This window comes from Borreliella chilensis (genome assembly GCA_000808095.1).
In the GTDB taxonomy this organism is placed as follows: Bacteria; Spirochaetota; Spirochaetia; order Borreliales; family Borreliaceae; genus Borreliella; species Borreliella chilensis.
Genome location: CP009910.1, coordinates 749728 through 807398, shown reverse-complemented (window position 1 = coordinate 807398; position 57671 = coordinate 749728). Strand labels below are relative to the sequence as shown.

The window sequence follows — 57671 nt, the reverse complement described above, 5'->3', positions numbered from 1 at the left end:
ATAAAATTTGAAAAAATCGTAATTGATCCTGTATTTGCTGACAATGGGAAAATTTATCCCTTGTTTGATGATAAAATAATTAGTGGGTTTAGAAAAATTATAAAATACGCAACAATAATAACACCCAATATTACAGAACTTGAAATGCTAAGTAAAAGCTCACAACTTAAAAACAAAGATGAAATCATAAAAGCAATATCAAATCTTGATACAAAAGGATTAGTAGTTGTTACAAGCATAAAAAAAGGAGATCTCTTGGGAAACATTTGCTACAACCCTAATAACAACGAATACTCAGAATTTTTTCTAGAAAAATTAGAACAAGATTTCAGTGGAACAGGAGATCTATTTACTAGCCTACTCATAGGATACTTAGAAAAATTTGAAATAGAACAGGCTTTAGAAAAAACAACAAAAGCTATTCACCTAATAATACAAAATTCAATTAAAGAAAATGCTTTAAAAAAAGAAGGGGTTCAAATTGAAAATTTCTTAAAAAATACATTTTAAATTTCAATTTTATTAAATTTAGTTTAAGTTTAAGGGTTTGATCTATTTCTTTAGTACAAAGACAACCGGGCAATGATTGCATTGCAATTATTATTAAACTAAAATATACAAAGAATCTATTACAAAGCAAATACTTTTATTGTCTTTATGAGCAAAAAACATATGTCAAATAAAAAAATAATATTTTTTACAGGAGGGGGAACTGGGGGTCATATATTTCCAGGAATATCCATAATACAAAAATTAAAAGAATTCGACAATGAAATTGAATTTTTTTGGATAGGCAAAAAAAACTCTATAGAAGAAAAATTAATAAAAGAACAACATCACATTAAATTTATTCCGGTTCCATGTGGAAAACTTAGACGCTATTTTTCTTTTCAAAACTTCACTGACTTTTTCAAAGTAATCCTTGGAATAATAAAAAGCTTTTACATTTTAAAAAAATATAAACCCAAGATCATCTATGCAACTGGAGGATTTGTCTCAACCCCCACAATTATTGCATCTAGTTTGCTAAAAATCAAAAGAATAACCCATGAAATGGACCTGGATCCTGGACTTGCAACAAAAATTAACTCTAAGTTCGCAAACAAAATACACATAAGCTTTAAAGAGAGTAAAAAATACTTTAAAAAAAACAAAAACATCGTTTTTACAGGATCTCCAATAAGAAAAGAATTTCTAACTCCAAATCCTAAAATTATCAAGCAATTAACTCAAAATACAAATAAACCAATCGTTAGTATACTCGGAGGATCTCTTGGCGCTAATGCTTTAAACAGCCTTGCATTTAATATTAAAAAGGACTTTGGAATTTACCTCATCCATCAATCAGGAAAAAACTTAAATAACCTAAGAGAAGATAACTATTTAAGAAGACAATTTTTTAATGCAGCAGAAATGTCAAGTATAGTTAAATTTTCCAATATAATAATAAGTAGAGCCGGCGCTGGAGCAATAAAAGAATTTGCAAATGCTTGCGCATGTGTAATTTTGATTCCATTTAAAAAAGGCTCTAGAGGAGATCAAATTAAAAATGCGAAATTACTAAAAAATAACAATGCTTGCATTTATATAGATGAAGATGAAATTTTAAATACAAATATCTTGCAAATTATCAAAGAAACTTTAAAAGATAAAGAAAAAATCAACTCTCTAAAAACAAATATCGAAAAATTCAATAATAAACATTCCTCAACTTTAATAGCCCAATTACTAATAAAAGATATTAAGGAGACAAAATAAAAATGATATTAAACGATCCTATAAAAATAAACGGAATAGTAGACATACTAATATTAATAATTTTTATATCTTTAGGATTTAGAGGCTTTTTAAGAGGATTTATTAAAGAAATTGGTGGATTTGCTGAGGTTTTTGTTTTAATATTGCTGCTTTACAAAAAAACTGAAGAATTTAGAAAATTGGTCGAACCTATTATTGAACTATCCTATATTCAGGCACTACTTGTATTTTTTTTGCTCATACATATAGGATTTTTAATCCTACAATCCTTAATAGAATCAATATTAAATCAGCTTAAATTATTATTCTTCAATAGAATGCTAGGCTTAGCACTTGGCCTGCTTGAAGCTTTTGGAATAATTGCAATTGTAGTTTACATTATACACTCACAACAAATATTCAATCCTGAATATTTCCTCAAAGAAAGCAAACTCCTTGATTATTTAAACCCCGGAATAAACTATCTCTTTAAAATCTCAAAAACAAAATAAGGAACCAACAATGACAATACTTCCAAAAATTGCTAAAGACATAATAAACGAATATGATCAAAAAACATTGCCAAATGCAATTCTTTTGCTAGGAGAAAAATTTTCATCAAAAAAAGTCAGCGCACTTGAGCTTGCAAAAAAAATATTAAAAGAAAAAACCTTAACAAGCCCCAATTTACTTATTTTTTCAAATTTTGATACAGTAGAAACAAAAGCACATCTTGCTACAAATTCACAAAAGATAGCAAATAAATACTTAGAATACATTAAAACTGTAATTTTTACCAAATGTTATTTCAGCAATGAAAAAAATTTAAAAAAAATAGAGAAAAATATAAATTATATTAATTCTGTTTATTATAAAAAAGAGCATAATATAAACATAAAAAATGAACTTATAAAAAACATAGAAAATATAAATAAAGAAATAAGTCATAGTATTACTGTTTATGACATAAAGAAAATCCAAGCTTGGATTTTTTCCGAAAAAGAAAAACCAAAGGTAATATACATAAACGAAATCGAAAATTTATCATTTAATGTGCACAATTCGCTCTTAAAAATACTAGAAGAGCCTCCTTCAAATATTTACTTCATATTGGCAGCAAGAAATAAAAACAAAATACCCAAAACAATACTTTCAAGACTTAGAATTTACAATTTTACAAAATCAGAGAGAAGCTTAGAAATCCAAAGATTTAAAGAAAGCTTTCTCATAAACAAAGAGATAACAATTGAAGAGTATTTTGCATCATTTTACAAAGAAGAAAGAAAAAAAATAAAAAAAGAATTGATAAAAATTTTAAATATAATAAAAGAAAAAAAATCCATATTTAATCTTGAAAAAATCGACTTTATCAAAGATGATCAAAATTTTAAAATGTTTTTAAACGAACTTACAATAAACATTAGAGAAGATTTTTTAGAAAATAAAATCAATATTAATCAATACCTCAAATATACAAAATATTTGAAAAATATTTACAAATATCGCCCTTACAATCAAAACAAAAAATTAATAATAGAAAACTTGATGCTAAATTACGAAGAAATATGAATAACTTTTTTAAAAAAGCTTTAACAAAACTAAACAAACTGTCTAATGAACAAAAAACTAAATTTATTGAACAAATTTACAAAAAAATAGAAATATATGACGGAATATTTGCATCAATTAATGAAGGCATTATTGTGCTTGACAAGCAAAACAACATAATCTATTCAAACAAAATTTTATACCAAATTTTAGCCTTAACATCTAAATCAAAAATAGAAATTCTTGATGATATCCAAATTCCAATCTTAATAAATTTAATAAAAGAACTAGTTAGAACAGAAGACAAAATAATAGGATTAGAAGTTCCAATCTCAAACAGCATATATATTAAAATTTCATTTATGCCTTATGTAAAAGAAAAAAAACTTGAGGGCAACATTATTTTAATTGAAGACATTAAAGAGAAAAAGAAGAAAGAAGAACTGTTTAGAAGAGTTGAGGCTTTAGCCTCTTTTACAAGACATGCAAGAAACATTGCTCACGAAATCAAAAATCCCCTTGGGGCAATCGATATAAATTTACAACTATTAAAAAAGGAAATTAAAAAGCAAAAACTGAAAAACGGTAAAGCCGAAAATTATTTTAAAATCATAAAAGAAGAAATAAACAGAGTAGATAAAATAGTAACAGAATTTTTATTAACTGTTAGGCCAATAAAAATCAACCTACAAGAAAAAGACATTACACAAGTAATAAAAAATGTATATGAATTGTTAAATCCTGGATTAGAAAACAAAAACATAAAGTTATTACTGAATTTAAATAAAATAAGTAATATTCTCATTGATGAAAAATTATTAAAACAAGTTATTATAAACATTGTTAAAAATGCGGAAGAAGCGTTGTTTGAAACAAAAAAAGAAATAAAAAAAATAGAAATTTTTCTTTTTGAAAAAGACAATAAAATACATATCAATATAAAAGATAATGGAAACGGAATAAAAGATGAGGTAAAAGAGGAAATATTTAAACCTCAATTTAGCACAAAAGAAAAAGGAAGTGGAATAGGCCTCACCATTTCTTATAAAATAATAAAAGAGCTTGGAGGTGAAATTTTTGTGGAAAGTACAAAGAATAAAGGTACTATTTTTACCATTACGCTCCCCAAACTAAATAAAAAAAATATTTTAATCGAAGGATATTAAAAATGAGTAAAATACTTGTAGCTGACGATGAAAAGAATATTAGAGAAGGAATTGCTACTTATCTTGAGGATGAAGGATATTTTGTTTTCACCGCTAGCGACGGAGAAGAGGCTCTTGAAATAATTGAAAATGAAAATCTTGACGTAATAATATCTGATCTGAGAATGCCTCAAATATCCGGGGAAAAATTGCTCAAAATAGTTAAAGAAAAAAACTTAGAAATACCTTTTATTATTTTAACAGCTCACGGAACAGTTGATTCTGCTGTAGATGCCATGAGAGAAGGTGCTTATGATTTTTTAATAAAACCCTTAGATCTTGAAAGACTTTTATTAATAATAAAAAGATCATTAAATAAAAAAGAAAATAACAATGATGAAATTACCAATTTAGAAAATATACTGATAAGAAAAGACTTGAAATACTATGAAAAAATCATGGGAAAATCATTATTAATGCAAAGAATTTTTGAACTTGTAATAAAAATAGCAAAATCAAATGCATCTGTTCTTATCACAGGTGAAAGCGGCGTTGGCAAAGAAATAATAGCTGATGCTATTTTTGACCTTTCAAATAGGAATGACAAGCCATTTATAAAAGTAAATTGCGCTGCACTTTCTGAAAGCATACTTGAAAGTGAGCTTTTCGGACATGAAAAAGGGGCATTCACTGGCGCAATTTCCAAAAAAAAAGGAAGATTTGAACTTGCAAATAAAGGTACAATTTTTCTTGATGAGATAGCAGAAATTTCACCTGAAATTCAAGTTAAACTTTTAAGAGTCCTGCAAAACAAAACCTTTGAACGTGTTGGGGGGGAAAATACAATTAAAGTTGACATTAGACTTCTAGCTGCAACAAACAAAAACATTGAAGAGGAAATTAAAAAAGAAAAATTTAGAGAAGATTTATTCTACAGATTAAATATCATCAACATAAACATACCACCTTTAAGAGAGAGAAAAGATGATATATCCCATTTAACAAACATATTAATAAAAGATGTTGCAAAAGAAAACAATAGGGAAGAAAAAACTCTTTCTAATGATGCAATGAAAGCTCTCTATTATTACGATTGGCCAGGAAATATTAGAGAGCTAAAAAACGTACTTGAAAGCGCACTAATACTGTCAAAAGGAAAACAAATCACTAAAGAAGATTTACCGGCAAAAATTAAAAACAATGAAAATCTTATATTCAAGATAACCCTACCAATAGGAATTAGCTTAAAAGAGGCTGAAAAAGAAATAATAAAACAAACGCTTTTCCATTTTAAAAACAATAAAAGTAAATGTGCTGAAATATTAAAAATAGGAAGAAAAACTTTACATAATAAAATAATAGAATATCACATTGATCAATAACAATAAGATTATTTTAAATTATCAAATTATAATCAATATAAAAAAATAACATATAATTAGATCGTATGTATATTTTTGAAACCAAAAACTTTTTCAAGGTTAATAACTATATTAAAATGAAACACTTTCTTTCAAAATCTTAGCTAAAAAGTGTAAAAATATTTTTATAAAACAAACAATTATACATTATTATTAATTAATAATTATTATAATTTAATAATTATCTTTTACTTAGCCTTGACTGCGATCAAAATTTACTTTAAAAGCTTTAAAGGATTAATAGGAATACTTTTTTTTAATATCTCAAAATGTAAATGAGGACCCGTTGAACGTCCAGTTTGCCCCACCCTTCCAAGAAATTCGCCCGATTTCACAAAATCTCCTGTCTTTACAGTATATGAATTTAAATGACCATAAAGAGACTTAATATTATTTTTGTGCCCGACTACAACAAAATTACCATAAAGATTATTGTATCCAACTTCAATAACTATTCCAGAAGAAGAAGAATACACTTCCGTATTCATTGGAGCTGCAAGATCTATTCCTGTATGAAAACTTTTATTACCAGTAAAAGGGTCATTTCTAAATCCAAAATCAGAACTAACAATAAATTTTTTTAAAGGAAAAATAAAGTTAGAATTTAAAAAGAAAAGTAGCTCTGTACCTGAAAAAAGTCCAAAATCTGGATTCTTAGAAAAATCAAAAAAATAAAACTCATAAATTTTGCCATTCCTTTTAATCTTTACCTTTTCAGCTTTAGTCAAATCCCTTGTTGCTAAAAGCAAATTATTAAACCTATAATCTTTACTATCAAAAACAAAAACCCCCTTTTTACTCGGAATAAGAATCTCTTGCCCAACACTTACAAAAGGAGAATCTAATAAATTAACAGTAGCAATACCAGACTGCCATCCATTTATTTTATTAGCAATTTTAAAAAAAGTATCGCCTTTTTTAACTTTATATGAGTAAACAAACAAAGGAATACGCTGTTTTTTATTATATTTAGAAATTTTAAATCTAAGATCAGAAAAAATAGGATCTTTTCTTGAAAAATTTTTTATTTCTGGATAAGAAAAAATACAAATTGCTTTTAAAAAAAAGAAAATTAATTTTAATAAAAAAAAAATTTTATTCATACTTAAAACACTTTCATACCTAATCAATCAAATATAATAAAAAACATAAAAAAAATAAATTATGTTTTGACTTGTAAATAATAACAAACTGTAATAAACTGTCTCTCAACATGGAACTAAATGAATACCAAGAAAAGGCAAAAAAAACTGCTAAATACAAAAATAAAAAAGAAGAATTAATTTTAACAACGCTTGGTCTTGCTGGTGAAACTGGAGAAGTTGTTGAAAAAATAAAAAAATTAGGAAGAGATAAAGATTACATTATTGATGCTGAGTATTTAATATCAATCAAAAAAGAGCTTGGAGACGTTTTGTGGTACTTATCAAGCTTAAGCAACAATTTAGGCATTACTCTTGAAGATGTTGCCCTTACGAACCTAGAAAAAATACAAAAACGTCATGAAAATGGAACAATAAACGGTGAAGGTGATGACAGATAAAGCATTTAAATTGTAAACACTTAAAGTCTAAAAATAAAAATGCTTAATATTTATATCAAGGGAATTTTACTTGGAATTGCAAATATAATCCCAGGAATCTCTGGGGGAACGTTGGCTTTAATACTAAAAATTTATTACAAAATAATAAATTCTATTTCAGAAATTTTAAAGCTCGTAGAAATTAAAAAAAATTTAATGTTTTTAACTATTTTGACAACAGGAATGTTAACCTCAATATTATTAACTGCAAAAATATTTAAAGCTTATGCATTTGACAATGGAAGAATAGAATCATTATTAATAGTATTTTTTATAGGATTAACATTTGGGAATATGCTAACACTAAAAAATGAAATATCTATAAAAACAAACAATATTAATGAAAAAATATTAAAGTATTTATTATTTTTTATTGGTGTAGCCATTATAATACTCTTCTTAATAATCAAAGAATTTAATATACACTTACAAAATAAAATACCTCAAGAGAAAAACTCAATAAAATATTATTTCCTATTAATATCATCAGGAACAATAAGCGGAGCATCAATGATCTTGCCAGGAATCTCAGGATCCGCAATGCTTTTACTACTTGGTTTTTATAAAGAAATAATACTCATTATATCCGAATTTAACATTATTCTTATTGTAATATTTACAACAGCTGCAACAATAGGAATAATTACAGCAATATTAATAATTAAAAAAATAATAGACAACCATCTAAATAATTTTATTTATTTATCAAAAGGTCTAATTTTTGGATCAATTCTACAAATGATATTAATCTTAGTAAGATTAAATTTTAAAATCAACTTTACATCTTTTATATCTTTAGGGACATCATTTACACTAGGAATACTTATAAACAAAAAAATGGCTGAGAAATGTAAATAAAAAATACCGAAGACCGGACTTGAACCGGTACGGAGCTTCCTCCTCAGGATTTTAAGTCCTGTGTGTCTACCACTTCCACCACTTCGGCATCGAATAATATAATAATAATAATATATTATGATGTCAAGTTTAACAAGAAAACAAATCCAAAAACTCAATTGATAACTATTTTTTGAGGAAAATTCTCAATAGCATAATTGCTGTGCAAATAATCTGTAATGATAAACATAAATGAATACAAAGAAACACTTGCAAAAAAATTAGAAAAAACCCTAAAATCAATTTTATTTGCCAACATTGAAATATTACTTGAATCATGTATTAAACTAAAAAATCCATTTTTGCTTAATACATCAAAAATAACAAATTCAGATCCATCTAAAATAAACATTAATTTATCTATTTGGGCTTTTAAATGCAAAATCTGTTCATTAATTTGCAAACTAGGAGGATTTTTAATAAAATCATTGTTTAAATTATAAATAACAAGACCATAATGATTATCCTTAAATTTAAAATTGACAAACAATCCTAATTTTAAATCATCATAATCTTGCATCACACTTAAAACTTTAATATTTATTTTACGCTTAGACAGAATGCCAATTGAAAATCCTTTCCCCTGGTCAATAAAATAAGCATTCTTAAAAGCCCCAAATAAAACTCTATTATTGATCAAATCAAGAACATGTTTATTTTCAAGGTTCTTAATAACTATTAAATCAAAACTTTGATTGAGAATATTATAAGCAGAATCTAATAATTCTTGAGAAGAATTATCATTTAAATTAAAATTTGCAGCCTTAAACTCCAAAATTCTAAAATCTATATCTACAAAATTACAGGAAAAAAATAAAACGCTAAGCAGAAATAAACTCTTCAATTTGGAACTTTGTCTCAACAACTTCAAATACAAGTCCATACTTTTTTGCAGAATCACTGTCCAACCAGAAATCTCTATCAGTATCCTTTTCTACCTTAGAAATCTTTTGACCCGTTTCTTTTGAAATAATATTATTAAGTTCTTTTTTAACTTTATTTAACTCATTAGTATAAATCTCAATATCTGTAGCAACTCCTTTAAATCCACTCAAAGGTTGGTGCAATAAATACCTAGCAAAAGGTAGTGAAAATCTATTTTCTAATTTAGCAGCCAAAAAAATTAAAGCAGCAGCACTAGCAACAAGCCCTACCCCAACTGTAAAAACTCTAGGCTTAACAAAACGAATCATATTAAAAATAGCAAATCCAGCATCAATATCACCGCCTTCTGAATCAATATATACAAATATAGGCTTTTTAAAATCCAAAGCTTCTAACAACAGTATTCTTTCCTGAAAAAACTGAGAAACATCCTTAGTAATCTCACCAGCAATAACTATTGATCTACTCTTTAAAACTAACTCCAATGATTTATCATGCAAGACACAAATATTATTATCTTCTTTACTGGTCATAAAACATCCCTTATATAAAAACATAATGATATATTATAATTTAAAATAAAAGGTTTTTAAATGACAAGAACTCATAAAAACCAAACAATCAAACTTATTTTATTAAAAGCAAAAACCGAATAAAAATATTTAATTAAGCTTCATTATAATCAAAAAATACTCTAAATTTATAAATAAGCAAAATCTAAAAAAGGGGTTTCTAATGTATCATGAATTTGCAGTTATTGGAGGAGGAATAGCGGGAAGTACCATTACCTACGAACTACTTAAAAGAAATAAAAAAGTAATTCTTTTCGACGATGAAGATACAAAAGCAACAATAATAGCAGGTGGACTTATTAACCCTATTATGGGTAGAAAAATGAATATTGCCTGGAAAGAGCCTCATATTTTTGAATTTGCAAAAAACTACTATCAAGAAATTGAAAAAACTATTAAATCCAACTTTTTTATAGAAAAAAATATCTTTAGACCCTTTACTAGTGCAAATCAAAAAAATGAACTGGTTACTAAAATTGAAAATGATATAAATATGAAAAACTTTATTTTAAAAATAAAAGATGGAAAAATTTATGATTTTTCAAATGACTCTAATGGAGGAATGATAATAAAAGGTGCCAGGATCAATACAAAGCTCTACATAAAAAATCTTAAGAAATATTTTATCAAAAAAAATTCATACATAAACAAAAATATTGATGAAAATAAAATTAAACTTGGAGAAAAGTTTTTCAAAATAGAAGATTTCAAATTTGAAAAATTAATATTTGCAAAAGGATATAAAGAAAAACTCAAAGGATTTTTTTCATATCTTCCATTTGAACCTGCAAAAGGCGAAATAATTATATTAGAATGCAAAAAAATAAATTTTAAAGAAGTTTACAATAGACACGTATCTTTAATTCACTTAAAAGACAATAAATTTTATCTTGGGGGAACCTACGAATGGAACACTTGGAATACACTTACAAATGAATGGGCAAAATTAGAATTATTAGAAAAATTTAAAAAAATAACAAATCAAAAATGCAAAATTATTGATCAAAAAGCACACATAAGGCCTTCAACTCTTGACAGAGAACCTTTCTTGGGAGAGCATCCAAAGCATAAAAATATCTTCATATTAAATGGTTTTGGAACAAGAGGTATATCAATGGCACCATACTTATCAAATTTATTAGTTAATAATATTGAAAAAATTGACAAAATTCCAAATCATTACAATATTAAAAGATTTGTAAAATACTACAATATTTTGCATTATTCTTAAAAACAAAAATTTTAAATCCATGCCAACAAACAATTCCATCTCCAATATTTCTAAATTCATAAAAAAATAATATAATACTTAGGTTAAGCTAAAACAATTTTTATCTAAAGAGAAACTAAAGATGAAATAAAGTTTAACAAAACAATTAAAATTAATTAATATTTTCAAAACAAATTGGGAGCACAATCTTTGGGATTTAACATTAATATTATAGGAACTGGAGGAACAAGACCACTCCACAATAGATATTTGACATCTGTGCTAATTGAATACAATGGAGATAACTTCTTATTCGATTGTGGAGAAGGAACTCAAATGTCTTTAAGAAAACAAAAAATATCTTGGCAAAAAATAAAAATGATTTGCATTACTCACTTACATGCCGATCACATTACAGGACTACTTGGAATAGTAATGCTAATGTCACAAAGTGGAGAAACGCGAAAAGAACCATTAATAATCGCTGGACCTGTTGGAATAAAAAATTATACAAAAGCTAATATAGATATGCTTAAAATCTACAAAAATTATGAAATAATCTACAAAGAAATAATCATAGACAAAACCGAAAAAATAATATATGAAGACAAAACAAAAAAAATTGAATACACCAGGCTAAAACATTCAATAGAATGCGTTGGATATTTATTTATAGAAAAAGATAAACCCGGCAAATTTAATACAAAAAAAGCAGAAGAGTTAAATATCCCTAAAGGACCTGTTAGAAAAAACCTGCAAGATGGGAAGGAAATAATAATAAACGGGAAAATTATAAAGCCATCAGAAATACTTGGGGAACCTACAAAAGGATTAAAAGTTGCTTACATTACAGATACTGGTTATTTTAAAGAATTAATACAACAAATCAAAAATTTTAACCTTGTAATAATTGAGAGTACATTTAAAAATGAACTTAAAAAAGAAGCAGATAAAAAGCTACACCTAACAGCTGTTGGAGCTGCAAATATTGTCAAGCAAGCAAAAGTTCTACAAACAGGACTTATTCATTTTAGTGAAAGATATACATTAAAAAAAGATCTCGAAAACTTACTAAAGGAGGCAAAATTGGAATATCCAGATGGAGAAATCTTTTTAACAAAAGATGGGATGAGACTTGAAGCAAGTAAAAATAACTTTATTATTAAATAGGAGGGTATATGATAAATGTAGAAAAAGTTACCAAAATGTATGGCTCATTTACAGCACTATTTAATGTTAGCTTTAAAGTTGAGGAAGGCGAAGTTCTTGGCATACTTGGCCCAAACGGAGCGGGAAAGTCAACATTAATTAAAATCTTAACATCATTTCACTATCCAAACAAAGGTAATGTGAAAATTTTCGGGAAAGACATTGTAGAAGATTCAAAAGAAATACTACAACAAATAGGATATGTTCCTGAAAAATTAGCTCTTTATCCAGAACTTTCTGTTAAGGAGTATTTAAAGTTCATATCAGAGATAAAAGGTGTTAAAAACTTAAAAAAAGAAATTGATAAGGTAATAAACGTATTCAAATTAAAAGAAGTTGAAGATAAGCTAATTTCTCAGCTTTCAAAAGGATTTAAACAAAGAGTAGGAATAGCAGGTGCTCTAATAAACAATCCCAAACTTGTAATACTAGATGAGCCTACAAATGGTCTTGATCCTAATCAAATAATTGAATTTAAAGAATTTTTAAAAGAACTAGCCCAAAAAAGCACAATATTATTCTCTTCGCACATATTAAGCGAAGTAGAATCTATTTGCAAAAGAATAATTATTGTCAACAACGGGGTGATTGTTGCTGATGATACAAAAGAAAATATTATTAAAAATAAACTTAAAGAAATTGAAATAGAATTAATAGTTTCAAAAAATTCTGGAAATGAAAAGGCATTTTTCAATAGCAAAAATGACATTTTTACATTAATACAAATTGAAGAATACCAGAAAGATTTAAACATTTCATTAAAACTGTCCCAAGGCAAAACAGAAGAAGATCTTTTTAGCTACATAGTAAAAAATAATGTAATCTTAAAAGCAATGATCCCAAGACATGAAAGCCTTGAACAAATATTTAGCAAATTAACCAAGGAGGGAAAAAAATGAAAATAGATTTAAAGCAATCTTTATCGCTTTCTAAAAAAGAGCTAAAAATATTATTTGGAACTCCAACTGCATACGTTGTGATGCTATTTTTTTTAATATTCATAAACTTTTCATTTATTTTTCTATCAGGATTTTTTATTAAAGATAATGCATCTCTTACCTCTTATTTCTCTTCAATGCCCATTATTTTAATGTTAGTACTACCAGCACTTAGCATGGGAGTATTCTCAGAAGAACATAAAACAGGAAGTATTGAACTTCTTTATGCCCTACCATTAAGCCCTCAAGAGATAGTCTTAGGCAAATTTATTACGCTTAAAATATTTACTTTGATACTATTCTCACTTACACTACCTCTTACAATAATGACAATTTTCATGGGCGAATTTGATCTTGGAATAATATTCCTTCAATATTTGGGAATAATTCTTTATTCTCTTTCAGTACTAAGCATGGGAACATTTATTTCCTCTGTTACAAAAAGTCAAATAGTGTCTTATATACTAACAGTATTTACACTTATATTAATACTATTTTCTGGAAAATTAGTTATGATTTTTGGGAAAGAAAATATAATAGGCGAAATACTTAATTTTATTTCAATAACCAATCACTTCAGCTATTTTAATATGGGAATATTAAACTTATCAGACTTTGTTTATTTTATTACATTAACAATAATGTTTCTAATATTAAGCACGCATAGCATAACACTAAAAAAATGGAGATAAAATGATGAAAAATAAAGAAAATGAGGTTTTAAACCTAACTTTAAACCTTACAATAATCTTTTTGATTTTTTGCAATATATCTATTTTCATTTTTAAAATAGACTTTACAAAACACAAAGCTTTTACAATATCTAAAGTTACAAAAAATTTATTCTCAAGTGCAAATGAAACAATATATATAACTTATTACAATTCAGGAAGCCTAGAAAACTATTTTGCTTTCCCAAATCAAATAAAAAATTTTTTAATAAGTTTTTCTGATGCTTCACAAGGTAAGGTAATTTATAAAGAAATTGATGCTGATAAAATTTCAACCCCATTAGAACACATCGGAATTCCTTCTCAGCAAATCGATTTAAGAGATATTAATCAACTCTCAATACTAAAAATATACTCAGGAATTGAAATTATTTACGAAGGAAAAAGAGAAATAATACCCATTGTAACAGAAATCAGTAATTTAGAATATGACCTTGCAAATGGGCTTGACAAACTAATAAACAATACAAAAAAAGTTTTGGGTCTTGCCTTTGGCGACAGCACTTTAAAAGAAGCACACAAAAACTTTCCCGAAATAATGAAAAAAGCATTTGGCATTGAAATAAAAGAAATAGATTTAAAAACTGAAAAATTAGAAAAAATAGAAAAAGAAATAAACGGTTTATTCATTATTGGCGCTAAAGAAATTAACGAAGAGATTGTAAAAAAAATTGATAATTTTATCGTTAATGATGGAAAAATATTTTTTGCAACAAGCGCAATTGATTACAATCCTCAAAATCCATACGGAATAGCTCCTATTAAATCTAAATTATTCGATCTATTTGAAAGTTATGGCATAAAATATAACGATAATATCATTCTTGATAAAAGAGCTCCCACAATCTTTTTAGGTGGAAATTTCCAAACTTACTATCCATGGATCTTAATAGATAAAAATAATATTGTAAAAAAAGACATGCTATTACTAAAAAATTTTTATGATGCTACAATTCCTTGGAGCAGCTCATTAGAACTTATAAAAAAAGATACAGAAGAAGTAAAATTCTTACCTCTATTTTCAAGCTCCAAACAATCATGGCAAGTTAAAGAACCCAATCTTTCAAACATATCTTTGAATGCGTTTGAAGTTCCAAATAAATTTGAAGATAACAAACTCAAAATACTCGGATATGCAATCGAAGGAAAAGTTAAAAGCCTTTATAAAGAACAATACTCCAAAAATTCTAAAATAATCCTAACAGGATCAAGCATGATATTTAGTGATTATATGTATAATGGCTCCCCATCAAACTTTGAACTGTCGGGAAGAATTTCAGATTATTTAATGCAAAAGGAAGAATTCTTCAATATTAAGTCCAGAGAAGTGCGAGCTAAACTAAAATTTACAAGCTCTTCAAACGAAATGATCAATGCAAAATTTTCACTAATAATTGTGAACTTAATTATTCTTCCAACAATAATACTAATATTTGGACTTGTTAGATTTACTAGAAAAAGAAAAGCAAATTAAAACAAAGGAGTGTTTATGACAAAGCCAAAAATATTCTCAATTAATAAAGAAAAAATAAAAATACTGATAATAGTAGTGTTAACATCCACATTCTTGTTGGGAATAATTTTTTCAAATGAAAATAAAGTAGCAAGGATTCTGGAAGAAAAATTTTTCGATTTTGACTTAAATTTAATTTCTAAAATTGAAACAGAACTTGAAGGAACACTAACAAAACTTGATAAAGATTGGATATTAACATATAACAAACAAACTATTCCTGTTGACAATAAAAAAGTTGACTCTCTAATCAAAGCATTAGACGAACTTCAAAAAAATAAACTTGTAAGTAAGGATCAAAAAAAGCACAAAGAACTGGGTATTGGGGAAAACCCAAGCTTCAAATTATTTGATAATAATAACAAACTATTAACAGAAATTTTTGTTGGGAAATCAGGAGAAGGCGATTCAAGATTGGCATACATTAAAGGCAGTGACGAAAATGTTTACTTAACAAAAAATATTTTCTTATCATATAAAGGCAATTCATATAATACATTTTCAGATACTACATTATTTCAAGAAAAAAACACAAAATTAGAAAATTTATCATTCAAGATAATAAAAAAATTTAACACGGAAAATGAAAATAATATAAAGAATAACTACGAAATTACCACTAAAGATGGGCTTTATTTCTTAAATAACCAAGCAATAAAAAAAGAAAGGCCTTTAAATATTATTGCCGAGTTTAAAGCTGATGGTCTTGAAATTGATAAATCTAAAATAAATGAATATCAACTTCAATACAGAATTGAAGTCAAATGGAGCAATAAAAGTGTTAACAATATTGAGGTTTACTTTAATAAAAACGAAGAAAATGACAAAGATATATTAATTAAAAAAGATAAAGATGAGCATTACTACATTACTAGCAAATGGACTTTTTTTGATGTATTTAACTTAGAAAAAAAATTAACAGAAAAAAATAATATTTCCAGCAATGATAATCAAGAAGATCACCATGAGCATCACAACAATACAGATTAATCTTACTTGATGTATTTAAAAAGAATAAAAAGCAAAACATATAAAAATTAATATAGTCAAAATTAATAGTGAAATAGGCAATATTTTCTTAAAAGATAAGTGTTGCCTAGCTTTACTGGCAAAATTTATCTTTTAAGTTAACATTAACATTTTGATTAAAACAAAAAATCATCTAATTACCAAATTAATTTAAAAATTTTTATAAAAATTAAAATAAAATTTTAATGAGTGGATTTTTAAGTTTTAGTAAGTAAAAATTTAATTTTTTTTAAAACTTCATACTCTTGTTTAATTTTAAAAATATTCCTATTGGGATTTAACTCAAGCTCACTTTCTACCCTATCAATGAAATTTATTAATACAGCTTTCTCATCACTATTTAGCATAACATTACTTAGAGATTCTTTAACATTAAATTTACTTACAACTTTTTCAACATCATTAAAATCAAAACTAGAAGAATAATGATCATCGGTTATATTTTGAAAAATGGGTTTTTCAAAATCGGCAATATCATCGCTTTTTTCTTTATCTACTTTACCTTTCAACTTGTCATACAAATTTTTCTCTTTAGTACTAGAAAAAGAGTCCTCAATAACTTGAGAATCTAAATCTTCTTTTAAAATACTTTCAAAATCATCAAATTCTTTTAACTCAAGACGCTCACCAGAATCCTCAAGAATCACACGATTATCGATATTTTCATGTTCAATGCTTTCATTCTCATTAATTAAGTCTAAACTTTGATTATTATCTACAAAATGATCCAACTCTCCAGAATTATTGCAATTAGTAATAGAATGAGACCCTTCTTCACATGATTTACATATTTTTAAAGAGGAATTATTATCTGAATTTTTGTCAATAGAGTCCAAATATTTACCTGACTCTGTAGAAAAACTATCTGATTTCTCATCATTACTTTTACTGTTATTTAACTTTATATCTTCTATAAGCAAATCATCGCCACTAACATCAACATTTTCTTTCTTAATAAGATCATTAGAAAAACTATCAATCGTATTCAAATTGCTAGTCAAATTCAAATCTTTACCTTTATTAAATTTAGCATCATATTGAACCCCCTCATTCTCTTTTGGGGTATAATTGATACCTTCAAGAAGTGCATCTAATTCTTCTTGACCAATAGAAATATTGGGCAAATTGTCATCTTTCTTAGAAAATGAATCATCAATATCAGAAGACTTTTTTTCAAAATCTTTAAAATCAGAAGAAGCAATAAAACCTCTTTGAACAGACCGAAATCCATTGTCAAGCATTTCTTTTTCAACCCTCTCAACACGGAGCTCAACATCCTTCAAGCAATTAATTAGCTCACCATGTCTTTCTTTTAATATGTTATCGAGTTTTAATAGCTTTTCATCTAAAAGAATTTTAAGATTCTCCGAAGCTGTAGAAACAACATCAACAGCCTCATTGCTTAAAAATACTTTTTCCATATCAAAGTCAACTTCTTTGGGACCTTCTTTGATAAAAAAAATACTTTTCTCCATGTTAAACTTGTTCTCCAAAAACTACCCAATATAACTACAATCTAACTCAAACTTTAACTACTTGTAAATATAGTATATTAAGAATATAATTACAAGCTATATGACTACTGCTAAAAAAATTGCAATGTCTTTTTACTCTGGAATAATAAGCTATTTTATAATAGCTCCCATATTTGGAGAGAGAGGATTTGTTAACTACCAACAATTGAATAACAATTTAACATTAATGAAAAATCATATCGAAAAACTAAAAGAAATTCAAAAAGAATTAAAAGCAAGATATGTTAATTTGCAAGTATCTAAATCAGAAATTCTAAAAGAAGCAAACAAATTGGGCTACTACCCAAAAAACTCAACAGTAATAAAAACCAACAACGATAAAGATAAGCACAACCAGGGACAAATATTAACCTTACAAAAACCTCCTACCAAAAATCAAAATTTTTACTTTATATCAATAGCAATCGGTTTAATTTATTATTTTTTATCAAGTTGCATTGTGCAAACAAAGAGCATTACAAAAAACAATAAATTTGCTTCCAATAATGATTCTAAGGGTTAGTTTTTATTGATAATATTTATTTCTAAAAATACAATATATCTGATAATTAATTTGATTTGTGCATCGTTTTTTTGCGCCTCGCTAGTAGATTTTTTTTCAAATGAAAACCAGTATACTCCTTTTGTTAAAACAAATATCTTAAAAAGATACTTGAAGTACATTGGAATATGCAAAAGTATAAAAAGATATATCCTGATACATGACTTCAACTCAAAAGCAAAACTAAAGAAAAATTGCTTTTTAAAGCATATTGCTGGCAATTCATATATAATATATGAAACAAAAAATGAAGGAATATTATGGGGTGATTATCGATACTCTCTGCTGAGCAAAGGAAAGCCAACCATAAAAATAATTTTTAAAAAAATTTTCAATACTTTAAAAGTTTCAATTCCAGGCGCCTTACTATCTTACATTGCAGCAATACTTCTTATTATAATTTGGAAAATTTATATAAAAAACAACCTTATAAATAATTTACTAGAATATCTAATGCTACTACTCCATTCCATGCCACGAAACCTAACAGTATTTTTAATACTGTCTTTAATATACTATTTAAATTTAAATCCAAAAAATTTAATAATAGGTGGATTTGCTTGGTTTTTTTCATTTTTTATATTTAATGCTGTAATTTTTAAACAATCTCTTGAGAAGACTTTATCAGAATTTTACATAAAAACTGCAAAATCAAGAGGAATAAGTAACTTGCAAATAATCTTAAAACATGCATTAATCCCATCAATAACACCATTACTTACAAATATGAGGCCTATTCTCACAACAGCTTTTTTTGGAGCATCTGTCATTGAATCAATGTTTGAAATTGATGGAATTGGGGCCTTATACCTAAATGCATTAAAACTAAACGACTATGCTATTTCTAAAGATTTAATTTTTATTGGTGTTTTCATCATGCTTATTCCAAATTTAATAACAGATATACTAATTTACAAAATCAACCCATATAAAGATACTCTAAACTGATGAAAATAGATACAATAACAAAAAAAATTTACATTGTAATCTTTAGCCTATTTATTGTGTTACTAATCATTACTCCTGAACTAGTTAATGAAAATTCAAAAATTGCAATCTACAAAAAAAATCCAAATAAAGTATACTTAAAATTTATTAAAAATAAACCTACACCACCTACAAAAGACAACCCACTAGGAATTGACAAAATGGGCAGAGATATTATGGCAAGACTAATAATTGCAACCAGAAATTCCATTCTACTTTCACTCAGCTACGCAACAATTTCTGCAATAATTGGAATCTTTATAGGAACAATAATTGGCATGTTTGGTTTTGAAATTAGCATGCTAATTTCAAAACCAATTGAAGCTTTGCAAACATTGCCTTTCTTTTATGTTGTGTCTCTAGTTTTTTACTACTTTTTTAAACAAAAAAATTATAATATGCTTCAAACAGCAACACTATTAGCCTTGATTCATGGATGGATTAGATTTGCATTTATTGCAAGAAATAATACCTTAATAATAAAAAATTTAGATTATGTTAAAGCCAGTGAAACTATGGGAGCAAGTAAAATTAGAATAATATTCCGACACATCTTCCCAGAAGTATTCTCGTCAATATCGTCTATAATACCATTGCAAATGGCAAGAAGTCTTACTACCTTTGAAGTAGTAAGCTTTTTACAAAAACAAGATAAAAATCTATATCCCAGTCTTGGAGAATTACTAAAATACATGGAAATGGGCAATAAATATCTATGGATATGGATCAATCCTCTACTCATATTAGTAGGAATTAACATAATCCTAGCAGCGATAAATTTAAGACTAAGAAAGAAAATGAAACATTTAATATCATCTTAATCAAATACAAAAACTAACAAATTCTTGGAGCAAATTTTTCTAAAAAACAATTAACACAACTTACACTTCTAGAAGTACAAATTTCTCTCCCATGCTTATTGATAGCCATAGAAAATCTATACTGCTTAGAAGGCTTTATTCTTCTTTTGAGATCCAATTCAATCTTAATAGGAGAATTTTCCAAAGAAAGAGCATGCCTTGTAATAACTCTGCTAAAATGGGTATCTACAATAATTGCAGGTTTGTTATAAACAGATCCAAGAATAACATTTGCTGTTTTTCTTCCCACTCCAGGTAGCTTAACAAGATCAAAAATATTATTTGGAATAACCCCATTAAATTTTTCCAAAATATCAATAGAACAATTTACAATATTTTTAGCTTTCCTTGAATAAAAACCGGTCTTATAAATTAATTTTTCAACATCTCTCACATTTGCTCTTGACAAACTTTCAAAATCTTTATACCTTTCAAAAAGGTAAGGAGAAATTTTATTTACCAAATTATCTGTTGTTCTTGCGCTCAAAATAACCATTATTAAAAGTTCATAATTATTTTTATAATTTAAAAAAGGTTTAACATTGGGATATCTAAGTAAAGCTTCATCAACAATCAAATCAAGATTAATCATAAAAAAATTATAAAATATTATAAACACAAAACAAAATTAAAAATCTACAAATCAAAGGTATCTAGACTTTGTTGACAAGGATTTTCCAAAATGATATACTCATCATTAGCATTTAAAATGCACCAATAGCTCAATTGGATAGAGCAACAGACTTCTAATCTGTAGGTTTTAGGTTCGAGTCCTAATTGGTGCGCTTTATTCGGGATGTGGCCTAGTGGCTAAGGCACCTGCTTTGGGAGCAGGGGATCGTGAGTTCGAATCCCACCATCCCGAAAAAATATTTAAATTATTAAAAAGCTAAAAACAATGTTTTTAGCTTTTTAAATTTTAAAAAATACAATCAAACTATAAAAAAAAAGTTACTTAACTTTCCTTAAAGTATTTAAATCTAAAATAACCACGCTTTTAAGCTCATCCTGCAAATAAATAAAATTTTTTCTCACAGAAAAGCTAGTAAAAGGCAAAATTTTAATCTCAGACAGAACAACCTCATTTAAATTTTTAGGAGAAAATTTAGCCAATCTCCAAACATCATTATCCTTAACTACCACTAAAATCATTTTAGAGTCAACATAAAGAGATGAATTTTTATTAATCTCAAAATTAGATTCAGATATCACCTTCAAATTCTCAAGTTTATTAAGTATCTGAAGCTTAGCTTTTCCTGAATCCATTTTAATAACAACTAAATCTTTTTCACGCTCATAAATTCCATATCTCTGAATGCCCAGCTGAGTACTTTCTTTAAGCCTAACACCAGTATTCAAATCAATAAGCTGAAGCGTTCCTAAATTTGTAAGCGGATCAATAACCTCTAAAAATACAGGAATACTGGAATCTATAGCTGCAAAAGATAAATCTTTATCTAAAGAAGTAGGTTGACTTTCAACTTGAGGCTTAGTTTTTTCCAAATTAGAATCTTTTTTACTTATATCCTCTTTTGAAACAGTGTCACTATTAGAAATCTCATCTACTTTCTTAATCTCAGTAACAGATTTCAAATTATTTTGATTATCTAATTTTTTATCTTTAGATAGCTTTTTTTGATCTTCCAATTTCATAAGGCTTTCATTGTTATCCAAACCCTCTAAACTTGAATGTGATTTACTACTTTTGCTGGTTTCTTCTTCCTTGCCTTTAATTTTTTCTTTACCAGAAGGCTCAGCATTTAATTTCTGATTAAGATCTAATGCTTTAAGATCTTTACTAAGATCTTTACTTTTTAAAAGTTCTTCGTCACTTTTTTTGATTTCAATTTGCTTTTCAATTTCTCTTTTTTGGTCTTCATCACTAGTTTCTTTAAGTTGCTCCTGTAAATCTTCCAAACTCTCTTTTATCTGTAACTGCTTATCAACCTTAGGAGAGCTTACATCACCGGGTTTCGGCAAATTCTTTTCCTTATTAATTTCGTTAATATCCTCTTGAATCTTCTCTCTAACAGTATCTCTTTGAATATCTAAATTATCCTCAGCAGAATCCAATTTTTGTTGAGCCTCCTCAAGATTGATTGCTTTTTTATCTAGTTCTTCTTTTTGCTTCTTTTTAGCATCAACTTGACTTTCAATCTCTTTTCTATGCTCTTCATCAGTAGCCTTTTCAAGCTGATCTCTTAAATTCTCAATAGTTTCTGTTATGTTGGAGTCACTTTCATGAACACTGTCTAATTCAATATCAATTTTATCTTGATCTACTTTATGAGTTTCACCTTGAATGTCTGTAATATCTCTTGCAAAGTTAACACCCGCTTCATTCTCACTTAAAAGAGACGCTACTACCTTATCTGTAACTAAACTGTCAATATCAATATCAGACTCAATCTTTCCAGATAAAATATTCTTTTTAAGAGGAATAAATATTTGTGTCTTCCCAGCCCATTGGCTGTATACTCTAGAAAGACCTGCATTCTCTTTGGTTAAAGAATTTAAAGCAGTCTCAATATAAACCTCTTTATAATAATCCAAATCTCCTCTATAAACAGCATTATATATTGTAATAACCTTAGCAATTAATTCTGCACTAGATCTCTCATAATCAAAAGATTTTATTAAATACCCTGTAAGAATTCTTCTTAGATTCAATATACTGTCAAGCTCTGACTTACTACCAATAGAAAAAACATCAACACTTGTTTTTTTATCTTGATCGTCAATAAATCTATCAATAAAATATTTACCATAATAACTTGATCGGCTATTGGAATTGATCAACGGCCTTGCTAAAAACTCCCCAATACCCACTATCTGTTCATATGTATTTGTAGAATCATAAGGACCCTTATAATTTACAAATTCAAGATCCATATTAACAAAGTCCTTTAATTTATCCTTATCAACTTCTCTTGCATTAAGAGGAAATCCATTCAAAAAAACAAGAAAAAAACTAAAGATTAGTAATATTTTTTTCATAAAAGAAATTCTCCTATAAACTTAATTATAATCTACCTTACCAACTAAATTCACTAATTTAAACCTAATTTTAACATAATAAGATTTATATTCAAGAAAATCAATTTAATCTTGAATGCTTGAAATAATTTCATTAATATACTTGTTAATATTTTCAGAAAAATTTTGCCTTTTCATAAACATTAATAAATTTATATACTTATGCTTACAAAGCTTAAGAAGTCTGTCTGTTGAGTTTAAAATTACATTTCTCAAATTTAAAATTACAGCATACGCTATTTCTAAATTACCTTGATAATTTAACACTATATGTTGAATATAATTATATATACTACAATCTTGCCCATGATAACTTTCAAATTTGGTAATAGCCTGCACTATGGTAATTATATTATTAATATCTCTCTCTTTAATTGCTAAATTAATAAAACTCTTAATCGCAGCTTCATCATTTACATAGACAAAATATTTATAAAGCCTGCCCCTTGAAACAATCCTATCAAATCCCTTTTCTGGCAAAAGCCAAAGATTAAAAGCTTTTTCATATAAATTTAAATATTTCTTGGGAAAATTTCCATGTTTAGTTGCAAGAAAATCCAAAATCTCTAAAAATTTATCATAAGCAGCATCACTGTATCCAGAATTAAGAATTTCATCAAGAAACAAATAATTTTTATCATAATTTACAAAATTTCTCTCTTTTAAATCTATTCTACCTTGATTGTATTTATTGCCTCTATAATGATTCCACACACTTACATCAAGCTCTTTGTCGTATTCATAATAATAAGTACTAAGAACCCAATCATCTCCTCCTAAGACAATTATCCCTGAATTGGCACTAAGTCCTGACAACCTCTTGAATTTGGCATCCGAAAAAGCCACATTAAAATCCTCTTCAAGAGACAAAATTCCATTTGATTTGGTTGAAAGTAAAAGATTTTTATTATTGTAAAGAACAGCTTTCTCAATCTCAAAGTTCATTTTTTTTTTGAACTTAAGCTTATAACTCCTACTTAAATCAAATAAAATACCAATACTTGAAATTGCAATATATTCACCATTAAACTTTTCAAACAAAAAATTAATGGGAAAATCTAACTTAATAGAAGTAATAACTTCTCCAAAATCTCTACCATAAACAACAATATGCCCTGATTTATGCCCAACAACTACCTCCTTTTTTGTATTTATCATTAACAAAAAAGGAAAAGACGTCAGTCTTGAAAACCATTTTTTATTACCCAAAGAATCAAACAAAAATATTGCATCATTTTCACTTGCAATACAAAAATCACCATTATCAAAAACTACAGGAGAAGTAGCGGGTCTACCACCTATATTGACTTCAAATATTTTTTCTCCACTCTTTAAATCAACAGAAACAACACTCTCATTAACAAGAGGAATTAAAATGCTATCATTTCCTATTGCAGGAATACCCAAAGGTGAAAAATCAAGCTTATACTTCCAAACAAGTTTTCCTCTTTTAATCTTTTGAACTTCATTTCTTACTGTAATAACATAATATCCATTATCAAAATCTTTTAATAGAAAAGGATATGGAATTCTATTTAATCTATAAGAATATTTCTTCTCAAGCGACATTGTATAAGTAGTCAACCACCTATCTTTTGTTAAAACTGTAATAGTGTCGCGTTTTTCGTCAATAATTGGATTGCCTGCGACTTTCCCAGTTAATGCTTTTTGAAAATATAAGTTTATACTAGAATAAAGACTTAAAAAAGAAGAAAAAAAAATAAATGTAAAAAAAATGTCCCTCAAAATAAAAAACCTTTTGAGCTACTAAACAACTAGTACTAAAGCCTAAAGCCAGCATTATCACCATAAAGATTATTTCTCAGATCTTTAATCTTAACATCATCAACATACTCAGAAAAAGTCATATACCTATCAATTACTCCATTGGGAGTAAACTCAATAATTCTATTAGCAATAGTATCTATAAACTGATGATCATGAGATGTAAAAAGAACAACTCCTTTAAACTCTTTAAGTCCAGCATTTAAAGATGTAATTGCTTCAAGATCTAGATGGTTTGTAGGCTGATCCAATATTAAAACATTTGCTCCACTAAGCATGGCCTTAGCAAGCATGCATCTTACTTTTTCTCCTCCTGAGAGAACATTTACCTTCTTTAAAGCTTCATCTTGACTAAAAAGCATTCGACCTAGAAACCCTCTAATATAAGTTTCATCTTGTTCTTTTGAATACTGGCGTAACCAATCAACTAAATTTAGATCTAAATCGAAATATTTCCCATTATCCTTATTAAAATATGAAAAATTAACAGTAGCTCCCCACTCATAATGACCTTTATAATTTCTATCTTCATTTGTAATAATATCAAACAAAAAAGTTGCAAACATGGGATTTCCCAAAAAAACAATCTTTTGCTGGGGCTCAATAATACTGCTAAATTTATTTAAAATTAAATTTCCTTCAAATTCTTTTATTAAATTTTAATTGTAAGCACATTTTTACCAAGCTCTCTTTCGCTTTTGAAATTAACATAAGGAAACTTTCTTGAAGAAGGTTTTAAATCTTCAACCTTTATTTTTTCAATCAGCTTTTTCCTTGATGTTGCTTGTCTAGACTTAGATGCATTGCTAGAAAATCTTTGAATAAATGTCTTAAGTTCAGCAATTTTATCTTCAGATCGCTTTTTAGCATCCTTTAATTGCTTGTTTAAAATCTGGCTTGTCTCATACCAAAAATCATAATTTCCAAGATACACTTGAATCTTTCCATAATCAATGTCAACAATATGGGTACAAACTTGATTTAAAAAATGTCTATCGTGAGATACAACAATAACTGTATTTTCAAAATTAATTAAAAACTCTTCTAACCACTTAATAGATTGCAGATCAAGATTATTGGTAGGCTCATCAAGAAGTAGTATATCAGGCTCACCAAAAAGCGCTTGAGCTAAAAGTACCCTAACCTTTAAAGCCCCTTCAATATCACTCATTAAACTGTTATGAATTGACTCATCTATTCCAAGGCCTTTAAGAAGCACTGCTGCATCAGATTCAGCCTCATATCCTCCAAGCTCTGAAAATTCTAATTCAAGCTCTCCAGCTCTAATCCCATCCTCATCGCTAAAATCAAGCTTATTATAAAGCTCATCCTTTTCTTTTTGAACAGAATAAAGTCTTTTGTGCCCCATAATAACAGTATCGATAACCTTATGTGAATCATAAGCAAATTGATCTTGCTCAAGAGCTGCTATTCTTTGATTTTTTGGAATCAATATTTCACCCTTAGTAGATTCAACCATTCCTCCTAACACTTTTAAAAAAGTGCTCTTTCCTGCCCCATTAGCACCAATTATTCCGTAACAATTGCCAGAAGAAAATTTAATATTTACATCTTTGAATAAAATTCTCTCTCCAAATGCAACTTCCAAATTATTTACAGTTATCAAACCATTCCCCTACCTAAAATTAATATTTCTAATAACAAAATTATCTTGAAAATTAATTTAATTTTCAAGCACTATATAAACATATTGACTCAACTCTCAATTTTTTCGTATATTTAATATTATTAACATAAGGAGATGTTTGAAATGAAAAATATTAAGCCTTTAGCTGATAGAGTTTTAATAAAGATAAAAGAAGCTGAGAGTAAAACAATCTCAGGACTTTACATACCAGAAAATGCAAAAGAAAAAACAAATATTGGAACAGTTGTAGCCATTGGTTCTAAAAAAGAAGAGATCACTGTAAAAGTTGGCGACACTGTACTTTATGAAAAATATGCAGGTGCTGCTGTAAAAATTGAAAATAAAGAGCATTTAATACTAAAAGCAAAAGAAATAGTTGCAATAATAGAAGAGTAAAAAGCTAAGTTTAGCTACTTAGCTTTAATCTTTATAAAAAATATTTTTTATAAAGATTATTGCAAAGATGGTTGTAGTTTTGTATGAATAAAAAAAATGAACATAAACTTAAAAAAGTAAAAGCGGTAAAAAGCTTTGCACTTCTAAAAGAAGAATTACCAAAATTTACAAACATTTATAAGTCAAAATTTTTCTTAAAAACTTGCAATCTTCAATAAAAATTATAAGTTTATCAAAAAAACTTATTATTCTGATCAATCAAATAAAACTTACAAGCTTACAAAATCTTGTAAGCTTGTAAAAAATAAAAAAATGAAAAAACCAATTTTTAAAGAAAAAACAATATATTCAAGCAAATTTGACGACATTTATTACAATCCAAAGTATGGAATTGAAGAGAGTTTTCATACATTTATTAAAGGCTGTAGTCTAGATTCAGAATTAAAAACAAAGAAAAATGTTTTAATAGCAGAGTTGGGATTTGGCACAGGATTGAACTTTATATGTCTTTTAAAATTCATAAAAGAGAACAACATAACCTCAAAAGTTAATTATTATTCTATAGAAAAATTTCCTCTAAAAAGGGAAACAATAATGCAACTTTCAAAGTTCTTTGTTAAAGAAATCACTTATTTCAAATTGATGTTAAAAAATTACCCTAAAACTCCAAAAAAAAATTTAAAACTAAAAATAACAGAAAATGTTAATTTAAAAATTTTAATCGGAGATGCTAAAATAAAAATTAAAGAAATTCCAAAAAATGTAGAATACTGGTTTTTAGATGGATTTAATCCGAAAAAAAATCCTGAAATGTGGAACAATCAAATATTCAATTTAATTTCTGAAAAAAGTAGTCAAGGGTGCAAACTTTCAACATTTTCATCTGCAAGGATTGTAAAAGACGGCTTAAAACTTGCTAATTTCAAATACATTTACATAGAAAAAGGATTTGGAAATAAAAGACATATGATAAAATCACAAAAAAATTAAAAAACACTTTTAATACAAATCGCTAAAAAATACCAATAAATATGATATACTAATCCAACAGGGGAATTTTAATGACAAAAAAGATATTTGTTATAGCTTTAATCGCTTTAATCTCTAATAATTTTCTTTTTGCAAAAGACACAATCAAAGATTTGTTTTTTATAAAAGATATATTAATAAAAAAAGAAAAATATTCTGAAATTCTAAGTAATGCAAGCCTTGAAGGAATTATTGAAATTGAACATAAAGGATCATATATTGAAAATCACGATTCAGAAGTTAAACTTATCTTAAAAGAAAACGGATACAGAAGAAACTTTAGCTTTTTCAATCTTTTGAATACTAGCAAAATAATCAAAAGCCTAAGTTTATTTGATGACATTCCAAAAAATATTAAAGAAAATGAAATCATATTATTGGACACAAAAATGATTAAGGAAAATCCCAATAAAAGATACGAAGACGATGATGATTTTGAATTAAAGCTAAGCGCAACTCGAAAAGGCAATCAAATTTATTTAATTCTTGATTTTGATTTTCTATTTAAACAAAGAAAAACATTTCCATCAATTTATATAAAAGAAGAAGATGTACCAACAATAAAAAACAGCTTTATAAAGCTCCAAGATCCAAACTTCTTATCTCCTCAAACATTACGTAGCAATTAAGAATAATAGACAAATATTTTTCAATCTAATTTATTTTAAACTATTAACAAAATTGCAATGCTCACCTTAAGAATATTGCAAACTCATAATACCATTTTTAACTTTTTTATAGGTTTTTTAAATTTAAAATATAACTATTTATCTTATCAATCAAAGAGGAAAATTCTACCAATTTTAATTTTTCAGATTCAACAATTTCCTTAGGAGCATTCATTAAAAAATTTTCATTTTCAAGCTTCTTTGAAGCAGAAATCCTAAGCATTTTATACTTTTCAAGCTGCTTTTCAAGCCTTCTTAGCTCTTTGGCTTTATCTATTAATGACTTAATATCTGCATAAATCTCAAAACCAGCTACAGCTACACCAATCATGCCATCATAATTTTTATTGTAAAATAAATTTCTAAAATTAATCATTTTCCTTGCAATACATTCATTAGAATTAAAATATCTCTCATATTTAAAATCGGCATCAAACTTCAAAGCAACATCAATCTTAATACTAGGAGATATATTAAATTCGCTTCTAAGTGTTCTAACAGATACAATGAAAGTTTTAAATGCTTTAAAACTTTCAAATTCTTCTTGAAAATTATTAGCAATATCAAAACTTGGATATTCATTTAAAGCTAAAATATCCCCTTTTTCTGAAAATTCAGAATAAATTTTTTCTGTAACAAAAGGAATGAAAGGGTGCAAAATTAACAATGCTTTTTTAAGAAAAAACAGCAACTTAGAAATAGCCATATTTTGAATGTTAACATTTCTGCTATTGAGATCAATCTTACTAATTTCAATATACCAATCACAAAAATCATTCCAAAAAAATTCATAAATGAATTTTGAAGCTTCATTGTATTTATAATTTGTAAAAGAAGACTCCACACCAAGAATAGTTGAATTCAAGCTTGTAAGCAACCATTTGTCAATGTCATTAAATTTTAAATCATTTAATATTTCTCTATTTTTTAAATTTAAAAGAATGAATTTGGAAGCATTAAAAACTTTATTTGCAAATTTAGCTCCAAACATAAAATCCTTAGTATCAATATTTAAATCTTGCCCTTGAACGGACAAAAAAGATAAAGTAAACCGCAAAGAATCACTCCCATACTCATTAATAATGTCAAGAGGATCTATTCCATTGCCCAATGATTTTGACATTTTTTTCCCATGCTTGTCTCGCAAAAGAGGTGTTATGTAAACATCTTTAAAAGGAATTTGACCTGTAAATTCTAACCCTGCCATAACCATTCTTGCAACCCAAAAAAATATTATATCGTAAGCTGTTATTAAGGCATCTGTTGGATAATAATTTTTAAAATCAACAGTAATGTCAGGCCATCCAAGAGAAGAAAAAGGCCATAACCAAGACGAAAACCAAGTATCAAGAACATCTGGATCTTGAACAAACCTTTTCCCCATATTCTTTTCATCTAAAGAAGGATCAGTGTCGCTAATAACAAGTTCAGATGTATCAATATTGTACCAAGCCGGTATTCTATGGCCCCAAACAAGTTGTCTTGATATACACCAATCTCTAATATTTGATAACCAATATTTATATGTATTCTCCCACTTCTTAGGATAAAATCTCAATTCACCATTCTCTAAAGCCTTTAAAGCTTTGTCTGCTAAAGGTTTCATCTTCACAAACCACTGAGTTGACAAATAAGGTTCAATAACCTCACCTGATCGATAACAATGTCCAACTTGTTGCTTATGTTTTTTAACATCTTTCAAAAATCCCTTTTCCATTAATTCTATCTCTATTTTAAATCTCGCATCCTTCATCTTTAATCCTTGATATTGCAAAGGAACATTTTTATTGAGCTTTCCATCTTGAGTTAAAATATTGACCTTGGGAATATTATGCCTTTTTGAAATTTCAAAATCATTAGGATCGTGTGCAGGAGTAACTTTTAAAGCTCCAGTACCAAAAGCACTATCAACATAAAAATCTGCAATTACTTTTATCTTTTTAGTTGTCAAAGGTATTGTGACCTCTTTACCAACTAAAGACTTGTATCTCTCATCATTGGGATTAACGGCAATAGCAGTGTCCCCAAACATAGTCTCAGGCCTGGTTGTTGCAATCTCAATAAAAGAAGAAGAATCAATAAAATACCTAATAAAATAAAGTTTGCCATCAACCTCTTTATATTCAATCTCTTCGTCACTAACAACGCTTCCAGATCCAGGATCAAGATTAACAAGATATTCACCCCTGTAAATCAACCCTTTAGAATATAAATCCTTAAAAACTTTGCTAACAGCCTTGCAAAGATTCTCATCAAGAGTAAACCTTTCTCTTGAATGATCATAAGACGCCCCAAGCTTTTTTATCTGATCAACGATTACACCCCTATGCTTATTTTTCAATTTAAAAATTTCTCGAACAAACTCTTCTCTTTCAAAATCATCCTTACTTTTTCCAATACTTTTAAGATGTCTTTCAAAAACAGCCTGAGTTGCTATTCCTGCATGATCTGTTCCAAAAAGCCACAAAGTACTATTTTTTTTCATTCTTTTATATCGCACAAGAACATCTTGCAAAATAAAATTAAGAGCATGCCCCATGTGCAACACACCTGTAACATTAGGGGGAGGCGCAACCATGCTAAATTTTCCAAATAAAGAATTATCCGGAGAAAATACATTGTGTTCAAGCCACTTGCTGTAAATTTCATCTTCAAATGTCTTAGGATCATATTTTTCTAAAGGTATGCAATTCATTGTTTTCAAAATCTCCTACCACATCAATAACATTTAAATTTTCAAAAAGCTCTTCATAAGTTTTTGAATTCATAAGATTTGAGAAATATTTACTCTGTTTTTCCTTCTCAGTAAAATATATCTTAAAATATTTTTTAAGTTTATTAAAATCTTTGCTAAGTCCCCAAGTAGCATGAAAATCCTTTACATGAAATTTTAATATATTTAACCTAAAATTTAAATTACTATCCAAAAAGTGTTTTGAAGAGAATTTAAATAAATTTAAATTCTTAAAAATTCCACGACCAAGCATAATCCCATCAATCAAATATTTATCAACATAACATTTAGCATCCTTAAGACTCAAAACATCTCCATTGCCAATAAGCAGTGTAGAAGGACTAATATTATTTCGTAATTTAACAAGTTGATAGAAAATATCAAAATCAATAGGACCTTTGCTCTGATTAACAGCAAGCCTTGGGTAAACCGTCAACATATCAATTCCAAATCCCAACAAAAACCCTAGCCAATCATCAACTTCTGGATATGAAAATCCATGTCTGGTTTTAACACTAAGAGGTAAATTAAATCTTGAGCAAGCTTCTTTACTTGCAAGAATTATTTCTTTAGCCAAAGACTTATTCTTAATTAAGGCTGAACAAACACCTTTTTTAACTATTTTACTCTTGGGACAACCCATATTAATATCAATCCCCCAAAAACCCAGACCACCCAATATTTCTATTGCCCTATAAAATTGCTCAGGAACATTACCCCAAATTTGAGCAATTAAAGGCCTATCAAGTTCATTGGGTTTTAAAAAAATGTGCTGAATAGACTGTTTTGATCCATTTAAAATTCCTTTTACAGAAATAAATTCAGTAAAATAAATATGGGGCTCTCCTTCTCCAGATCCTATTAAATGAATTAAATTTCTAAAAACAGCATCAGTGACATCTTCCATTGGAGCTAAAATCATAATTGGAAGAGGCATATCAAATAAAAACTTCATAAAATAACTATACAATAAGAAAATATAACTTTAAATTAAGCAAAAAAACTGCTCCAAAAGGGTTGGCAATAATTACTATTATCACAAAATTTTAAAAAATCAATAAATACTTTTGATAAAAAAATAATTTAAAAAATTAATCCATAATAAGACTTTCACCTGGAACCTTGGTTTTTCTTACTAAAGTGTCTTTATACCCAGCAGATTTAATCAGCTCTATATTTCTTTGAACATTATCAGCATTAGTAGGAATAAAAACAGTATAAAACGGTCCATGAGAATTTACTACAACAAAAAGACCGGTTTTTTTTAATATTCGATAAGCCCTGTCAGCATAATCTTTTTTTCTATAAGATCCAACTTGTATATAGAAATCTGTTTCTTCGCCTGCAGTAATTGAATAATCTGTTAATAAATTTGAAGATTTATTTCCAACAGAAATATTCTCTTCTGATTGCTTGGTTTTCTTTTCTTCTTCAATCTCTGGAGTATTAAATGCTTTTTTAAAATCACTAGATTTTGAAACAGAAGTTTTTTTTTCATTCACACTTTCAATTACTTCAATTTTAACAGGAGCAACTCCTATGCCCAAAAAGTCAAGCTTTTCAGCAGCATGCTTTGATAAATCAATTATTCTATCCTTTCTAAAAGGCCCTCTATCGTTAATTCTTACAACAACCGATCTATTGTTTAAAAGATTTGTAACTCTTACGGTAGTATTAAAAGGCAGTTCTTTGTGAGCAGCAGTAAGAGCCATCATATCAAATTTCTCTCCATTAGCAGTAATTTTACCATGGAAAGCCTCACCATACCATGAAGCAAGGCCTACTGTAGCAGAATTTAAATGAGAAGCAATTAAAAAAAATACAAAGAGGATAATAAAATTTTTATTATCTCTTGTGATGACGTCAATTAAATTTCCCATAACATTTATTATAATATAAAAACACGTTTTCAATAAACAATTGAACTCACAAATTGTTTATTTACATTTTTTTTGATTTAATTATAAAAAGAAAAGAATCTAATAAAAATGATATTAACAGAAATAATTCACAGCAATCAAATACAAAAAGCAGCAAAACTTATCAAAATGGGAGAACTTGTTGTATTCCCAACAGAAACAGTTTATGGGATTGGTGCTAATGCCTACAATGAAGATGCTGTAAAAATGATTTTTTTAGTAAAAAAAAGACCTATTGAAAATCCCTTAATAGTGCACGTTGACACAGTAAAAAAATTAAAAGAACTAACAGAATATATTCCAAAAAGCGCTCTAATGCTAATCCAAAAGTTTAGTCCAGGCCCCTTAACTTATGTTCTTAAAAAATCAATAAAAATATCCCGATTTGTAAGCGGAAACCTAGACACAGTGGCAATAAGAATTCCTGCAAATAAAATAGCTTTAAACTTAATAAAAACATCTAAAGTCCCAATAGTAGCACCATCTGCAAATATATCAAAAAGACCAAGTTCAACAAACTTTGAAATGGCTTTTAAAGAACTAAATGGACTTGTAAGAGGAATAATAAAAGCAGTAGAAAACAAAGACTTTAATATTGGAATCGAATCGACTGTGATTGGCTTTGACCTTAAAGACAACGTACTAATATTAAGGCCAGGCGCAATAACAAAAAAAATGATAGAAAAAGAGCTTCAAGGGAAATACACAGTAAATTACGCAGAAGCAAAAATAGAGTTAGAAAAATCACCTGGAAACATATTAGAGCATTACAAACCAAAAATTCCTGTATATTTATTTAAAGGTCAAGACAATATAAAAAAATATATAAACAAAAATACAAAAATACTTATTACAAAACCTACTCTTAAGTCCTATTTATTTAATTTTTTGTGGGATAAAAAAAATATTACAGTATTTAACACTCTTGAAGAATATGCACAAAATCTTTACAAAGAGTTGGTCAATTCTGAGAATAACTACAAACAAATACTTAGTGAATTCGTAAAAGACGAAGAACTTGGGTACTCAATAAACAACAGAATTCGAAAAGCCAGTTCAAATAAATTCATAATTAACAAATAATTAAAATAATTAGCGAAAACTTCAACTAAATATTGCTAAAACTCCTCATAAAAATAATTTTTAATCTTTTTATTAATTAAAATAATCATGAATTAACATAGTATAATCAAGTGGTATTCTGTCCTCATCAAAAGCAATGCCAAGCGCAAAAACCTTTCCATTAGGTGTCTGAATCACACTTAAGCTTTTTGATTTACCCTCAATAAAAATTTCTTTATCCATAAATTCAAAACTAAAAATCAAATCAATAGAATCTTCTGTGACATCCCCACAGTCAAAAGAAGAAATTACTAAAGCACCCCCATAAGATAAATCTTTTATTAAACACTTATGCTTTGAACCATTAAATTTGATAAAAGCTTTATCAGAATCAATATTGAGCTTTCTAATAGAATCTTTGTCGACTATAATCCTTTCATGAATTCTCTGATTTTGCCCAAGTTTTAAATCAAGAAGCTTTCCAACTTTAATAGCAATCTCTTCTGGCATAGAAGATAAAAATTCTAATGTTAATAAATTGTATTCTTTATCTTGAGAAGAATAAGCAGAAGCACTTGACAGTTTCACAGACAAAGGGGGAAAAAAAGCAGAGCTATTCTTAGAATCTGAATTTTTCTTAATCCGAATAGACCCTAAATTTCTATTTTTAGCCAAAGCAGGCAATACCGTATCTTCTTGAAAAATAAGCTTAAGAGAATCCATAGAAATAGAATAAATTACTCCAAACACAGAATATGAGCCTACCTTCATCTCAATAGTATTGCGAAGATTTAAAAAACTGTTTATCTCTGTACTCATTTTAATTTCTTTACCCCTATATTTAGCTCCGTAATCTCTTATTTTCCTAGATAAAAGCATAAACCTCTCCTCTCTCCTTTTTTGGATATAAAAAATAAAACTACCAAACAACGCTTAAAACTGTTTCGAATAATTTCACACCGATAAAGCTTAAATTAATCAAGTTGCAAAAAAACTTTACTAATAATTAATAAATCCACACTTAAAACTAACAATATACCATCGCCCAACATCTCAGCATTTGTCAATTAACACAACTTAGGGAGCGCTGATTGTTATAGTGTAAAATTATAACAATAATTTTACACTATAACAATCAGCTTATAATATTAATTCTTACATACTTATAGTATACTTTAATAAAAAGTATGAAACTAAATAGCCTTAAGTTGAAAAAAATAAATACACATAATCTACTTATTTATTTAACATATTTCACAGTTAGCTTTTCTATTATCACACTGGCATTAACAATATCTAAGACTATAAACATACAAAAAGATAAAAACTTCGGATATATAAACCCAGCAATTCCTTCAAGGCTTTTAGATATTAATGGAAGACAAATAACTCAATTCATATCTGATGAAAACAGAGAATTAATGCCTTTGAGAAAAATGCCTGACAATCTAATTAACACCCTTTTAATACGAGAAGACATTGGTTTTTTTTCTCATAGAGGTTTTTCCTTAATAGGAATATTTAGAGCTGCATTTAATATTGTTCTTGGCAGATATTTCTCAGGAGGAAGCACACTAACACAACAACTTGCAAAGCTTCTCTATACAAATCAAGCAAGAAGATCTATTTTGAGAAAATTGCATGAAATATGGTGGGCAATCCAACTTGAAAAAAAGCTCTCAAAATACGAAATACTAGAGAAGTACCTTAATAAAGTTTATTTTGGAAACGGAAACTATGGAATAGTTGCAGCATCAAAATTCTTTTTTGACAAAAGCGTAAACAAAATCAATACAGCAGAATCCGTGATGATGATTATTCAACTTCCAAATGCAAAGCTTTATTCACCTCTTTACAATCCAGAATTTTCAAAAAAAATACAAAGAGCCGTTTTAAACCAGGTTGTATCAAATGGAATAGTGAAAGCCGAAATTGCTGAAAAAGAATTTAATGAATACTGGCAAAATTATGATTGGACTCGAATGGCTGATACATCAGCCATTTCAAACAAAAAAGACCAAGCTCCTTATTTTTCTGAATACATAAGACAAAAAATATTAAAATATTTACCAGACGGTTCAAACATATATAAAGACGGCTATTCAATATACTCAACTCTTGACCTTGAAGCACAAAAATACGCAGATAAAGTTACAAATGATATGATTAATAAAGCTAGAACAATGCATAATTTAAACAGATCCTCTGAAGCAATAATTATTAATTCAGAAATTGTTCCTGTAGTAGACGCAATATCAGATTTATTAGGAATTAAAAATTTAAGAATAAATGGAAAGCAATATAAAAAACTGCGAAAAAGAAAATTTTACGAAGATAATATTGATCTAATAGCAAGTTTTGGAGCTATACTTGGAATTGATAAAATAGACAAGGCAACAAAAGAATATATTATCAAAAATAAATTAACACCAAAACTAATAGCACAACCCGAAGGGGCAATGATAGCAATAGACACTACAAGCGGAGCGATAAGAGCCATGGTTGGGGGGAGCGGGCATGCTAAAGACAATGAATTTAATCGAGCCACACAAGCAAAAGTTCAGCCTGGAAGCGCATTCAAAACATTATATTTTGCAGCTGCAATTGATCTAAAAAAAATAACAGCTGCAACAATGTTTTCAGACTCTCCAGTAGCATTTCTAAATAAAAATGGAGACGTTTATGCTCCAGAAAATTACGGTGGAAAATGGAGAGGAAATGTTTTAACACGCCAAGCATTAGCTTTATCTTTAAATATTCCAGCATTAAGAATATTAGACAAACTGGGCTTTGAATCTGCTATTAGTTATTCTTCAAAACTGCTAGGAATAACAAACCCAAAAGATATAGAAAAAACGTTCCCAAAAGTTTATCCACTAGCACTTGGTGTAATATCGGTTTCTCCAATCCAAATGGCAAGAGCCTTTGCAATTCTGGGAAACAGTGGCAACGAAATTGAACCTTATGGAATAAGATATATTGAAGACAGAGCTGGGAAAATAATAGTAAATGAAGAATCAAGCATATTGACTAAAATAAAAACTAAAGACTCTCAAACCCAAATAGTATCTCCTCAGGCTGCTTATATCATCACAGATATGATGAAATCAACAATTCAATACGGGACTTTAGCAAATCAAAGATATACAAATCTCAAAAACTTTAAATCTGATATTGCTGGAAAATCGGGAACAACACAAAATTGGGCAGACGGATGGGCAATAGGATATTCTCCTTACATAACAACAGCATTATGGGTTGGATTTGACAAAAAAGGATATTCACTAGGAACATCTGGAACAGGAACAGGATTGGCAGGACCTAGTTGGGGAGAATTCATGGCAGAATATCATAAGAACTTACCCAAAAAAGTTTTTGTAAAACCTGATGGAATAATTAGCATTCCTGTACAAGCAGAAACAGGACTACTGCCAGAAGAAATTGTTGACGAGAAAATAATAAATGAGCTATTTATTTCAGGAACACAGCCAATTGAAAAATCAAAATACTATGAAAATAAACTGGAATTTAAAAATGCATTAGAATTTAATATATATGGAATTGATGAGATTAATAATGACGAAATAAATTTTGATACGCCTGAATTCGAATATCTTGATAACGATTTTAAAAGCCTAAACAATGATAAAAATAAAAACGAAGAAGAAGAATATGATGATAAAAATAAAAACGAAGAAGAATATGATGATGAAATAGAAAATGTAAAACCACAACAAACTGCAACACCAAATAACAATAACAACGAAGAAAAGTTTGTTAAAGACACTAAAGACATTCAAAATGGGATCATTATTAATGAAACAAACCCAGAAACACAAAATACAAAAGAATTAAATTTAAACAACAATGAAAATGAAAAAATTAACAATAAAGATGTCAACGGAGAAGATATCCAATTGGATTAAAACAACATGTTAATAGATATCGAGCAAATAAAAATAAAAAAAAGAATTAGAAAAAATATAGGAGATACTGAAACCCTTAAAAACAGTATTAAAAAACATGGATTAATTTATCCAATAATAATAGATAAAAATAAAAACTTAATAGCGGGATTTAGAAGATATCAAGCCTTAAAAGAACTGGGCTACAAAGAAGCCGAAGTAAAAGTAATCTCAATTGAAAACAAAAAAACTTTACTTGAAATTGAACTTGATGAGAATAATGTTAGAAAATCATTTACAAGAAGCGAAGCAAACGAAGGAGAGTCTTACTTAAAAATTTACTCTGAAAGCAATCTAATAATAAGATTTCTTAAATTCATTATCTTAAAAATTAAAAACATGTGGAGAAGAAAAAAATAAAAAATTAAACCATAGCAAAGAGGTGTATCTATGATAAATTATAAAAATCTTAATGAACTTGCAAATTTTAAAATCCTTGAAAGGATTGCCCCAGAAGTGCTCAAAACTGCATTAACTGGAAAAAGAATAAAAGAATACGACATTACAATAGAAGGAGATAGAGTACATTACAATTATGCTTCAAAGCAAATCAATGAAAATCACCTTAAAATTTTTCAAAACTTAAGCGATGAAGCAAATTTAATAGAAAAATACAAAGAACTACTTAATGGAGAAAATATCAATATTAGTGAAAATAGAAAAGTCCTACATCACCTTACAAGAGGCCAACTCGGTAAGGACGTAATAGAAGACAATAAAGAAAATATGAGAGATTTTTTTCAATCAGAACTTGAGAAAATATATAATTTTGCAAATCAAGTCCATTCTGGGAATATCAAAAGTGCAAATGGAAAAAACTTTAAAAATGTAGTACAAATAGGAATTGGTGGATCTAGCCTAGGACCAAAAGCTCTTTATAGCTCACTAAAAAATTATGCAAAAAAAACCAATCTAGCCTTAATGAATGGTTATTTTATTTCAAACATTGATCCAGACGAATCAGAAGAAATATTAAACAGTATTAATATTGATGAAACACTCTTTATTATTGTCTCAAAAAGTGGAAATACATTAGAAACCAAAGCTAATATGCAATTCCTAATAAACAAATTAAAATTAAACGGCATAAAAGAATATAAAAAACAAATAGCTATTATAACCTTAAAAGATAGCATGTTAGCATTAGAGGAAAAAGGATATCTTGAATATTTCTTCATGCATGATTCAATAGGTGGAAGATTTTCTCCAACATCAGCAGTTGGACTTGCACTACTTACTCTTTGCTTCACAGAAAAAATTGTAAAAGAAATTATAAAAGGAGCCAATAAAGCTGACAAAAAATCACTAAATAAAAACGTAAAAGATAATGCACCACTTCTAGCAGCACTAATTAGTGTATACGAAAGAAATGTTCTCAACTACAGTAGCAACTGTATAATCGCTTATTCTAAGGCAATGGAAAATTTTTATCTTCACTTGCAACAACTTGAAATGGAAAGCAATGGGAAAAGTGTAAATAGATTTAAAGAAACAATAAACTATAAAACTGTAAGAATAATTTGGGGGGGCATTGGAACAGATGTTCAACACTCATTCTTTCAAATGCTTCATCAAGGAACAGACACAGTCCCAATGGATTTCATAGGTTTCAACGAAACACAACTTAAAAAAGACGTAATATCTGATAGCAGCTCAAGCAATGACAAATTAAAAGCAAATTTGATAGCCCAAATAATAGCATTTTCAAAAGGTAAAGAAAATAGTGACAAAAATAAAAATTTTAAAGGCGAAAGACCTTCTGCACTAATATATTCAAAAGAATTAACACCTTACACAATAGGATCAATACTCTCCCATTATGAGAATAAAGTAATGTTTGAGGGATTTTTATTAAATATAAACTCATTTGACCAAGAAGGAGTTCAGTTGGGTAAAACCCTTGCAAATAAAATTTTAAAAAATGGCACTTTTGAAGATGAGTCGATAGAATCTTATTATCAAATATTAAAATAAGATTAATTAATTTTTGACGTATTTTCTTACGTTTAAAAAAGAATGCACTAAGCTTATACAAGAGGTAAGAATGGATAAAGTAGCTATACTATATACATTAATCAATATTATAATAATGCTTATTTTAATAAGCATAGTTTATGTTTGTAAAAAGAAAAATGTTTCTTTTACAAAAAGAATATTTATATCTTTAGGGCTAGGAATAGCATTTGGAATGCTTATCCAATATTTTTATGACACAAATTCATCTATAACAAAAGAAACTATAAATTGGATAAGCATTTTAGGTGATGGCTACATAAGGCTTCTTAAAATGGTTATAATGCCCTTAATAATAACATCAATAATCTCTGCAATAATAAAATTAACCAACAGTAAAGATGTTGGAAAAATGAGCCTATTTGTAATATTAACACTAGTATTCACAGCAGGACTTGCTGCTATAATTGGCATTTTCACCGCTTTAATATTGGGATTAACAGCTGAAGGACTACAAGTGGGAGCCAACGAAATTTTACAAGGTGAAAAATTGCAAAAAGGTCTTGAAACATTAAATCAAACACCAATCACAAAAAAAATCGCAGAGCTTATTCCTCAAAATATATTCGAAGATTTGGCAGGACTTAGAAAAAACTCAACAATCGGAGCTGTGATATTCTCAGCCATCATTGGAATAGCAGCCCTTAAAACATCTGTCAAAAAGCCAGAATCAATAGAATTTTTTAAAAAAATAATATTAACAATTCAAGACGTAGTATTAGGAATAGTAACTTTAATTTTAAAACTAACACCTTATGCTATATTAGCTTTAATGACAAAAATTACAGCAACCAGCGAAATCAAAAGTATAATAAAGCTTGGTGAATTTGTAATTGCTTCCTACATTGCCATAGGTCTTACATTTCTTATGCATATGGCGTTAATTGCAGCAAATAAATTAAATCCAATTACATTTATAAAAAAAATATTTCCAGCACTAACATTTGCATTTATATCTAGATCTAGCGCTGCAACTATGCCTATTAACATAGAAATTCAAACTAAAAACCTAGGAATAAGCGAAGGAATAGCAAATTTATCAAGCTCATTTGGACTTTCAATTGGACAAAATGGTTGTGCAGCACTGCATCCTGCTATGCTTGCAATAATGATAGCACCAACTCAAGGAATAAACCCAACAGATCTTTCATTTATACTTCCACTTCTTGGATTAATAATAATAACTTCATTTGGAGCTGCTGGTGCTGGTGGAGGCGCAACAACAGCTTCATTAATGGTACTCTCAGCAATGAACTTACCAGTAGGATTGGTCGGACTTGTAATATCTGTTGAACCTTTAATTGATATGGGGAGAACAGCTGTTAACGTGAGTGGTTCAATACTTGCCGGTATAATATCTGCAAAACAACTCAAACAATTCAACCAAAACATATACAACAAAAAAGAGCTCATACATAAACAAATGGAAAAACAATCATGAAAATAATAATTATTGGGGGCACATCAGCGGGAACCAGTGCCGCAGCTAAAGCAAAGCGCTTAAACAAAAATTTAGATATTACTATTTATGAAAAAACAAGTATTGTATCCTTTGGGGCTTGTGGTTTGCCTTACTTTATAGGGGGGTTTTTTGAAAATCCAAATACAATGATTTCAAGAACACAAGAAGAATTCGAAAAAGCTGGAATCTCTGTTAAAACAAACCACGAAGTTATCAAGATAGATGCAAAAAACAATACAATTAAAATAAAAAATCTAAAAACAGGAAACATTTTTAACAATACTTACGATAAGCTAATGATAGCAACCGGTGCAAAACCTATTATCCCGCCAATCAATAACATCAATATAAAAAATTTTTATACACTAAGAAATTTAGAAGATGGTCAAAAAATAAAAAATTTAATGGATAAAGAAGAGATTAAAAATGTAGTAATAATTGGTGCTGGATATATTGGAATTGAGATGATAGAGGCAGCAAAAAATAAAAGAAAAAATGTAAGATTAATTCAACTAGACAAACATATACTAATAGATTCCTTTGACGAAGAAATATCCAAAATAATGGAAGAAGAACTAATAAAAAAAGGAATTGATCTTCATACAAATGAGTTTGTAAAAAGTTTAATAGGAGAAAAAAAGGTAGAAGGAATAGTAACAAATAAAAACACTTATCAAGCTGATGTTGTTATACTCGCAACTGGGATAAAACCTGTTACTAAATTTTTAGAAAATCAACTTAAAACTGCTACAAATGGAGCAATAATTATAAATGAGTACGGAGAATCTAGCATAAAAAATATTTTTTCTGCAGGAGATTGTGCAACTATATATAATATAGTAAGCAAAAAAAATGAATACATACCTCTAGCAACAACAGCCAACAAGCTTGGAAGAATAGTAGGCGAAAATTTAGCTGGAAATCGTGTCCCATTTAAAGGTACATTGGGTTCAGCTTCAATTAAGATACTGTCTTTAGAAGCTGCAAGAACAGGGCTTACAGAAAAAGATGCAAAAAAGCTTCAAATAAAATATAAAGCTATTTTTGTAAAAGACAAAAATCATACAAATTATTATCCGGGCCAAGAAGACCTTTACATTAAATTAATTTATGAGGAAGATACTAAGACAATACTTGGAGCACAAGCAATAGGAAAAAATGGAGCTGTAATAAGAACCCATGCTTTATCGATTGCCATCTATTCAAAGCTTACAACAAATGAATTAGGAATGATGGATTTCTCATATTCTCCACCATTTTCAAGAACCTGGGACATATTAAACATTGTTGGGAATGCTGCCAAATAAAAAGAATTTAATTAATTCTTCATGTTAATTGGTTGCCCCGTACTTGAAAGAACATCCCTCCAAAAAGAACCATTTGGATTAACCTTATTCCTGTCCATTACTGCCATCTTAATCGGTATATGCACAAATTTTGTACTCCACAAACTAATTAGCATCTTTGTCTTACCAGACATTGCAGCATGCACAGCATTTGACCCAAGCCTAGCACAATAAAGCGCATCACTAGCATTAGCAGGCGAACTCCTAATAATATAGCTGGGATCGATGTATTTAAGAGTAAATTGTATATTTTTTGATTTAAAATATTCAGTAATTTTATCTTTAATATAAAGCCCAATATCCTCATAAAGCAAATTCCCAGAGTCATCTTTCTTGCGAGGAAAATGATCAAAATACTTCTGCCCTGCCCCTTCTGCTATCAGTATTACTGCATGAGGAATTTCTTCTAAACTTTCTTTCTCCAAAAGTCGTCGTTCAAGATGAACAAGAAACCCATTAGGACCTTCTATGTCAAAATCAAGTTCTGGAATTAAACAAAAATTAACATCATTCGAAGAAAGCGCAGTGTGAGCTGCAATAAAACCAGAATCTCGCCCCATAACTTTAACAAGCCCAATGCCATTATAAGCACTATTAGCTTCAAAATGAGCACCAGCAACAGCTGCAACTGCTTGTTCTACAGCGGTTTCAAATCCAAAAGATTTTTGGACAAACATAAAATCATTGTCTACAGTTTTAGGAATGCCCACAACTGCTATTTTTAAATTTCTTTTTTCTATCTCCTCAGCAATAAGAAGAGATCCCTTTTGAGTACCATCTCCACCAATGTTAAAAATCATATTAATGTTCATTCTTTCCAAAGTATCAACTATTTCCACAGGTTTAATGCCGCCCCTTGAAGAGCCAAGAATAGTACCCCCAAATTTATTAATATCATCAACAACATCCGGATTAAGATTAATAAAAGGCGAATTTGATTCAGGAAGAAGACCTTGATATCCAAATTTTACTCCATAAATATTGCGAACCCCATAAATTTTCCATAAAGTTCGCACAATAGAGCGAATAACATCGTTAAAACCAGGGCAAAGCCCACCACAAGTAGTAATAGCAGCTTTAACATGCCTGGGAACAAAATAAATTTTTTCTCTAGGCCCAGCTTTCTCTAAAAGAACATCCTCGTATTTATCTCCCTTATCCTCATCCCTATAAACACTAAATTTAATTTTATTTTTTTCATTAACAAAATGTAAAAAACCCTCGCTAGCATAAAAATCAATTAAAGGATTATTTTGCTTGCATTCTCCTAAATTATCTATTTTAAAATCTAAATTTTTATTTTTAATTCTATACACCCAAACACTCCTTTATAGCATTATAGCCCAATTACTTTCTAATAAACTGACTTTGATCTTTAATCATATCGTATATGTCATCGTAAATATAAGGAGACCCTTCAACAGGAGATTTAATTAGATTACCAGCTATAAATTCAAAATATTTATTCAACTTTGAATTTTTCTCAAAATCAATAAATGGTACTCTATTATTAATAGCCTCTCTAAAACTTTTTGCAAAAGGCACAAAACCTATAAACTCTATTGGTATATTAATATTATTCTTAACAACATTAATCAAATTTTCACACATAGCAATCTCTTCACTAGTTTCTATTCTATTTAACACCACTCTAGGATAAAAATTATTCATCATTTTCTTAACTTTTAAAGAAGAGCTTAAAGAAATAAGCTCAATGCCAACAATCAAGTCTTTAAATCCAAGATTTGTCCCCTCAATCTTATCTTTAAAAAAATTACCAATATAATCACGCTCAGGACTTTTTTGCGGAAAACTTAAATATAAGAGACGATAAAGAGCATTTTTTAAAAAAGAATAGGCATTAAGTATTGAAGGAGTTTCTGGAACAGTAACAATTACACCACTATAAGAAGCTAAATAAAAATCTATTGTATTATAAGAAGTTCCAGACCCTAAATCTAAAAAAATAAAATCAGCAACAAGATCTTTTTGAATAGATTCTATAATCTTTTTCTTAACAGAAAAAGGAAGATTAGCTGTTCCTGTATAAAGAGAATCACCTGGAATAATGTAAAGCTTATCATAAGGCGTTTTGCATACTAAATCTGAAAAACTTTTACTCTTTTTATTAATAAAAGAACCAATACCCATCCCCTTGTTTTTAACACCTAAACATGTATGCAGATTAGATCCCCCAAGATCAAGATCAACAAGTATTACAGTTTTACCCATACTAGAAAGCTTGTAACCAACATTTGCAACAAAAGATGTTTTTCCAACACCACCTTTGCCACTTGCTACAGGAATAATTTTAATCATTTTTGAATCCTAATTATCCTTACTATCTTTTTGAAAAATTTTCATAAAATTAAAAAACCTTACAAATCTAGATTTTTTTTCAACATCTTTATTTAAATTTTCATCCTCTTTAGAAACTGAAATTAAATCTTTAATTAAATCTTTATTATTTGTAAAATTTTCAATACTATCTGGCTTCCCACAAATTATAATTTTATCATCTTTTAAAAAAAAGTAATCGCCATCAACAAATTCATATCTAGAATTACTCAAATTTCTAACAGCAATAACTGTAATCCCACATTTCCTTCTAAGATCAGCTTCAAAAAGAGTTTTTCCAACATATTCTTTAGGAATAACAGTTTCAGCAACAATAATATCATACCCAATAATATTATAAGTTGAAAGATTAGGAGATACTAATAATGGAGTTAATCTTCTTGCAGCATCTTTGCTTGGAAATATTATTTTTGTTGCTCCAAGGGTTTTTAATATTTCAGCATCATCCCTATTTTCTGTCTTAACATATATTTCTTTCAAACCTAAAAGATTGCAATAGTGAGTAACAAGAGCACTTTTGCCAAGATCATCATCAAAGTCAATCACAACAGCATCTGTATCTACAGGAATTATTCTTTTTAAAGCATTTTTAGTGAATTGCTCAACAACAAAGCTTTCCGTAGATATTACATCATATTCTTCAATAAGCTCCTTAGATGTATCTATAATAATAATCTGACAATCAAGTCTGCTCAAGTCCTCAAGTAAGTGAATTCCTAAATTGCTAAGTCCAATAATAACAAATGTTTTCATACACCTCAACCAACTAAAATATCTTGTCTTGGCCTTGTAAATTCTTCAAAACGTGACTTTCTTGAAACAAAAACAGCCATAGAAAAAAGCCCTATTCGTCCTGCAAACATAGTGAAAATTATAATGACTTTACCCCAAAATGACAAATCCTGAGTTACTCCAACTGAAAGACCAACTGTTCCAAAAGCAGAAAATACCTCATAACCCAAATCAACAACTTTCCAATTACCAGACCCACCCTCAAAAAAAAGAAGCATAAAAAAAGAAAAACTTAAAATAAAAATAGCTCTTGCAAAAAATAAAAGTGCAAATCTTATGCTATCTATTGAAACCTTGTAAGAACCAATAATATACCCATTGCCATTTTGATTTTTTACAACAGCTAATACAATTAAAAAAAATGTTGTAATCTTAATTCCTCCTGCAGTTGATCCAGGCGCTCCTCCAATAAACATAAATGGCAAAGAAACTATTTGAGTTCGTCCACTTATCAAAGAATTATCAAGATAATTAAAACCGGCCGTTCTAGTACTAATCGAATAAAAAATTGAATTAAATATTAGAGTACCTATTGAATATCCATCTTTTAATTTATGCATCTCTGTAAAAAAGAATAAAATTGCACCAATTATAATTAAAAAAAAGCTTAAAGAAAAAACTATTTTAGCATGAAGCGATAATTTTCTCTTATTCTTAATAGTATTCTTTACATCCCTATAGACCATAAACCCAAGTCCACCACAAATTATCAAAACAGAAACCACTACTATGGCTTCAGGAACATCTCGCCATGCATAAATACTCTCAGAGTGCATCGAAAAACCTGCATTGCAAAAAGCAGAAATTGTAGTAAATAAAGCCTCTAAAAATGAAATGTTAACTCCTCTAAGTTTAAAACAAATAAGTATTAATATTAAACCTATCATTTCAATTGAAAAAGTTATAAACAATATGCTTTTTAAAATTCTAATAGGATTATATTCTATATTTGAAAGAGAATACTGCTTTATTATTCTTGCATCTGTTAAATTCATTTTCTTTTTGGGAATAAGCAAATAAAAGGTAGTAATACTTATAAATCCAAGCCCCCCAAGCTGGATTAGTAACATTATTAAAATAAATCCAAAAGTAGAAAAATTTTCTATTTCAACCGTTATAAGGCCTGTAATGCTTACAGCAGAAACAGCCGTAAAAAGAGCGTCAATATATGATAATTTGCCATCGCCTTTCCAAGAAATAGGCATCATCAACAAAAGAGAGCCTACAAGCATAATCAAAACAAAATAACTAAAAAGTAAAAACTTATCGCTAAATTCAAATTTCAACATATCATACAAAAAGCTGTTTAAATTTATTTAAAATCCATCTCATATAGCATAATATTTTAACATTGAAATATTATCATAATTCCGTTATTTTTAATATATGTTAGAAATAGAATCAAAAGCATCTATTCCTCCAAAGGAGTTAAAAAAAATTATTAAATTGGCAAATAAAAAATTTAAATTTATTAAAGAAGAGATCAAATCTGACATTTATTATTCAAATTCAAAAAAAATTATAAGAATAAGAAAACTAAATACGCTAGAAAAAATTGTCACATTTAAAAAAAAAATATTAACCAACAACAATACTATAGAAATTAATAAAGAAATAGAATTCAAAATAGACAATATTAAAAATTTTCTAACCCTTATGAAAGAATTTGGATTTAAAACACTATACAAAAAAATAAAAAAAAGCTTAATTTACCAAAATAATAATTTAAATATAGAGATAAACGAAATAAAAAACCTTGGTTTTTTTTTAGAAATAGAAAAAATAATTAACGATCAAAATGACATAGATTTAGCAAAAAATGAAATTAACAACATAATCAATCAATTCGGATTAAAGCAAAACCTTGAAACTAGACCTTATTTTGAATTACTTTCATTGGCAAATCAAAGTAAAAAATAACTCATTGGAATTAGAGCTTAAAGTAGATAATACAAATCCCTGATTGCCATAAATTTCAACCTGAGGGCTAGTAACATTGTTCTTGAAATATTCCAACTTATTCAAAAAATACCAATTTTTATTCTTAAAATAAATTAATCTTACATTACTATTGTCTTCAAAAGCTAAAAACAAATTGTTTTTATAAAGCCCAGCATCAATGCTTGAGCCTTCCATTTTAACATTAGGGCTTATATTGATCCATCTATTACTATTCAAAGGACAAATGCTTACAATAGGCCTATTTTCAGAAACAAAACTCATAATTATTTGATTAAAATTAGAATCAAAAAAAACTTTGATAAAATTAGCCATATAAACAGAAGGAATATTTGCACTTACCCAAGCATTTTCATTATTTATAACAAACTCAGATTTAATTCCGCTGTTTGATTTATAATTATAAAAAACACCTAAAAAAGGTTCAGATATTAATCCAATGTTTGATGAATTAACATTAGAATCACCTTTGCTTAAATAAGAATGTATTACATCTGTCCAAATACTTCCATAGCCTATATTGGAGATTAAATTTATTTTATATTCACCCCCAATTTCTCTTAAATATGTCAAATACAGCCTATCTTTTAAATCAATGCTAATATTTAGTAAAGATCCAAAATTTTCTATGTACTCAGGACTAATGTCAATCCACTTTCTACTATTAAATTTTTTAACCACAAGTTCGCTAGAAAAATCAGGACCTGATTTTGTAACAAAAGCAATATACAAATTCCCTTTTGAATTAATTGAAAAATCGAAATTAACTATATTAATAATATTACCATTAACAGATGAATCAAGATTAAACCAACCAACATCTTCAATAAACTCAGCAACTTTAATATCCTCACTATTTTCCAACTGATAAGCAATATAAATATTGCTTTTATAAGTCCTTAATATATACTTTTTAAGCTTAGTAGTTAAATTTAAAACAGGTAAATCTTTTAAAATGAAAAACAAATTTTCTTTTTTAATCTTAGATATTTTCGCTTTCAAAGAAGAACTGTTCAAAATCGAAAAATCTAAATCTGTAAGCGAAAACCTTATATTTTCATTTTTAGGAACAACGTATATTATTGCATAAAGAGAATTTTTATCTAGCCTTATTTTAAAATCTCTTTTTTTTATTTTATCAGTTATATACTTTTTATTAGAAATATCATAAATTGTAAAAACAAAATCAAAATTTGAACTTTGATCTAAAGTTAAAATATAATCAGAAGATTTACTGACTTTTAAATAAACACTTCCTTTACCATTTTTACTTAAAATATTCAATGGGCTAATTTCTGTTAGTACATGGCTTTCTTGAGCTTGAATAGAAAGTTTTATCAATAAAAATAGCAAAATTAATAACTTATTTATTTTCATATTTTTTAATATTAAAAAATATTAACACATAATCTAAAAATGATAAAACCGCAAAAAAAGCAGCACAAATATACACAGTTTGAACAATTAGCAAAAATTTAAATTCAAAATTTAAAATATAACTAATAAAATTTTGAAACGGTTTAGTAAAGTTGAGTTGATTTAAAGTATAAAACAAAAGACTTGCAAAAGTACAAACAGCATAAAGAATTGACTTTAATTTTCCTAAAAAATTGGCTTGCTGAACTACATTAAACTGAATAATTAAATTTCTAACAAAACCAATAGAAATCTCACGATAAATAAATATTACAAAAAAATAATAAGGGGTAATACCTTTGGAATAGAAAAAAACAAAATATGTTAAATGCTGCAAAACATCTGCATAAGGATCTAAAATTTTACCCACATTACTAACAAGACCATATTTTCTTGCAAGATACCCATCAATAAAATCCGTGAACTCGTTAAAAATGATTAAAAACCAAATAATTACAAAAAACAAATAAGGAAAAAATATACTTTCCAAAAAAAATAAGATTAATATGATAAATGAAAGTATAATCCTAGCTAATGTTATTTTATTAGGAGTAATAACTTTGATTAAATTGTTCAATTTATTAAATCTCCTTATCTTTTATTTTTAATAAAATAAATTCAAGAGCTTTGTTAAGATCAATTCTATTCATTTGCTCATTTGTTCTTGTCCTAATAGATATTTTCTCTTCTGCTACTTCTCTTTCTCCAATTATAAACATATAAGGAATTTTTTTAGCCTGATATTCTCTAATTTTAGCATTCATTCTTGAAGAGCTGTTGTCAAACTTTATTCTAACCCCCTCATTTTTGAATTTATTTAAAACCTTAATAGCATAAACTTCTACAATATTGTTAACAGGAATAATTACTACTTGAACAGGAGATAACCATAAAGGAAATGCTCCTCCATAATGTTCTACAAGAATTCCAAAAAATCTTTCAATAGATCCCAAAAGAGCTCGATGAATCATAAATGGTCTTTTTTCTTTACCATCCTCAGCCGTATAAGTCATATCAAATCTCTCAGGAAGATTAAAATCAAATTGAATTGTGCTCATCTGCCACTCTCTCTCAAGAGAGTCAACTATTTTAAGATCAATTTTAGGCCCATAAAAAGCACCTCCCCCTTCATCAATTTCATAAGGAACTTCAAAATCATTTAAAGTCTCTTCAAGAACTTTTAAAGACATTTCCCAATCAGCCTTATTTCCAACAGACTTATTCGGCTTTGTAGAAAGATAAGCTTTTAAACTGTTAAAGCCAAATTTATTCCACATATAAACAGCAAACCTAAGAACTTCTTTAATCTCGTCTACAACTTGAGAATGAGTACATATAATATGAGCATCATCCTGAGTGAATCCTCTGGCTCTCATCATACCATGCAAAGCACCTATTTTTTCATAACGATATACAGTACCAAGCTCAGCCCATCTAAATGGCAAATCTCTATAAGAATGCTTACCTGTATTGTAAATAGCAATATGAAAAGGACAATTCATGGGTTTAAGATAATAATCACTTTTATCCATTTCTATTTTTTCAAACATGCTGTCCTTATAAAAATCTAAATGACCAGAAGTTTGCCAAAGCCAAGACTTGCCAACATGAGGAGTAAAAAGAATATCATACCCATTTTTAGAATGCTCTTCCCTCCAAAAATCCTCTATTAAAGCTCTTATTTTAGCCCCATTAGGATGAAAAAATACAAGACCTGGCCCAATCTCTTCATGAATAGAAAATAAATCAAGCTCTCTTCCAAGCTTTCTATGATCTCTTTTTTTTATTTCCTCTCTCAAATTAAGATAAGATTTCAACTCTTTCTCATTATTCCACAAAGTCCCATAAATTCTCGTAAGCATTGTATTTTTTTCATTACCTCGCCAATAAGCTCCAGCAATACTAGTAAGCTTAAATGCCTTTGGATTAATTTTATTCATATTATCAACATGAGGCCCCCTGCAAAGATCAACAAAATTATGGCTCTTATAAATAGAAATTTCATTTTGTAAATCAAAATTCTTAATCAAATCAATCTTATAAGGCTCATCTTTAAAAATCTCAAGAGCCTGTTCTAAATTTATTACCTCTTTCTCAAAAGAACTACCTGTTTTTAGAATCTCCCTCATTCTATTTTCTATATCTAAAAGAGATTCTTCTGTAATTTGCTTTTTAAATTCAAAATCATAATAAAAACCATCTTTAATAGGGGGACCTATTGCAATCTTAGTATTTGGAAACAAATCACGCACAGCTTCTGCCATAACATGAGCTATAGAATGTCTTTTTTTGTAAAGAATATCTTCTTTATCTAAATCTTTGCCCACAACAACACCTTCAATTTTTCGATTTTTATTAAAAAATTAAAATTTATATTCATCACTTTTATCTAAAAATGTCTACCTAAAATATTTATAATTACTAAATTAAAATATACAAAAAAAATTTCTAAAAAAACAGGGATAAGAAAACAAAAATTAAAAATAAATTCTCAATCCATAGCAACTATTGATTCAATATTAAAATAAAAAGACATTGCTAAAAAAAATGTAATAGTTGAAGAACCTCCATAAGAGAGAAAGGGAAAAGGAATCCCAGTAATAGGAAGAACTCCCAAAGACATTCCAACGTTAAAAGAAGTATGAAAAAATAAAAGTCCCAAAATTCCAGATATCACTAAAGCCATATATCTATCTTGACTTTTATTCATTATTATCAAAAACTTAAAAAAAATAAAAAAAAACAATATTAAAATCGTACTAACACCTAAAAACCCAAACTCTTCAGCAAGAATAGAGAAAATAAAATCTGTACTCTGAGATGGCACATAATTAGCATGGGTATAAGGCCCTTTTAAAAATCCTTTACCCAAAAGCCCTCCAGAACCAATTGCTATCTTAACCTGATTCAAATTCCAACCAGCACCCTTAGCATCAATAGCTGGATCTAAGAATACCAAAAACCGTTTAATCTGATAAGTCTTCATTAACTTTGAAAGGACTTTTGAAAACAACATTGAAACTAATAAAATAGAACTTACAAAAAATACATAAAAATAAATTATTTTAATATTCAATCCATATTTAGCAATAAAAAATCCTAAAGCAGAAATCAAAAGTATTAAAATCAATACCCCTATTGTTAGCCTAAAATAAAAAGGATTTGAAAAAATAAGATAAAATACATTGCCCATACTTACCTTATATTCATACCAAACTGGCAAAATTGCAAAAACAAACGAAAAAAATCCTATTAAAGCAAATGATAAAACATAATGTAAATCTATTCCTGCAAAAAAAGAAATAAATATAAAAATGGTTAAATATACTATCGCTGTACCAAAATCAGGTTGCAATAATATAAGAATTACTGATGGAAAAATTAAAAGAAATGCAAAGATAAAGGTGAAAAATTCATTATAACCTTTTTTTTCAGCATAAAATTTTGAAAGGGTTAAAATGACAATAATCTTACCAAATTCAGAAGGCTGTCCTCCAAATTTCCATATACCAATCCAAGACCTTGCTCCATTTACGGTCATTCCAAAAATTGAAGTAAAAATTAAAGCCAATATTAATAAAAAATATAAAGGATAAATCATGCTGTAAACAAATTTTAAATCATACTTACCCACTACAAAAATTAAAAAAAATCCAATAATTACCCAAAAAGTTTGCTTTATATATTCATTCTTAGTTAAAGATCCGCTAACATTATAATCACTTGAATAAATCAATAATATCCCAACAAAAGAAACTATAAGTAAGCTTATTAAAGCTAAATAATCATAATTTTTTCTAAAAACCGCCATTAATTTACCTAATATACCATGGCCTATAATCTTTAAGAAGATCCTCATAACTTTGGTTTGCAAAAATACCTTGCATTATTAAATCTGTAGATTTTGCAGGCCACCAATCAATATTGCTTTTTGCCTCAACCAAACTAAAAACAATAATCTGATTATTAACTGGACCATTATAAGGAGCAAGTCCTACAAAAGAACTGTTTTCAAAACCATCTATACCAGTCTGACCAGTCCCCGTTTTGCCTCCGACCTTAACAGCTTTTGTAATAACTGCATATTTTGCTGTACCATAAGTTACAACACTTCTCATATATTTTTTTAAAAGCTTAAATGTGCTTTTACTAATAAGGCTTGTCTTTCTAAGTATTTCTGGCTTATTCTCAAGAAGAACTTCATTAGTACCACCCTTTAAAATTTTATTTACAATTCTAGGCTTATATACAACACCTTCATTCGCAATCATAGCAACCATATTAACAATCTGCATAGGAGTAGCATTCAAAAATCCTTGGCCTATTGAAAAATTTACAGTATCTCCCCCTACCCAAGGCTGATTAAAAGTTTTCTCTTTCCATCCAGGACTAGGAAGCAGACCAGATACTTCATTTGGTAAATCAATTTCTGTTTTTTCTCCAAATCCAAATTCTTTTGCATATTTTCTAATTTTATCAACTCCAAGATATTTAAGCCCAAGTGTATAAAAATAAACATTAGAAGAATGAGCAACCGCCTCTTCTAAATTAACATACCCATGACCACCAGGCTTCCAACAATGGAAAATTCTATTTCCAACTTTAAAATATCCAGGGCAATAAATTTTACGATCTTTGTCTATAACTCCCTCTTCAAGAATTGCAGCAGCAACAACTAACTTAAAAATAGACGCCGGTGGATAAACAGATTGAACCGCTTTATTTAAAAAAGAGTAATCTTCCTTATTATATTTATTATAAACATCCGTCATAGAATAATAAGGATAATTATGAAGAGCAAGAACAGCACCTGTTGATGGTTTTAATACTACAATAGCACCGTGCCTTTTACCTAAAGCATTCTTAGTAAGATCTTGAATATCTTTATTAATATTAAGCACAACATCATTACCTGGCGTCATATTCCTTATAATAGAACCATCATCTATTCTTCTTTCCTTAGAATCTACTTTATATTTAATTAATCCCTCTTTTCCTCTAATATAATTGTCATAAACTTGCTCAATACCCAACTTCCCAATTGTAGAAGTATTATCATACCCGCTAACATTATAAAACGTTCTAAGCTCTCTTTGATTTATTTTCCCAACATACCCAATTGAATGTGAATATGAATCGTCAACTAAATAGTTACGCTTAAAAGAATAGGTCCACAAAAGAGCAGGATAATAAAATTTTTTTTCAGAGATCTTAAACAGCATCTTAGGAGTTAACTCAATTATTTCAACATCTTTAAGATAACCACCAGGCTCTTGAAGTTTAGACAAAATAATCGATTTATCAATATCTAGAGTGCTTGATAAAAAGTCTATCATCTCATTTCTTGTAGCAACAGGCATATTATAATACTGCTGCAAACTTATTTTTAAAACAAACATAGTTAAATTATTTGCCAAAATATTAGAATTAGAATCTAAGATTTCACCTCTTGAGGCATTAATTTTTTCTAATCTTGATAAAAAAACATTTGCTTCCCTGTCGTAAAACAAATGCTTGCCAATCTGCATTTGAAATAAAATTGCTAAATAAAACAACATAACTGCTATTAAAAACAATATGCCAAACTTGTATCTAAAATTTGTGATAATGCCCATTAATAATCCTCTTTAAAAGAATAAAAATTTTTAGTAAAATAATTTTGAATTGGATATAAAAAGTTAATAAACATTATATTTACAACAAGATCAAGGTTAAAAATTGAATAATTAAAAGATTTTAAATCTACAAAATCACAAAATAAAACGGCCAAAAACCATATTGTAATTTTTGAAAGGATAAAAAATATTGTTATACTAAGCATATTTTTAGGCATTAACAACTTTATCTTGACAATAAAATAAAGTATTAGTGTATATCCGAAAACAAAAAATCCAAGTGGTAATCCCGTAAAATAGTCCATAAGAAGACCATAAAAAATACTAGATAACAATCCCACATTAAAAATAAAATTTAGAGAATTAAAAACTAGAAAAATTAAAAAAATATCTATTGAAAAATAAAAATAAGTTGCAAAATAGTGTTGGAAAATTTTACCTAAAAATGCACTAGAAATAAAATATGTAAAAAACGATGCCATTAATCACTAATCTCTTTGTTGTTTTTAACAAGAAAAACATACTCAAGCTTATCTAAAGCTATGGCTGGCTCGACTTCTATTTTTAAAAGAGAATTGTATTCAAGAATATGGAAATTTGTAATCTTTCCAATATAAATACCAACTGGATATTCACTAAATCCAGCAGTAACAATAGAATCGCCTATCTTCAAATCTTTTTCGGCAAGTTTATTAACATAATTCATTTCAAGTTTCTTGCCATGACCATTGCCTTCTATAAGGCCTATAAACCTACTACTTTGAATTCTTGCAGACACAAAATTTTCAAAATTAGTCAAGGGCAAAATTTTAGCAGTATTAGAATAAACCTTTACAACTTTGCCTACAAGCCCACTAAATCCATCTTGATATGCAACTGCTATCATATCCTTTTCTATCCCATCATTGAATCCTTTATTAATAGCCATTAAAGTTGATATATTTGAATAATTTAGATATATAATTTCTGCTGAAATAAAATCATTAGAACTTGATAAATAAAAATTTAATTGCTCTTTAAGACGAACATTCTCTTGTCTTAGTGACTGTATATTCTGAGTTACTATTTCAAGCTGCTGTATCCTTTTTTTATAAAATTCTATCTTGTCCTTATAATTCTTGTATTCGTTTACAGTTTTAAAAACATTGGAAATAAAGCTAAAAAATCCATGCATCCTACTTTGAATATAAGAATTAAAAGTAAAAAACAAAAAATTATCAGTTCTTCTCCTTTGAATACTGCTTGAATCATAAATCATAAAAACAAAAGAAACTATCAATACAAAAAACACTTTGATAAAATTCTTGAATTTGACAAGAAAATTCATAACTTATTCATTGATAAAACTATAAATATTTTTACTAATATCTATTCTATTGGCATAATCATAAAATAATCCAGCACCAACAGCCACAGAAAGAAGAGGGTTGTCAGCAACATAAACAGGAACTCCTGTCTCTTTTGAAAGAAGTCTATTTAAACCCTTAAGAAGAGCTCCCCCCCCTGTTAAAATAATGCCACGCTCTACAATGTCTGTAGCAAGCTCTGGGGGAGTTGCCCCAAGAGTACGCTTAACTTCATCCACAACAATATTAATGGGTTCTTGCAGAGACTCTCTTACCTCCATAGAATCAACAAGTTGCTTCCTAGGAAGACCAGTAACAGCATCTGTACCCTTAATATCTATTTTTTCTACCCTCAAATTTTGAACATCAGGATATACATTGCCTATCTTAATTTTCAATTTTTCTGCTGTCTGCTGACCGATTATAATATTATGAGAATTTCTCATATACTTTATTATACTCTCATCAAATTCATCACCACCAGTTCTAATAGCTCTACTTACAACCATACCACCAAGAGAGATAACCGATATTTCTGTAGTCCCACCTCCAATGTCACACACCATGTGACCTGTAGGCTCAAAAATAGGAATATCAGATCCAATAGCAGCAGCAAGAGATTCTTCTATTACCTTAACCTCTCTTGCACCAGCATTCATTGCGCTCTCTTTTACAGCTCTTCGTTCAACCTCTGTAATGCAAGTTGGAACACCTATTACCATTCTTGGCTTAAAAAACAATTTTTTACGAGAAAAGATTTGATTAATAAAATATTTAATCAT

At 28.1% G+C, this 57671-nt stretch carries 50 protein-coding genes, 3 tRNA genes and 1 pseudogene (2 of these 54 only partly in view); 29 read left to right on the top strand and 25 right to left on the bottom strand.

The window, feature by feature from the left end:
• From OY14_03845 to OY14_03820, 6 genes are all read left to right on the top strand, one after another.
• Positions 1-510: the 3' portion of a pyridoxal kinase gene (locus OY14_03845; protein AJA90543.1), read on the top strand. The gene continues 285 nt to the left of window position 1, outside the view; 510 of the gene's 795 nt are visible here — the last part of the coding sequence; its start codon lies off the left edge, out of view; the stop codon is at positions 508-510.
• Positions 511-672: 162 nt separating this feature from the next.
• Positions 673-1758, top strand: coding sequence for a UDP-diphospho-muramoylpentapeptide beta-N-acetylglucosaminyltransferase (locus OY14_03840; GenBank protein AJA90542.1), 1086 nt, complete (start codon positions 673-675; stop codon positions 1756-1758).
• Positions 1759-1760: 2 nt separating this feature from the next.
• The gene (locus tag OY14_03835) at positions 1761-2249 is read left to right on the top strand and encodes a colicin V synthesis protein (GenBank protein ID AJA90541.1); all 489 of its coding nucleotides are present in this window, start codon (positions 1761-1763) and stop codon (positions 2247-2249) included.
• A 10-nt stretch (positions 2250-2259) separates the two neighbouring features.
• On the top strand, positions 2260-3306 hold the full coding sequence (locus OY14_03830; protein ID AJA90540.1) for a DNA polymerase III subunit gamma/tau: 1047 nt from the start codon (positions 2260-2262) through the stop codon (positions 3304-3306).
• The gene (locus OY14_03825) at positions 3303-4451 is read left to right on the top strand and encodes a histidine kinase (GenBank protein ID AJA90539.1); all 1149 of its coding nucleotides are present in this window, start codon (positions 3303-3305) and stop codon (positions 4449-4451) included. The genes OY14_03830 and OY14_03825 overlap by 4 nt, the downstream gene beginning before the upstream one ends.
• 2 nt (positions 4452-4453) lie before the next feature.
• On the top strand, positions 4454-5812 hold the full coding sequence (locus OY14_03820; protein ID AJA90538.1) for an acetoacetate metabolism regulatory protein AtoC: 1359 nt from the start codon (positions 4454-4456) through the stop codon (positions 5810-5812).
• Positions 5813-6066: 254 nt separating this feature from the next.
• On the opposite strand, the gene OY14_03815 is transcribed toward OY14_03820, so the two are convergent.
• On the bottom strand, positions 6067-6954 hold the full coding sequence (locus tag OY14_03815; protein ID AJA90537.1) for a peptidoglycan-binding protein: 888 nt from the start codon (positions 6952-6954) through the stop codon (positions 6067-6069).
• Between the two features lie 110 nt (positions 6955-7064).
• On the opposite strand from OY14_03815, the gene OY14_03810 reads away from it, so the two are divergent.
• Both OY14_03810 and OY14_03805 read left to right on the top strand, forming a co-directional pair.
• Positions 7065-7394, top strand: coding sequence for a hypothetical protein (locus OY14_03810; protein ID AJA90536.1), 330 nt, complete (start codon positions 7065-7067; stop codon positions 7392-7394).
• Between the two features lie 39 nt (positions 7395-7433).
• Positions 7434-8291: a membrane protein gene (locus OY14_03805; protein ID AJA90535.1), complete on the top strand. Its 858-nt coding sequence runs from the start codon at positions 7434-7436 to the stop codon at positions 8289-8291.
• A 4-nt stretch (positions 8292-8295) separates the two neighbouring features.
• Here the strand turns inward: OY14_03805 and OY14_03800 are convergent.
• The 3 genes from OY14_03800 to OY14_03790 all read right to left on the bottom strand — a co-directional run bounded on the left by OY14_03800 (position 8296) and on the right by OY14_03790 (position 9748).
• Positions 8296-8379: transfer RNA gene (locus OY14_03800), tRNA-Leu, on the bottom strand.
• A gap of 66 nt (positions 8380-8445) precedes the next feature.
• Positions 8446-9105, bottom strand: coding sequence for a hypothetical protein (locus OY14_03795; GenBank protein ID AJA90660.1), 660 nt, complete (start codon positions 9103-9105; stop codon positions 8446-8448).
• A gap of 46 nt (positions 9106-9151) precedes the next feature.
• Complete coding sequence (locus OY14_03790) at positions 9152-9748, bottom strand: Clp protease (GenBank protein ID AJA90534.1); 597 nt, start codon at positions 9746-9748, stop codon at positions 9152-9154.
• Positions 9749-9950: 202 nt separating this feature from the next.
• Here OY14_03790 and OY14_03785 point away from each other — a divergent pair, with 202 nt between their 5' ends.
• The 6 genes from OY14_03785 (at position 9951) to OY14_03760 (ending at position 16378) form a co-directional block, all read left to right on the top strand.
• Positions 9951-11018 carry an FAD-dependent oxidoreductase gene (locus OY14_03785; GenBank protein AJA90533.1) on the top strand — a complete coding sequence of 356 codons (1068 nt, stop codon included), beginning with the start codon at positions 9951-9953 and terminating at the stop codon, positions 11016-11018.
• A 189-nt stretch (positions 11019-11207) separates the two neighbouring features.
• Positions 11208-12167: a ribonuclease Z gene (locus tag OY14_03780; GenBank protein AJA90532.1), complete on the top strand. Its 960-nt coding sequence runs from the start codon at positions 11208-11210 to the stop codon at positions 12165-12167.
• Positions 12168-12175: 8 nt separating this feature from the next.
• Positions 12176-13105: an ABC transporter ATP-binding protein gene (locus OY14_03775; GenBank protein ID AJA90531.1), complete on the top strand. Its 930-nt coding sequence runs from the start codon at positions 12176-12178 to the stop codon at positions 13103-13105.
• On the top strand, positions 13102-13836 hold the full coding sequence (locus OY14_03770; protein ID AJA90530.1) for a membrane protein: 735 nt from the start codon (positions 13102-13104) through the stop codon (positions 13834-13836). The genes OY14_03775 and OY14_03770 overlap by 4 nt, the downstream gene beginning before the upstream one ends.
• A gap of 4 nt (positions 13837-13840) precedes the next feature.
• Complete coding sequence (locus OY14_03765; protein AJA90659.1) at positions 13841-15349, top strand: hypothetical protein; 1509 nt, start codon at positions 13841-13843, stop codon at positions 15347-15349.
• Positions 15350-15364: 15 nt separating this feature from the next.
• A complete protein-coding gene (locus OY14_03760; protein AJA90529.1) occupies positions 15365-16378 on the top strand; it encodes an N-acetylglucosamine-6-phosphate deacetylase in 1014 nt (337 codons plus the stop codon).
• Between the two features lie 236 nt (positions 16379-16614).
• On the opposite strand, the gene OY14_03755 is transcribed toward OY14_03760, so the two are convergent.
• A complete protein-coding gene (locus OY14_03755; GenBank protein ID AJA90528.1) occupies positions 16615-17892 on the bottom strand; it encodes a hypothetical protein in 1278 nt (425 codons plus the stop codon).
• A gap of 100 nt (positions 17893-17992) precedes the next feature.
• On the opposite strand from OY14_03755, the gene OY14_03750 reads away from it, so the two are divergent.
• The 3 genes from OY14_03750 to OY14_03740 are packed head-to-tail and all read left to right on the top strand — an operon-like array spanning position 17993 to position 20301.
• Positions 17993-18454: a septum formation initiator family protein gene (locus OY14_03750; protein ID AJA90527.1), complete on the top strand. Its 462-nt coding sequence runs from the start codon at positions 17993-17995 to the stop codon at positions 18452-18454.
• Between the two features lie 6 nt (positions 18455-18460).
• On the top strand, positions 18461-19441 hold the full coding sequence (locus OY14_03745) for a peptide ABC transporter permease (GenBank protein ID AJA90526.1): 981 nt from the start codon (positions 18461-18463) through the stop codon (positions 19439-19441).
• A complete protein-coding gene (locus tag OY14_03740) occupies positions 19441-20301 on the top strand; it encodes a peptide ABC transporter permease (GenBank protein ID AJA90525.1) in 861 nt (286 codons plus the stop codon). The genes OY14_03745 and OY14_03740 overlap by 1 nt, the downstream gene beginning before the upstream one ends.
• Before the next feature lie 13 nt (positions 20302-20314).
• On the opposite strand, the gene OY14_03735 is transcribed toward OY14_03740, so the two are convergent.
• Complete coding sequence (locus OY14_03735) at positions 20315-20950, bottom strand: endonuclease III (protein ID AJA90658.1); 636 nt, start codon at positions 20948-20950, stop codon at positions 20315-20317.
• A gap of 101 nt (positions 20951-21051) precedes the next feature.
• Between OY14_03735 and OY14_03730 the strand changes: the two genes are divergently transcribed.
• Positions 21052-21125: transfer RNA gene (locus OY14_03730), tRNA-Arg, on the top strand.
• Positions 21126-21132: 7 nt separating this feature from the next.
• Positions 21133-21205 (top strand) — tRNA-Pro (locus OY14_03725).
• An 86-nt stretch (positions 21206-21291) separates the two neighbouring features.
• Here the strand turns inward: OY14_03725 and OY14_03720 are convergent.
• The 3 genes and pseudogenes from OY14_03720 to OY14_03710 all read right to left on the bottom strand — a co-directional run bounded on the left by OY14_03720 (position 21292) and on the right by OY14_03710 (position 26788).
• Positions 21292-23337 (bottom strand): antigen, p83/100, encoded by a 2046-nt coding sequence (locus OY14_03720; protein ID AJA90524.1) that lies wholly within the window; start codon positions 23335-23337, stop codon positions 21292-21294.
• Between the two features lie 105 nt (positions 23338-23442).
• The gene (locus OY14_03715) at positions 23443-25122 is read right to left on the bottom strand and encodes a membrane protein (protein AJA90523.1); all 1680 of its coding nucleotides are present in this window, start codon (positions 25120-25122) and stop codon (positions 23443-23445) included.
• Positions 25123-25157: 35 nt separating this feature from the next.
• Positions 25158-26788 (bottom strand): annotated as a pseudogene (locus tag OY14_03710) (ABC transporter ATP-binding protein).
• Between the two features lie 144 nt (positions 26789-26932).
• Here OY14_03710 and OY14_03705 point away from each other — a divergent pair.
• From OY14_03705 to OY14_03695, 3 genes are all read left to right on the top strand, one after another.
• Entirely contained in the window at positions 26933-27205 is a 273-nt protein-coding gene (locus tag OY14_03705) for a molecular chaperone GroES (protein ID AJA90522.1), read from the top strand.
• A gap of 312 nt (positions 27206-27517) precedes the next feature.
• Positions 27518-28195: a tRNA (5-methylaminomethyl-2-thiouridylate)-methyltransferase gene (locus tag OY14_03700; protein AJA90521.1), complete on the top strand. Its 678-nt coding sequence runs from the start codon at positions 27518-27520 to the stop codon at positions 28193-28195.
• A 71-nt stretch (positions 28196-28266) separates the two neighbouring features.
• Positions 28267-28863, top strand: a complete 597-nt coding sequence (locus OY14_03695; GenBank protein AJA90520.1) for a hypothetical protein — start codon at positions 28267-28269, stop codon at positions 28861-28863.
• Positions 28864-28969: 106 nt separating this feature from the next.
• Here OY14_03695 and OY14_03690 read toward each other — a convergent pair whose 3' ends face one another.
• The 3 genes from OY14_03690 to OY14_03680 all read right to left on the bottom strand — a co-directional run bounded on the left by OY14_03690 (position 28970) and on the right by OY14_03680 (position 33516).
• On the bottom strand, positions 28970-31597 hold the full coding sequence (locus OY14_03690) for a valyl-tRNA synthetase (protein AJA90519.1): 2628 nt from the start codon (positions 31595-31597) through the stop codon (positions 28970-28972).
• Entirely contained in the window at positions 31569-32591 is a 1023-nt protein-coding gene (locus OY14_03685) for a tRNA-dihydrouridine synthase (GenBank protein AJA90657.1), read from the bottom strand. Before OY14_03685 ends, OY14_03690 begins: the two co-directional genes overlap by 29 nt.
• Positions 32592-32727: 136 nt before the next feature.
• Positions 32728-33516, bottom strand: a complete 789-nt coding sequence (locus tag OY14_03680) for a lipoprotein (protein ID AJA90656.1) — start codon at positions 33514-33516, stop codon at positions 32728-32730.
• Between the two features lie 108 nt (positions 33517-33624).
• Here OY14_03680 and OY14_03675 point away from each other — a divergent pair, with 108 nt between their 5' ends.
• Entirely contained in the window at positions 33625-34638 is a 1014-nt protein-coding gene (locus OY14_03675) for a translation factor Sua5 (protein AJA90518.1), read from the top strand.
• A 72-nt stretch (positions 34639-34710) separates the two neighbouring features.
• Here the strand turns inward: OY14_03675 and OY14_03670 are convergent, their stop codons facing one another.
• Positions 34711-35496: a hypothetical protein gene (locus tag OY14_03670; protein AJA90517.1), complete on the bottom strand. Its 786-nt coding sequence runs from the start codon at positions 35494-35496 to the stop codon at positions 34711-34713.
• A 308-nt stretch (positions 35497-35804) separates the two neighbouring features.
• On the opposite strand from OY14_03670, the gene OY14_03665 reads away from it, so the two are divergent.
• The 5 genes from OY14_03665 to OY14_03645 all read left to right on the top strand — a co-directional run bounded on the left by OY14_03665 (position 35805) and on the right by OY14_03645 (position 43364).
• Entirely contained in the window at positions 35805-38543 is a 2739-nt protein-coding gene (locus OY14_03665) for a penicillin-binding protein (GenBank protein AJA90516.1), read from the top strand.
• Between the two features lie 6 nt (positions 38544-38549).
• The gene (locus OY14_03660) at positions 38550-38942 is read left to right on the top strand and encodes a chromosome partitioning protein ParB (protein ID AJA90515.1); all 393 of its coding nucleotides are present in this window, start codon (positions 38550-38552) and stop codon (positions 38940-38942) included.
• Positions 38943-38972: 30 nt separating this feature from the next.
• Positions 38973-40556, top strand: a complete 1584-nt coding sequence (gene pgi, locus OY14_03655) for a glucose-6-phosphate isomerase (GenBank protein ID AJA90514.1) — start codon at positions 38973-38975, stop codon at positions 40554-40556.
• Between the two features lie 70 nt (positions 40557-40626).
• Entirely contained in the window at positions 40627-42036 is a 1410-nt protein-coding gene (locus OY14_03650; GenBank protein ID AJA90513.1) for a sodium:dicarboxylate symporter, read from the top strand.
• Entirely contained in the window at positions 42033-43364 is a 1332-nt protein-coding gene (locus OY14_03645; GenBank protein ID AJA90512.1) for a CoA-disulfide reductase, read from the top strand. Before OY14_03650 ends, OY14_03645 begins: the two co-directional genes overlap by 4 nt.
• Before the next feature lie 11 nt (positions 43365-43375).
• On the opposite strand, the gene OY14_03640 is transcribed toward OY14_03645, so the two are convergent.
• The 4 genes from OY14_03640 to OY14_03625 are packed head-to-tail and all read right to left on the bottom strand — an operon-like array spanning position 43376 to position 47842.
• Entirely contained in the window at positions 43376-44719 is a 1344-nt protein-coding gene (locus OY14_03640) for a diphosphate--fructose-6-phosphate 1-phosphotransferase (GenBank protein ID AJA90511.1), read from the bottom strand.
• A 31-nt stretch (positions 44720-44750) separates the two neighbouring features.
• On the bottom strand, positions 44751-45722 hold the full coding sequence (locus OY14_03635) for an ATP-binding protein (GenBank protein ID AJA90510.1): 972 nt from the start codon (positions 45720-45722) through the stop codon (positions 44751-44753).
• A 9-nt stretch (positions 45723-45731) separates the two neighbouring features.
• Positions 45732-46514, bottom strand: a complete 783-nt coding sequence (locus OY14_03630; protein ID AJA90509.1) for a lectin — start codon at positions 46512-46514, stop codon at positions 45732-45734.
• 5 nt (positions 46515-46519) lie between these two features.
• Entirely contained in the window at positions 46520-47842 is a 1323-nt protein-coding gene (locus OY14_03625) for a potassium transporter (protein ID AJA90508.1), read from the bottom strand.
• A 97-nt stretch (positions 47843-47939) separates the two neighbouring features.
• Here OY14_03625 and OY14_03620 point away from each other — a divergent pair, with 97 nt between their 5' ends.
• A complete protein-coding gene (locus tag OY14_03620) occupies positions 47940-48473 on the top strand; it encodes an adenylyl cyclase (protein ID AJA90507.1) in 534 nt (177 codons plus the stop codon).
• Here the strand turns inward: OY14_03620 and OY14_03615 are convergent.
• From OY14_03615 to OY14_03580, 8 genes are all read right to left on the bottom strand, one after another.
• Complete coding sequence (locus OY14_03615) at positions 48447-49889, bottom strand: hypothetical protein (protein ID AJA90506.1); 1443 nt, start codon at positions 49887-49889, stop codon at positions 48447-48449. The two genes, OY14_03620 and OY14_03615, sit on opposite strands and share 27 nt — an antisense overlap.
• Positions 49876-50505: a CDP-diacylglycerol--glycerol-3-phosphate 3-phosphatidyltransferase gene (locus tag OY14_03610; GenBank protein ID AJA90505.1), complete on the bottom strand. Its 630-nt coding sequence runs from the start codon at positions 50503-50505 to the stop codon at positions 49876-49878. Before OY14_03610 ends, OY14_03615 begins: the two co-directional genes overlap by 14 nt.
• A gap of 4 nt (positions 50506-50509) precedes the next feature.
• Positions 50510-52255, bottom strand: a complete 1746-nt coding sequence (locus tag OY14_03605; protein ID AJA90504.1) for a threonyl-tRNA synthetase — start codon at positions 52253-52255, stop codon at positions 50510-50512.
• A 164-nt stretch (positions 52256-52419) separates the two neighbouring features.
• Positions 52420-53739: a rod shape-determining protein RodA gene (locus OY14_03600; protein AJA90503.1), complete on the bottom strand. Its 1320-nt coding sequence runs from the start codon at positions 53737-53739 to the stop codon at positions 52420-52422.
• Positions 53740-53743: 4 nt separating this feature from the next.
• Positions 53744-55543, bottom strand: coding sequence for a penicillin-binding protein (locus OY14_03595; GenBank protein ID AJA90502.1), 1800 nt, complete (start codon positions 55541-55543; stop codon positions 53744-53746).
• Positions 55543-56025: a membrane protein gene (locus OY14_03590; GenBank protein AJA90501.1), complete on the bottom strand. Its 483-nt coding sequence runs from the start codon at positions 56023-56025 to the stop codon at positions 55543-55545. Before OY14_03590 ends, OY14_03595 begins: the two co-directional genes overlap by 1 nt.
• Entirely contained in the window at positions 56025-56870 is an 846-nt protein-coding gene (locus OY14_03585) for a rod shape-determining protein MreC (GenBank protein AJA90500.1), read from the bottom strand. Before OY14_03585 ends, OY14_03590 begins: the two co-directional genes overlap by 1 nt.
• Before the next feature lie 3 nt (positions 56871-56873).
• Positions 56874-57671: the 3' portion of a rod shape-determining protein MreB gene (locus OY14_03580; protein AJA90655.1), read on the bottom strand. The gene runs 252 nt beyond the window's last position; the window shows 798 of its 1050 coding nt (coding positions 253-1050); its start codon lies off the right edge, out of view — the gene reads right to left on this strand; the stop codon is at positions 56874-56876.

Excerpts from the sequence above, each read along its gene's own strand:
- OY14_03840 (AJA90542.1), top strand. The coding sequence starts at position 673 with ATGTCAAATAAAAAAATAATATTTTTTACAGGAGGGGGAACTGGGGGT.
- OY14_03835 (AJA90541.1), top strand. The coding sequence starts at position 1,761 with ATGATATTAAACGATCCTATAAAAATAAACGGAATAGTAGACATACTA.
- OY14_03830 (AJA90540.1), top strand. The coding sequence starts at position 2,260 with ATGACAATACTTCCAAAAATTGCTAAAGACATAATAAACGAATATGAT.
- OY14_03825 (AJA90539.1), top strand. The coding sequence starts at position 3,303 with ATGAATAACTTTTTTAAAAAAGCTTTAACAAAACTAAACAAACTGTCT.
- OY14_03820 (AJA90538.1), top strand. The coding sequence starts at position 4,454 with ATGAGTAAAATACTTGTAGCTGACGATGAAAAGAATATTAGAGAAGGA.
- OY14_03815 (AJA90537.1), bottom strand. The coding sequence starts at position 6,954 with ATGAATAAAATTTTTTTTTTATTAAAATTAATTTTCTTTTTTTTAAAA.
- OY14_03810 (AJA90536.1), top strand. The coding sequence starts at position 7,065 with ATGGAACTAAATGAATACCAAGAAAAGGCAAAAAAAACTGCTAAATAC.
- OY14_03805 (AJA90535.1), top strand. The coding sequence starts at position 7,434 with ATGCTTAATATTTATATCAAGGGAATTTTACTTGGAATTGCAAATATA.
- OY14_03790 (AJA90534.1), bottom strand. The coding sequence starts at position 9,748 with ATGACCAGTAAAGAAGATAATAATATTTGTGTCTTGCATGATAAATCA.
- OY14_03785 (AJA90533.1), top strand. The coding sequence starts at position 9,951 with ATGTATCATGAATTTGCAGTTATTGGAGGAGGAATAGCGGGAAGTACC.
- OY14_03775 (AJA90531.1), top strand. The coding sequence starts at position 12,176 with ATGATAAATGTAGAAAAAGTTACCAAAATGTATGGCTCATTTACAGCA.
- OY14_03770 (AJA90530.1), top strand. The coding sequence starts at position 13,102 with ATGAAAATAGATTTAAAGCAATCTTTATCGCTTTCTAAAAAAGAGCTA.
- OY14_03765 (AJA90659.1), top strand. The coding sequence starts at position 13,841 with ATGAAAAATAAAGAAAATGAGGTTTTAAACCTAACTTTAAACCTTACA.
- OY14_03760 (AJA90529.1), top strand. The coding sequence starts at position 15,365 with ATGACAAAGCCAAAAATATTCTCAATTAATAAAGAAAAAATAAAAATA.
- OY14_03755 (AJA90528.1), bottom strand. The coding sequence starts at position 17,892 with ATGGAGAAAAGTATTTTTTTTATCAAAGAAGGTCCCAAAGAAGTTGAC.
- OY14_03750 (AJA90527.1), top strand. The coding sequence starts at position 17,993 with ATGACTACTGCTAAAAAAATTGCAATGTCTTTTTACTCTGGAATAATA.
- OY14_03740 (AJA90525.1), top strand. The coding sequence starts at position 19,441 with ATGAAAATAGATACAATAACAAAAAAAATTTACATTGTAATCTTTAGC.
- OY14_03720 (AJA90524.1), bottom strand. The coding sequence starts at position 23,337 with ATGAAAAAAATATTACTAATCTTTAGTTTTTTTCTTGTTTTTTTGAAT.
- OY14_03705 (AJA90522.1), top strand. The coding sequence starts at position 26,933 with ATGAAAAATATTAAGCCTTTAGCTGATAGAGTTTTAATAAAGATAAAA.
- OY14_03700 (AJA90521.1), top strand. The coding sequence starts at position 27,518 with ATGAAAAAACCAATTTTTAAAGAAAAAACAATATATTCAAGCAAATTT.
- OY14_03695 (AJA90520.1), top strand. The coding sequence starts at position 28,267 with ATGACAAAAAAGATATTTGTTATAGCTTTAATCGCTTTAATCTCTAAT.
- OY14_03690 (AJA90519.1), bottom strand. The coding sequence starts at position 31,597 with ATGAATTGCATACCTTTAGAAAAATATGATCCTAAGACATTTGAAGAT.
- OY14_03685 (AJA90657.1), bottom strand. The coding sequence starts at position 32,591 with ATGAAGTTTTTATTTGATATGCCTCTTCCAATTATGATTTTAGCTCCA.
- OY14_03680 (AJA90656.1), bottom strand. The coding sequence starts at position 33,516 with ATGGGAAATTTAATTGACGTCATCACAAGAGATAATAAAAATTTTATT.
- OY14_03675 (AJA90518.1), top strand. The coding sequence starts at position 33,625 with ATGATATTAACAGAAATAATTCACAGCAATCAAATACAAAAAGCAGCA.
- OY14_03670 (AJA90517.1), bottom strand. The coding sequence starts at position 35,496 with ATGCTTTTATCTAGGAAAATAAGAGATTACGGAGCTAAATATAGGGGT.
- OY14_03665 (AJA90516.1), top strand. The coding sequence starts at position 35,805 with ATGAAACTAAATAGCCTTAAGTTGAAAAAAATAAATACACATAATCTA.
- OY14_03660 (AJA90515.1), top strand. The coding sequence starts at position 38,550 with ATGTTAATAGATATCGAGCAAATAAAAATAAAAAAAAGAATTAGAAAA.
- pgi (AJA90514.1), top strand. The coding sequence starts at position 38,973 with ATGATAAATTATAAAAATCTTAATGAACTTGCAAATTTTAAAATCCTT.
- OY14_03650 (AJA90513.1), top strand. The coding sequence starts at position 40,627 with ATGGATAAAGTAGCTATACTATATACATTAATCAATATTATAATAATG.
- OY14_03645 (AJA90512.1), top strand. The coding sequence starts at position 42,033 with ATGAAAATAATAATTATTGGGGGCACATCAGCGGGAACCAGTGCCGCA.
- OY14_03635 (AJA90510.1), bottom strand. The coding sequence starts at position 45,722 with ATGATTAAAATTATTCCTGTAGCAAGTGGCAAAGGTGGTGTTGGAAAA.
- OY14_03630 (AJA90509.1), bottom strand. The coding sequence starts at position 46,514 with ATGAAAACATTTGTTATTATTGGACTTAGCAATTTAGGAATTCACTTA.
- OY14_03625 (AJA90508.1), bottom strand. The coding sequence starts at position 47,842 with ATGTTGAAATTTGAATTTAGCGATAAGTTTTTACTTTTTAGTTATTTT.
- OY14_03620 (AJA90507.1), top strand. The coding sequence starts at position 47,940 with ATGTTAGAAATAGAATCAAAAGCATCTATTCCTCCAAAGGAGTTAAAA.
- OY14_03615 (AJA90506.1), bottom strand. The coding sequence starts at position 49,889 with ATGAAAATAAATAAGTTATTAATTTTGCTATTTTTATTGATAAAACTT.
- OY14_03600 (AJA90503.1), bottom strand. The coding sequence starts at position 53,739 with ATGGCGGTTTTTAGAAAAAATTATGATTATTTAGCTTTAATAAGCTTA.
- OY14_03595 (AJA90502.1), bottom strand. The coding sequence starts at position 55,543 with ATGGGCATTATCACAAATTTTAGATACAAGTTTGGCATATTGTTTTTA.
- OY14_03590 (AJA90501.1), bottom strand. The coding sequence starts at position 56,025 with ATGGCATCGTTTTTTACATATTTTATTTCTAGTGCATTTTTAGGTAAA.
- OY14_03585 (AJA90500.1), bottom strand. The coding sequence starts at position 56,870 with ATGAATTTTCTTGTCAAATTCAAGAATTTTATCAAAGTGTTTTTTGTA.